Source organism: Candidatus Woesearchaeota archaeon, assembly GCA_016214075.1.
GTDB lineage: Archaea > Nanobdellota > Nanobdellia > Woesearchaeales > DSVV01 > JACRPI01.
Genome location: JACRPI010000032.1, coordinates 1 through 43,420, shown reverse-complemented (window position 1 = coordinate 43,420; position 43,420 = coordinate 1). Strand labels below are relative to the sequence as shown.

The window sequence follows — 43,420 nt, the reverse complement described above, 5'->3', positions numbered from 1 at the left end:
TTTGTTAATCCACATCAACAACTCAAAGGGAAAACTCCTGCTGAAGCAGCAGAGATTGATCTCCATTTAGGACAGAACAAGCTTCTTGATCTCATAAGATGGAGAGCAAAAATGCAGATGACGAAGAGATGACAATGTCTGTTTACGAAGCACTTGATAAACTAGCAGAAACAGGCTTAGTTACTGTATTCCACGAAGATAATAAACGACTTTTCCTCCCCACTAGTCCAAAAAAGCTCCAGCAGATAGTAGAGGATTTCAAAGAGAAACAATTGATTAAAGCACAGGAAATGCAAAAGGAACTTTCAGCAATTATTCCTCGTCTACAGGCAAAATATGAAAGTGTAAAAGAAAAAGAATTATTTGAGATTTATCGTGGAAGAAAAGCATACAAATCTATTCTAAATGAAATTATTAAAGAGGAACCAGCATGTTGGAAAGGTTTTGGTAATTTACAGGTTCAAGAATATTTTCCTATCGAGTTCCAGAAATGGTTTAAACATTGTCCGATTAGATTATTTTCCACAAGATCAAGCATAGTTAGAAAAAGATTAGAAAATGCTCAGAAAACAGCTAATGTCAAAATACTTTGGCTGCCTCAAGAAGTTTACATGCCTATTGTTTGGGTTGTCTTTGGTGATAATGTTCTTATCATTATTTATGAGCCAGATATCATTGTTATAAGAATAAAATCAAAGCATGTTATCACGACTTTTTCGAATCAGTTTGAATATTTATGGAAAAAGTACAAACAGTGATTTTTCCATTCTTCTGCTTTTTTTATTTGTTAGAAATACCCCGTTGCTTGCAACGGTTGGGTTACCACTTTTTTATCATCAAGGGTATTTCTAACATTAAAAATCCTCGTTAATACTGTGAAAACGAAGTTTTCATGCACAAAAAATTCATTTTTTAGTGCCCCGCCTTTTGGGGCGATTGGGATTTTTATTTTTTCAAACTTCCCTATTCCTTCTTCTCATGGTCCTTATTTTCAGGAGTGTTCGGGTCATTATGAAATTTTTTGACAAACGCGCCCATCACTAAAGAAAGAATAATGAGGAAAATAATGGATCCTAAAATTATCCAAGGGACATAACTGTTTGTTTCCGTTGTTCCTTCTGTCTCTTCGACAGCGTTTTCCTGAGCAGGCTCCTCTTCAATTGCTTCTTCTTGTTCAGCAATATTCTGCTCTTCTTCAGGAATTACTTCTTCTTCAACAGCTTCTTCAGCAACAATAGCTGTTTCTTGTTCAGCAACAATTACTTTGAATAATGGACTTTCAACAGCGCCACCTTTCTCATCATCTGCGGCAAAACGAATAGTCGTTTCTCCTATCCAATTTTGTTCAGGAGTGAGAAGTGCGATTGCCCCTTCAACAAGAGCAGTAAGATGTTCCCCTGCGGTTGCGGTATAGACAAGTGCATCATCATCAGCGTCACTAAAATAATGCTCTAAATCCAAAGAGTACACAGAATTTTTTGGAAGAGTGATAACAAAGTCTCCAGCAGTTTGGCTCTCAGTATCAAAGACAGGACTTTCCTGAACAGTCTCTTCAGCAACTTCTTCTGGAGCAGGTTCTTGCTCTTCTGCAGTTTCTTCATCGCTCGTTTCTACAGGCTGAACAACTGATTTTTTCTGAGAGAGACTGAGGAAGACCACATCAATCCCTTGTTCTTCAAGTTCTTTCTTAATATCATAAATATCAGTGTTATCAGTGGTTTGCATGTCGCTGATTAAAACGATTCGACCTTCTTCTCCATTAAGCTGTTCAGCAGCATAATAAAGTGCCTTTCCAAGATTGGATTGGGTGTCCAGAGGGCGAAGGTTTTTGATCACTTTCAGCGCGGTTTCGCTGTCTACATTTCGTCGGATTACAATAGGGTTTTTCCCCACAATCATAACGCTGTATATCCCTTTTTCTTGGATATAGGTTTGTGCGGCGATAATCCCTCGTTCAAATCGTGTTTTACCGTTTTCAACAATTTGTCCACTTAAGCTGACATCAAATGCAAGAATTGTTTTAAACGTGCTTGAGGTAATCTCAGGAACAACAATCTCTTCTTCTTGTTGTTCTTCGAGCTGTTCTTTTTCTTCTTCAAGAGAATCAATTTCTTCTTCAATACTCTCAACAACTTCCTGCGTTTCTTGATTCTGTTCGAGAGAGAGTGTCGCGATCAGTGCTTGCAATGCTTTGATTTGTTCTTCAAGCGCGTCAATTCGCTCTTCTAATGCTTTTGTATCGTCATCTTCTTCAGTAGGTTCTGTCTGTTTGTCAAGAAGATCTTGAAGTTGTTTTTCAAGAGCGCTGATTTGTTCTTCGAGCGCAGCGATTTGGTCAAGGAGTTTTTGCTGATCATCGCTATCATCTTGTGCTACTGCTTCAGACATCGCAAGAAGTTTTTCTTCGAGGGATGCAATTTGTTCTTGAAGAAGTTTAATCTGTTCTTCAAGTGCAGCGGTTTCAGAAGTTTCTGTTTCTTCAACAGCAATCTCTTCAGTTTCCTGCTCAGCAGTTGCGTTCTGCTGCGTTAAAAATTTGCTTGCGTCTTCTTTGTAATTATTGTAGAGGAAATACATGCCTGCAGTGAGACCGCCAAGGAGTAAGAGGAGCAAAAAGATAATCCAAAGCCATTTCAAAAATGGTTTTATTTTCTGCCATGTGGTCGCATTCCAGAATTTGTTCCAGAAACCAGCGATGTTGCTTTCTTTTTTACCTTTAGTTTTCCCTGTACTCTTTTTCTGTTTCTTGCGAAGCTTGAAATGCCAGACAAGGAATGCAAGTAACAACAAGATTCCTAACGCAATCAATGCAGTTGCCCAATTATAAAATAATGTGGGAAGAGTTCGTGCTTCTTCAGCGCTGTCAGATCCTGCAGCGACGCGCGCGTCATATTTTTCTTTGACAATAGGATATGCAAGTATTCCAATAAGGAGCAAGAGCAAGAATAGCCCAAGAAGTGCCCAAAGTAAATGTTTATGTTTGCCAGCCCAGGTCATCAATGGATGTTCTTTTCCGCCTTTTCCTTTTTGTCCTTTTTTTGTATAAAGGAAATAACCAACAATAAGGATTGCGAGGAGCACTGCTCCAAGCAAAGTAATGAGTGTCCATTTCAACAATGCGGGAAGTCCTTCATCAGGAGCGCATTGCTGAATCTCTACAGTAAAAGGAAGAACACTTTCAAGGTCTCCGCGAAGTGTTTCTGCTTTGAGCGCGAAAGAGTAGGTGCCGACAGGTGCGGCGACACTGTTCACGACAAGGCTTGTGGTATGTTCTTGGTCGCCTTTGAGTTTGATGTATGGTTCTGCCGCAGTAATCCAATCTTCAGCGTCTTCAATAAACACATGGTATTCATTGCTAATATCGCCAGAGTTTTGAATGTTCACAGGAATGACCGCAGGATCTTCTTGGCAGAGGACATAGGTCGTGTCAGCTTTTGGCGTGAACGTAACGATCATTGGCGCGTCTGAACTAAAGATAAGCGCTTCACCAAGAGCAATGTTATAGACATAACATGCCTGTTGAACGTCTAAGGCAAGAGGAAGTTCTGCTGTGTAGCCGCTTTGGCTTGTTTCAGCAACTAAGGTGAAAGAGAATTCTCCATAGATGGAACATGCCATGCGAAGGTATGCGTAAATATCTTGATGCTCGCCAGGAGCAAGAGTGACTTGATATTCAGAAAGATCATAGTATGCTGGATCCATATCCGCGAGCCAGAGGGAATAGGTTTCTGTGCTGCTGCCGCTGTTTGCGAGATCAAAAACATATATTCCGACGCTGCACGGGCAGGTTTGTTGAGAGGTGGTATACGCGTTTAATGCAATGTTAGGACACTCGCCGACAGTAATGGTTTGCTCAATAACTTTGGTGTCTGAATAGAGTGAGGTAATGGTGAGAGTATAATCAAATGTACCAGCAACGTCAGTGTCAGGAGTGATGTAATAAACCACAGTGCTTTCTTCGCCTGGTTGAAGAGTAGTTCCTTGTTGTCCAATAGAGAGCCACGATGCAACAGCTGCGTCATCGCTGCTTGCGCTAATATAATACGTATCCGCGACAGTTCCTTGATTACGAAGCACAAGTTGTTGGACAGTTGCTGCGCCTGCGCAAACACTGTTGTCTGCACTTCCAAAAGCTGCCGCGCTATACGCTGCGACAGTTGCGCCAGTGGTTTGGAAACTGACTGTTTCTTTTCCTGAAAGAAGTGGAAGTGTGCTCAGAAGCGTTATAGTGAGAAGTGTAAATAAAATAAAGAGTCTTTGAAAAGTACTAGAGCTCGAAGTCATCCCTTTGTTTGTCATCAGTATCCCCCAATATATTTGATTACTCGTCAGAGACTAGGGAAGTTTATTCTCCTTATAAATGCTACGAAAATAGCGAGAGAGAAAACGTTTTTGGATTGAACATTGGTATACAAAAAACAACAACAATGGCAGCAAACACGGCCATCCTCGTTCCTCGGATGTCCTATTCGTAAAGGAAATTCCCACACTTTGTATGGGAATTCCCTCTACACTCAGTTTGCGCCTTGTTGTTTTTTGTTAACTTCAAACACGCACCAGCAAAAGCAGAAAATGTCAGGGGGACCCATTGCCGCGGCAATGGGGTTATTTTTTAAAAAGAGAATACCAAGGAGAATGTGTATCTCATTGTAAAAAAGTAATCTTAAGAAAAAATCGAGAAAATAAAAAACTCCGAAGAAAAATAAAAAGAAAAAAATAAAAGAAAAAAGGAGTAACGAAAGGAAAAGCTACACGTACCTAGTAGTACGTTTTACTTTCTTTTTCGTCTTCTTCGTCATCTTGGCGTAATTTGTTGACAACAACAATTAATCCAAGGATAACAAGCAAGATAGCAAGTACTGCTAATCCTACCATAAGACCTTTCTTCACACTGTCAGAGCTGCTTGTTTCTTCAGCTGCAGGAGCGCCTTCAACATTTGCTGTTAAAAGCATCTGTTTCAAAGCTTCACTGCCTGCGCTTACTGTCACTGCAAATGTGTAGCTTCCTGAAGCTTCTTCATCTGCGGAAACAAACAAGTAAACAGTTTGTGTTTCGCCTTGACCAAGAACAACAACGTTGCTTGGGTCAATGCGGACGCTTCCCCAACTATCGTAACCGGAAACGCTAACAACATATGTTTTAGCTTCTCCAGCTGCATTAGTCAATGTAATTGGGTAAACTGCTCCACCTTGTCCAGCGGTCATGTCCTGAGCTTCTGGTCCAACGGTGATAACTGTCTTTGATTCAACAGCTTCTTCAGTTGCTGTAGCTTCTTCAGCTGCGGTAACAGTTAATGAATATTCTTCAGTAACAGTTTCATCGCCGTCATCGTAAGTAACACTTACTTCAACGTCGTATATACCAGCTGCTGTTCCGCTTGGAACTCTGATGTACAATTCTTCACTTGAAACGGAGTCATCTTCGTCTACTTCATCGAGGTAGTCAGAAGCGCTTAATCCAAGTTCTGGAATGCTTACTTTAACTTTAACGCCTTCATTGTCTTCTTCGTCACCAAAGTTTTCTACACGAACTGTAGTCAACAATGCTCGTCCTGCTTCAACAGTTAAGCCTGGTGAAAAGTCAACGTCTTTGATTGCAAAGCCATGTTCTACTGCTTCAATGTCAAGTTCGTATGTTTCTTCAACACAGTCGCCTGATCGTGGGCAGATATAAACACGCAATGTGTAATAATCCTGAGTCATATCCCAAGGGAAATCTAGTGTCAATCGCTCAACATAAGTTTCTCCTTCTTTGACTTCGTCAACATATTCTGTGTCACGGACGCGATCATTGCTGTCGTCATATCCGGTCAATTCTACTTCAACTTCAACTTCATCCATACTGTCAGAAACGCCGTCAGCGTTGTCTTCGTACGTGAAGTGAACTTTTACTTCAACGCCATCTTGTGGTCGTTCAAAGTTTGTTATTTCTGTGCTGCTTGATGGGCTGACTTCGTCATCGTCGAATTCAACTTCATCAATTACTATTTGTGCACTAACACTCGCCATTGCGAAAATCGCAACAAGCAAAAGCATTAATGATGCAAATATTGCTTTTCCTTTCATTTTTGTTACCCCCAATTTCCTCTATTTTTTTGTGAGTGTATAGAGTTACAAACCACTCTTTTAGCCTATGTATTCAGTACTCATATTTAAATGTTTCGTTGATATGAGTACACTACAGTGGTTACTTTCCTTCACTATTGTAAAGTATAGTCAACGACATGATGCAATTGAAAAAAAAACGAATGTCGTTGACTATTCCACCAAAGACAATTTTATTTTGTTCAAACAGTTATTGTCTTTGGTGATACTTGTTGATAGTCTATGCAGTGACAGTTTGTCATGCATATCTATTCGACAATGATATCTCGGTAAATAATACGTCTGACATCATCATCGCTGATTGTAATGCGGACATAATAGGTCCCTGGTTCAGTGTCTGCTGGAATGGAAATACTAAGTACTTTCACTTCAGCTTCGCCAGCGTCTAAATCAAATTCTCCGCTGGTTTCGTAGATACCAAGTTCCTGAATGATTGCGTTGAACGTGACCGCGCTTTTGTCAATGTCAGCAATGTTTTCAGCGCCAACCCATAATTCAAGGTCGTCTCCTGCTTGAACTCTGCCGTCATTGCTCATTGCGATACCGTCAACATAATAATGTCTGTTTGCGATGTTTTCAAGTTCATCGCCGACAGTAATGGTGACAGTGTCGCTGTCAGTGTCGCCATCTGCGTCAGTGACAGTCAATGTCGCGGTGAATGTTCCTTCGCTATTATAATAGCGTGCTGGATTTGCGGATGTGGAGCTTCCACCGTCGCTGAATGACCAGTAATAAGATAATGGTTCATTGCCTGAGCTTCCTGCAGAGGAGAATCGTACCCAAAGAGTTGGTTCTCCACTTGTCGGAGTTGCGCTCGCGACCGCGATTGCGGGAAGATCTGCTTCAACAGTGATCACTTCTGTGTCTGTTGCTGTCGCTCCTGTAATGTCTGTAACAATAAGTGTTACTGTATAAACGCCGTCAGCAGTGTACGTGTACACGGGAGCGGTGTCAGTGGATGTGCTTCCGTCTCCAAAGTCCCAAGCGTAGCTCACAAATGGAGGAACTCCGTTTGTGATTATTGCGCTAAAGCTGACTGGAAGTGGCGCGATGCCGCTTGTCGGGTCTGCGACAATTTCTACAGTCATCACAGCAGGTTCTGCTGCTTCGCTAATAATAATATCTTGAGTACATTGTGCAGTGTCGCCAGCATTGTCTGTTACGAGAACAGTCACTGGGTATGTATCTGCACTTGTGTATGTATATGTGGTACTCTCTGTTGTAGTACTGTCAGTGCTTCCGTCTCCAAAGTCCCAATCATATTGAGCAATGGTTCCATCGCTGTCTGTTGCGACTGCTTGGAATGTCACGACTTCGTCAACAGTTCCAGTTGTAGGGAATAAACTACAGTCAACAGTAGGTGCAATGTTTGTCGTTGTTGTATCTTCTGTGATGTCAATGTCTTGGCTACAACTTGCGGTTGCGCCAGCATCGTCAGTCACTGTAACACTAATCGTGTATGTTCCTGCTGCGCTGTATGCTTTCTGTGTACTATCAGTTGTTGTGCTGTCAGTGCTTCCGTCTCCAAAGTCCCAATCGTATTGAGCAATGGTTCCGTCGCTGTCTGTCGCGTCAACATCGAGTGTTAATATTTCATCAACAGTTCCTGCGGTTTCTAAAACACTACAATCTACTGTAGGCGCGCTGTTCACAGTCACTGCTGTAATTGTTGCAGTGGTTGTACAGACTGCGCTGTTGCCTTCATCATCGAAAACAGTAAGAGTAACTGGATAGACTCCTTCTGCGCTGTAGGTGTATGTTGGATCTTCTTCAACAGAAGTGCTTCCGTCTCCAAAGTCCCATAAGTACACTATAGGTCCGCCATCAAGGTCAAAGCCATACCCATCAAAAGTAATACTGTCGCCAAGTGTTGCGCTGTATGGTCCGCCGCAGGTTACGCTAGGATCAAAATCAGGGTCTGGAATTTCTGGGAAATCAATAACCCAAATTCGAACTGATGCTGTATCGTCGTCAGTTAATCCGTCATTATCTGTAACAACAAGTGTTGCGGTGTAAAAGCCATTCGCGCTATACGTGTGTGTTGGGCTCACGCCAGTGCCCGTGCTTCCGTCACCAAAGTCCCATTCGTAGCTCACGATAGATCCTGAACCGTCTGGGTTTGTGTCGTAGCTGCCGCTGCCGTCAAAAGTAACATCATAATCTAAACTCCAGTACATACCGAAGAATGAACCTCCAGCGTCTGCGACTGGTGGATATGTGGTGTCCACATCGTCGCCAGCAACATAAATAGTCAATGTTTCTGTTTCATCAAGGTTTGTGCTGTATTCGCAGTTGTCTGCGATACCGTACACAACAATAGTATTATCTCCGCCACTGATTGGTGTCCAGGAGAATGAATAGTCATCATAGTCTGTATCGCTGTTTCCATCAACATCGCTGAAAGAGTAATCAAGATCGCCATCTTCATCGTACACCGTCACGTCAAGTGCTGTGTCACGCGCGTCAAGATCTCCATCACTATCAACGCTGTTGGATAATTTGTCAAAAGTAACTGTATATTCTACTCCTGTTTGGAGTTCAGTAACAGTTCCATCTTCAATTTCTTGGATAGCAAGATTGTCAATTAATGTGTAACAGTATTCGGTATCCTCTTCAGAAACAATTTCAAATTGTTCTGCGCTGGATTGTTCTTCAGCGCTTGCGCATTGTGCGTCTGTCACATAAGTACTGACAGTTGCAACGTATGTTCCTTCTGAAGTAGGTGTATAACTAAACTGAACATTTTCGCTGTCTTCAGCTTGGATGTTCAATGTTTCTGTGTCAGAGTAAACAGGAATACTGATAGTGCTTTCAAATGCGCCAGCACCGATAGTAACTTGTTTCACAATAGATAAACTTACAAGTGTTTCTGCTTTAAACCAGTCACCGTAAGTAGATGTGCCATCGCCGTATGCGTAAATGCCTGAGTCTGAATATTGGAATGCGCTGTACGTGTCTGCTTCAAGAGCAGCTTCAACGTCAACATAAATTGGTTCGTTAGGCGCTGCGCTGTTCGTCACGCTGAATGATTGGATTGTGGATCGGCAAGTATCTTTTTTTTCAAGCGTCACGTCTGTTTCGCCAGTTGCGCCATTGCCTGTAAGATAAAATGTTTGATAATTCGGTAAATAACTGTCACTTTCTTCTGCGAATGCGTATGCGACAAACCATGTTGTGGAACTAACACCTGGAATGCTTAATACCGCGTCGTTTGTAGAACCTGTGTCATCATAATCTACTCTGCTACCATCAAGGGAACTGCAAGAGCTGTTATCACATTCATAAACAGAAACTTCAACATTATTGACGGCATCGCCATCTTCATCATAGTAATGAAGAGTGACTGTATTTGCTGCAAAAACAGAAGTCATACAAATTAAAAATAATGCGAGATATGCTGTTAGTTTTTTATACATTGTCGTTCCACCTTTCTAGTTGTTATTTTGGATCATTTGTATGATCGTGTCATTTCTTGTCATTACTGTCGTCGGAAAGACTTAGTGTCATAACTCCGTGACATGTATTTACTGTATGGTAATGAATATCTATTTATAAATGTTTCTATATGTATTCACTTATAAGTAAGAACTTGGAGAGGTTGTGTAATACACGCACCAGTGTGCTTTATTCGCCTTACACTGCGCATACACAATTCAACCTATTTTGAAATCTTTTTTTGGTAAAAATTTGAAAAATGAAAATGAGAAAAAAAGAAGAGAAAAGAAAAAATTAGTGTACAAGTGCTCCTGCAGCGCCAAAGCCAACTTCTCCTGCTTCAAGAACTGGTGTTGGGTTTGGAATTAAATATCCCCCAATCAATCCAAGACCAAGACCTGCAAGGAATGCTTCTGCTTCATAACCGCGTGGAACAAATTCAACAACGGTAACGTCTTTTGCAATAGGTCTGCATTCTTGTTCGCCAGGGCTGATAACGCCATCATGATCTCTGTCAACAGCGTACATACCGTAGAGCACACGCTCAATGCCGAAAACCATGCCGTGAGCAGGAACAATGATTCCATCAATGTTTCGTTCAGCAAGTGCAATAGTTCCGTCAGTTCGTCTTGTTGTTACTGCATCCACTTCATGTGTTCTAATGTTATAATTCTCCGCGTCATAGCGTGCAACAAGATGTTGTCCGGGTTGGATCTTCACTCTGTTCATGCTTGTTTCGTCAGGAACAACAATAGTTCGTCTTCCTTCCTGAACAGTGTTTGCGCCAACAATAAAGAGTTCTTCGTAAAGAACTGGTTTACAGTTTGTTGTGCAAGGATCTGTTGGAGCGCATGGATCTCGTGGTGCGCAAGGATCATCTTTCTTGTTTGTTCCAAAGCCATCAGTTCCAAGAACTGCAAAATCTGCGCCGACATGTTTGCCTGCTTCATATTGTATGATTCCTTTAACTACATGTGTTTGTTTCCATTTTGGATGAAACATGCCTCCTTCAGTAAATTCAAGATCGCTGTTTGTCCATGCTTCAATTTCTGCTGAAGGATAAACAAATGGCGTTCCTTTTGTGCCAACAACAGTGAAGACATCATAAGATGGTCCTTCGGAAAATCCTGGGATCTTCAATGTTTGTGTACAATCTGTGCCAGCGACTGGAACACTGACTGTTCCTCGTGTGTAAAGAATATATTTTCCATCGCCAGGAAGACTTGCAAGAAGGTCAAAATCTTTTTCTTCCATTCTATAATCAATTTCAACGCCATTCAATGGTTTTGGTTTTTGGAATGCTGCTCTATATTGTTTAATCATAAGATCATCGCGTGGATCCATTTGACTTGCTTCAGTCGCTGGTGAAACAACGTACTGTACTGTATAGCCGCAAACAGGTAATTCTTTTCCTGTCGCGACGCTTTTAACGCTGACATCTGCTCGGTGAGGAAGTTCATCACTGCCAACACGAACAACAACTGAACCATCTGTCTGATTTGGAATTAAATTAACGCCAGCAGAAACAGTGATTTTTTCAAGTCCAGCAGGTGCTCCTGGGAATTCATAAGCCATTGGTCGTTCTTTTCGTGCTGTTGTTGCATCTGCAGTTGGAGAATATGATCCAATCGCTGTTGCAAGTGCTGCTACCGTATATGTTGTTGCTTTGTATGTCATTGTTGTTTACCTCACTATACTAGTCGTAATTCTAATGCTGCTTGTTGTTGTCTCTCGAATGCGCGAAGTACTTCGTCATCGATGTAATATGTTTCTTGGTAATAATGACCAAGATTGTACACTAATGGATCTGCTGGAGCAGATCCTGCGTCAACATCAAATGGATCTACTGGATCACTGAGTGTTCCGCTAGGAGCTCCTGTTGGTGCAGGCACTGCTGGAGCAACGCCGTCAAAAGGATTTGGTGTTGCGTCAAGTGTTCCTCCTGGAGCGCTAAGAGGCGCTGCTGCGTCAGGAGTGTATCCAAATGGATTGAGTGTTGCGTCAACACTTCCAGGAACTGCGTCTACAGGTGTTCCTGAAACATCGCTTGGCATATAACCAAATGTATTGACGACTGTATCAAGTGTTCCTGCTGGAACAAATCCACTGCTTGTCATAACAGGTGCGCCGTCAGGGCATGGGCCTGCTTTTGTATCTACAACGCCGACAGGTAAATAATATTCCTTGTCGCATGCTGTTTTGCATGGTCCGCAATCGTCTTTTGGAACGTCAGTATGTTTTGGTGCAGGTGTTGCATCAGCTGATCCATCGCAATCAACATAATGTGGTGCGACGTGTGTTGGAACAGATCCTTCAAACACTGCTTCTTTTGGAATAACAACATGGTTTCCGTGCGTATAGCTTGCTAAGTCTTCAAGACCAAGTTTGCCATCTTCGCAGTGGGTTACTTCTGCCCAAGTGACTTGGATGTCATCACCGTTGTATGCTGCGAATTCTTTTGGAATTTCGAAGTGGCCAGATGCGTCAACATCAACAAGGACTCGATAATCGAGTGCTTTTGCGTCAGTGTAATGTTCAAGCATGACAACAGTGTTGTCGACGTTGAAATCGCATGGTGTATGTTCATCATACACACCATTCAATGAAACGCTTCCGCCTTTCCAATGATCAAGAGTTAATCCTTGTTCGTGTCCTGCTTCAGGTTTCAAAGGTGTGGTGTGATAGTCATAGACTTCGCGGAGTTCAACGCCTTTGCTGATATTTTTACCATAGCTGAAGCGTTCTTTAACACAGTCTTCGAGTTCGCTTGGTGTTTTTGGTTCATCAGGATCAACAGGACAAACAGGGGGCTCGTCAGGATCAACTGTGCTTTCACAATTTCCTATGGTGTAGGTGTGTTCAACAAGCTGTGAGGTGCTGTTTCCAGCTGCGTCAGTTGCGGTCAATAAAACTTTGTAGTCTCCAGAGTCATTAATAGTGAATGATCCATTTCCTTCAACAACATCTTTTCCGAAAACATTAATATCAGTAATTCCATCTTGATGGACAGTTGCATCTTGTAATGCTGTAACAGAACTTGGAACTCCTAAAAGTTTTGCTTGTAATGCGTCTTGCGCGTCGCCAGCAGTGTATAATTCAGCGACAACTTTTTCAACATCTTTATTGTCCGCTGCTGTGAAACTGAATTCTACTTTGTCTCCTTTGCAGAGATCAGTTTTTGTGGAATATTCTATTTTGTCGATGGATGGTGCTTCAGTATCATTTGTTGATGAAACCATACCTACACCATTGGATAAAACACCTCCTACTACTCCAAGGAGCGATGCAATATCAAACGTTGCAGAAGCTGCTTCATACTTCTCAGCAGAACGAATATCATTCTGAATTTGTGTTGCTAAAGTAGGGTCTATGCCGCCAGTTTGCAGAACATCTTCAAGTTGTCGCTGTTTATCGCGAGCATTTTGTCTTTTTCTGTTTGCAATATAACGGGTAATTGCACTTCCTGCTAATGTTCCTGTAACCCATCCTACTGCGAGTGTTGCAGTTGCTAAGGAAGCTGTTGCGCTGTATGCTGCGAGACCACTGAGTTTTCCGGTCATCTGTGCAAAATTTTGAAGACCGTCTTCCGATGTAATATAGTCAGATGCGCTACGTCGTGCAACATGAGAAATTCCTGAACCTATAAGCCCTGCTGCTATTTGTCCGCCTTTTGCTGCGGCATATGCGCCAACTGCACCAAGTGCGAGTCCTGAACCAGCAATTGCGCCTGTGACAAGTGCACCATCTCGAATAACTGCAAGAACTCCTTCAGGGATTCTTTGTAAATAAGTTTGTGGGCGTTTCCAGCTTAATGGCTGCTGATATGCTGCACGGACATCATCAGGTGTTGGTGTTCTGTATGTAGGTGCTCCAGGTGTTGCTGGGGCAGCAGGTGCTGTATAACCATAAGGTGTAGGGACTGGTGTTTGAATATCTACTTCACCAACATATCCTAACTCAATAGAAAGTTGCTCGAGTGTTCCTCGGGAAACATGATAGCGTCGCTGACCTATAATTTTCCCAGCTTCAGCTGCGGTCAATTTTCGTTTTGTTGTGACAAGGAGTCCTGGATTGGTAGGGTGCGGTGCAACAACTTCATTTTGCACGCGCTGTAATTCTTTGTATAAATCATCAAGTCCTTTTGCAACTTCTCGTTGTTTATCACGATGATAAAAGCAATCTCTCAGTGGGAGGTATTGTGCAATCATTGCCCCGAGGTTATAACCAGGTGATGTTGCTGTTGCAGGATCAAAGGGAGTTACAGCAAGATGATCCAAGGTAGGATCTGCAGCAGTATTTGGTGCTACACTTGCGCCGCCGACGAGTGAGGGAGTCTGTCTGTGATATCGTGTTATGTTCTGAGCAGTGTCTAAATCATAGCGTCGAAGAAGGTCACCAGTTTCAATTGCACGTTGTAATCCTTCAACATCTATAGATCCAGATTTTTCTAAAAATGCTTCTCGGTTTCCTGCTCGTGTAAATGCCATGTTTTGTTCACCTTAGTTGTTACTATAACTTTTATTCTTGTAATTACTTGGTAGTGAAAACTAAGTTATATTTAAATGTTTCGGTCAAATCACTACTTTAAAGTGATGCCATAAATTTCTCGAATATTATAATCTACACGACCAAGGCCGAGGTCGCTTACTTTTGAGTATTCCGCGCCTGCAAGGAAAAATGGGAGCTGACGTGAAAAAGCAGCTTTTTCATCAGAGCCCATTTTTTTGGTATACAGTTCTAAGAAGTGCTCTACTCCATTCCTAAAGAGAGGTAAGGGAACAACATCAGCCATATGTGTGTATGCATTTGAAATAAGCAGTGCTGCATCTTGACTTGGCAAACCAGAATCAGCGTTGTTAAAATCAATACAGTAAAGTTCTGCCCCAGTATCATAAAAAACAGCAATGCTCTGGTCACCATGGATAAAACGTTGTGTTCTTCCAGTTGGTACAGACGCTCCACACTCAAGATATTCTTTAATCCTTCTATATGCGGGGTCAGCCGATTTAGTATTATCTTCTCTAATCATGTTTAGATATAAACTATATTGAACATTTGTTGTTAAAGGAGCATCTGCTCGGTCATGTATTCTTATTTCATGTAATTCAGCTGCAAAAGATGCAATTCTTTCCATGTACTCAACAAATTTTGTGGGGTTTTGTGCAACAATAGAAGGGACACTTCTTCCTTGAACAAGTTCCATAACAATGATACCAGAAGTAGGATCATAAGCGAGGGGAAGCGGTACTCTATAGTGGTCTTGAAACTGCGGACTTGTTGCTAGTAGTTCAAGAGTAGAAAATTCAGTTTTTGCGCGTTGGAGGGTTATTGTTCGTAAGTCTCCTTCTTCCATTACTTTTTTAACAACAAAGCCAGAGAGTGCTCTTCTTTCTTTAGGAGTTGCGTAGATAATTCTCGGTCTGTTAAATCGATATAAGGTAATTTCATTATGATATGTTCTGGTGCTGCTACCTCTTGTTGCTTCAGATGCAAAGCCAGTCATAAATTCTTCTGGAAACATTTCTGCACGAAGTGCAAGAGCATAGTCGTAGTGTTCACGCATGCGTGCGTCTTCTCCACCCAGCTCTTTGATTGTTTGCGCAATGCGGTGATGCGCATTTCCATGGTTAGGGTCAGTTTCCAAGATTAGATTAAAGTAATATTGTGAAAGAACTAAGTCTCTTGCTTCTCGTGCTTTGATTCCAAATTCATACCAATCATCAACGACTGCTTTCTTATACGCATCTACTTTATCATGTTCAAGGAGTACAGAGCCTTCTTTGAAAAGAGGGGGAAGTAAATGATACTCTCTTTTTTTATAATAAAGTGCAGCAAGTGCAACATATGCTTGTTGTTTTTCCACACCATATGAAGCGGTAAATGTACAGGTCATTGCTCGTTCTAATAACTGTTGAGCAGACGAGGTCTCTCCATGAGAGGCATACATCTCTGCAAGTGCATAAGCGATAGCTCCATTATCGGGCTCTTCGGTGAGCAACTCTTCAAGTCTTCGTTGGTGATATGCAGCAGCAGCATGATAATAATGTCTTCTTCGAGTGGTGTTTCCTATAGACTCCGCATATGTTCGAAGTACTCTCTTCCCGAAACTTCCTAAATTGAGTTCAGAAGTAAGGTGCGCAACAGCACGATCAATCATAGCACGTTGAGAGGAAGTTCCTTTCTCAGCAAGACAGCGGTTAGTTGCTTGGATAATTGCGCTCACATCATTAGGATTCGAGATTCCATAAGCAAAACCAGGTTCTACAAAATATTCATGTGGGCCATCAATGTCACTAACAATCAAAGGCTTTTTCATAAGAAGTGCCTCAGCAGCACTGAGCCCAAACGATTCAAGTTTGCTTGGGATTATAATAGCATCTGCAGCAGCATAATATGCAAAGAGCTCTTCTCCTTGTCGCCAACCAGTAACTGGCGGATATTTTCTTCCAGAGCCATCTTTAATAAAGCCATCACAGTCTGCTCCAAGAATTTGGTACACAGTAGGAGTTGCAGGTCCTGCACCGACATATAACAACCTCAAATTTGTCCTCTGTCGCTTAAGATGATTATATGCTGCAGCAAGAGTTGTTACTCCTTTCTCTTGTCCAAGCCTACCTGAATAAATAAGGAGGTCTTCATCATTAGGAGCATAATGTTTTCGAATCCAATTGGCAATAGCGTCAACATTTTTTGCCTCAAAAGTAGGGAGAGCAACAGGATTAGGAACAACTCGTATTTTACTCTGTCCTCCAAGTGCGCCCCCCAAAGCTGTACTCGGCACAATAATTCTATCAGCAATATCAAGTAATTGGTGTTGTGCTTCAAGTGCTCGTTGATATTCAGCACCACCTACTCCTAAGCGATCCATCTCTTGTTGGATGCTAGAGTGAGCCGTATAAACAAGTGGCGTGTTCAAAATACCAAGACCACGAAGTGGAAAACCATACATAGTTGTTGTAGAAATACTGTTAAAATGAATAAGATCATAAGGACGTCTTTTTAATAGCTGCGGAAGATTATTAATGTCAACGCTTGTAGCAACATCATCAGTAAATAAGCTTGCTTCAGATGATGAGCCATGTGCTCTAACAAGTACATCCACCATAAGGTCTAAACTTCGAAGAGCTTTTTTTGTATGACGAACATATGTTGCAATGCCTCCTCCTGTTTCAAACTCATGAGCGATTAAAAGAACTCGTCTGTTGGGGAAAAGATCACGAGAAACTTCGGTTACTGCATCAATTGGGGTCATTTTATTCAGTTCCTCGTTTTAACTCTTGTTAATCCTTCTCGTGCTTCAGTAAAAGTTGGTGCTAATGTAAGAGTTCTTTTGTAAGCAGTTTTTGCTTGGTCATGTCGTAACTGTGCTTCGTATGCAGTCCCAATATGAAAGTGTGCTCTAACATGTGATGGCTCAAAGTCGATAATTCTTCTATAATAGGCACGTGCATCAGAGTAATCTCCTTCCCTCTCTGCTTTGCGACCAAGTTCATACCAATCGTTTATAACATCCTTCTTATAACTCATGAGCTCTTGTACTTCTTTATGCTCGTCGCTAAACAATGTATGAAGTGCTTCAAATTGGCGTGTTACATAGTAAACTCTCGCAAGACCAACGTAAGCAGTTCCCTGTCTTTTAGTAACTGTTTGCATAAAAGGAGTTTCAGTATTAACCAGGTGCATTTTTTCAAGTAACATTTGTGCATTAGCATAGTCTTTTCTAGCGAGTGCTTTCTCAGCAATTTGTAGATAACCATGAGCAATACTTTCTCGAAGAGCAGGAACGTGAGCATCTATAGAGCCTAGGCGCAGATTGTCAAGTTCTGTAATATTTTCAAAATCACCAAATTGCTCAACACGTTCGCAAAGTGTTGCATCAATTCGTTCCTTATACCCTTCTGCCTTTCCTCGAAGTTCCAGAACTTTTCTGAAGAATATTTGTTCTCTTCCATTTGATGCACCAGTTTCCTGAATATAAAGAGAAGAATAAAGCCAAAGGAGTGTATCAACTGTTTTTTTAAAATAAGATTCTTTGCGTTCTTGAGGAGATGCTTGTTCGATTGCTTCTAAATAAAAATCTCGTGCAGTAAGCGAAAGTCCGGTTCTTTGTGTATATTCTGCAAGAACATAGCGAGCTTTGCTTCCATGTGCAGAGAGCAATCTGTCTCTATGCTTGCTAAAGAGATCCAAAAGAAGAGTTGTATCGTCTTCTTCTATTGCTCCAATGCCTCGTTCAACAAGAATTTCAATAGGAATTCCTTTCGCTCGTGCAAGAACAGCGGTAATATTATCTCGCCCCCCTGCGCTGTTTGCAGCAGTAACAAGCATTTTTGCGACAGTAAGATCATCATCAGGGTGGTCAACGTATCCTTGTTTTATGAGTCGTCCAATTTCCCGATCAGGAAGTTCATCCCAAAGACCGTCTGTGCAAAGAAGATAAACATCTCCAAGCTGGACATCATCTGAAGAATCGTGAAGATGAGAAAGAGAACTGTCACTAAATCCAATTGCAGAAGTAATAAAATGTCTATTTTTATCTGTTCGAACATTCTCTCTTGTAATTTCTCCTTTTCGATATCTTTCCCAAGCAACACTGTCATCTTCGCTCAGTTGTTTTAATCTGTTATTTCGTAAGCGATAAATGCGAGAATCACCGACGTACGCGCGAGAAACTTTATTCCCTAGAAAGCGAAGAGCAGCAACAGTAGAACACATTTCTCCTTCTCTTTCTTTTCCTAACTCTTTCGGTCTTTTTGCAGCCTCTTTAATTACATAAGTATGTGCCTCGCGAATAGTGTCGCTTAATTCTTTATGTTGTATTGGCACAGAAGTAGGATCGTTCTCTCGCTCAAAAACATCGCAGACAAGATGGCTTGCGATTTCTCCGGAATTGTGACCCCCAGCGCCATCCGCAACAACCAGAGTTCCATCTTGAAGGATATAATTATCTTCATTAAGTGGTCTTCTTCTTCCAAGGTAAGAAAAGCCAGCAACAGAAAGCATCATATCTTCTGTTAGAAAAAGGGAGTATGCATCATTTTCAGAACTGTCAAAACCATCTTGCGTTCTTTTGAAATATTGTGTTGCATAGCTATCCATATTGGGGTAAAAAAGGAGCTTATTTATAAAAGTTTCTATTTGTATTCACTGTGGAGTAATAACTTCCTTTATCGATCGAAGAAGCCCCTGTTGCGCTTCCAAAGATTGAGCCTCCAGAACGAGTGTCCTTTGGTAGTATGTTTGTGCATCTATTTTACGTCCTTGTGTTTCATAAGTTAAGGCAATTCGTAAGTGGGCTCTTGCATTAATTGGTTCAAATTCAATGATTCGTCGATAATACATGCGTGCGTCAGAATAATCCTTATTTCTTTCTGCTTTATGTCCCAATTCAAACCAATCATTAACAACATCTAGTTTATATTCTATTAAATTCTGATGTGAAGGAAGTTTTTCAAAACCGTCTTCAAATAAATCTCTTAGTTTATTGTAGTTCTTTCTTAAGTAATACTGTCGTGCAAGAAGTACATATACTTCTTCTTTTGTTACTTTGTATCGTGGATCACTAAAATCAGAAGCAACAGCTGCTTCTAAAGATGCGAGTGCAGCATCGTTGTTTCCTTCAGCAAGTCGAATTTTTGCAGTGAGTAAGTGAAGAGCGCCAGCGCCACCAGTCTTTAAAACACGTTCACAGTTGTCAAGTGCTTTTGCCGCTTCTTCAACAGCTCCTACGTCATATTGTAATGCTGCAAATTCATAAAATAAAACAATGGCATCAAGAACTTTTTCTTCAATACCGTCTCTTAGTTCGTCTTCAAAAGGAACTTTTTGGGAAAGTGCTGCTATTTTGTCATGACAATGTCTTGCGTGATCAATATTTTTGTCATCAAGCGCATGGCGCATCATTGAAGTATATGCCGTGGTTACTATTTCAAAGACAGAAGGAAGTTCAGTAAGAGGAAGTAGTTTGTCTAATTGACGAAGAGAAGTGTCGCTTTTTTGTGTACTATACGCCTTCGTTGTCATCTCCGCGAAATGTCTAACTTTCTCACAAATAGTCTGTTCATCAAGTGGGATCGCCACTGCCTTCGCGAGCGGGTAAAGCGTTGCAAATCTTTCAGTGTATGCAACAGAGCGACAATATAATCCAGAAAGTGCCGTAATTGAGGCTGCGTAAAGGGGTTCGTGTGTTTCCGGTTCTGGCGTTAAAGCAATGCTTTCTTCATAATATCGTATTGCTTGTGGAATAACATTATTCTGGAAACTGTACGCTGCGCGAAGTGCGCAAGCGATGTGTTTTTTATATTGTGCGTCTCGAAGTTGGATCATATTATTTTTTCCTATTTGGGTAATTGTTTCACGATCGTTTGCAAGGACAGCAGTAATTCCCATCGTATAAAGAGGAATAAGAACAGTTGGGCTTAAGGGGTCAAGCTCTTCTGTAGCGAAATTATCCAATTCTTGATCATCATCAAATTCAAAAGTTCCAGTAATATCAGAGTCATATCCGCACGTATCTCCAATATCCAAAGTTTCTTCTCTGGCGTTGGAAACAGTGCGTTGAGGAAGAAGATAAGCCATGACTGCGTCCGTTGTAATTCCTCCCTTCTTTGCGGCTTCCAAATTTGTTACAAGAGCAACAATACTTTGCTTGGAATCATCATCAACGAAATATGCAGAGTTAGATTCTTTTGTGATTGTATAAAAACCAAATTCATGACCAAGAACGAGCAGCGCTTGTCGATCAACCTCGTTTGTTTGGGTGTACGCGACAGCAACAACTGCGTCAAGAGAAAGAGAGTCATTCTTCAGTTCTCGTTTTTTGGAATACAATTCTTCAAGACAACTGTTCAGAGCAGAGCGTTCTTCTTGTCTTGTCCGCCAGTAGAGGAGTGTTGCCCAGAGAGGTTTTTCAGTTATCCATCCTGTGCCCGTAATGTAAGAGGCAAGTGCGTCAAGTCCCTCTTTTTGGGAAATAGTGGGTTTTAGCAAACGCCGAGACAGTGTTTGGAGAAGAAGATCATACGGAGCCCCACCAGAAGAATGTTCCATCATGAAAGAGAGAAACGAGAATCGTTTTATAAAGATTATGCGGTATGCTTTACGACTTGAAGATTAAGTTGTGATGGTCGATTAGGTTAAGAAATAGATCCATAAAAGAATGTTGATGTTTTTTCTATTGAACACGTTTAAGCCCTTGTTGTGCTTCAGTAACTCTCTTATCTAAGGCGAGTGTTTTCTGGTAATGCATTCGTGCTTCAAGTTTTCTGCCCTGTGCTTCATATGTTTGTGCAATTCGTAAATACGCTTGCGTATGTGTTGGTTCAAATTCAATGATTCGTCTGTAATATGCGCGAGCATCAGAGTAATCTTTATCTTTTTCTGCTTTACCACCTAATTCAAACCAATCATTAACTACATCTTGTTTGTATGCTCGTAATCTGTCATGTTCCGAAAATCTGTTGATGCCTTCATTGATAAGAGCAATGACATCCTGTCCGCGATATAGCTTATAACAGAGTCGTGCAACAGAGACATAGTGTTCTTGTGTTACTGCGTTGTATCGTTTTGCATGAGACAATATTTCGTGTGCAGCATCAATATTTTTTCTTTTTTGGTAGAGTTCTAAAAGTGCCTGATATGCATCTTCAATATGTATTCCAAACTGTGTGGGAAATGCTGTTGAAGGCATCATCACACATTCTCTCAATCTTTCTTCAGCGAGTGCATCATTTTTTGTTTTGAGTGCAATTTGCGCAAGCTGATAAATAATTGGTCCTTCTATGTTCGCGAGTCCTTTGTCAGCAGCAGCGCGAAGGCCAGTGAGTTTTATTTGAGCAACAGTATAATTTTTTTGTTTAATATCATGAACAGCAGTCGCATAAAGTTCTAAACTGTTAATAAGAAAGAAATGGATTCCTCGTATGAGTTCTCTGAAAGGCATCCTCTTTGAAGTTGCGTAGTCCATCCATTGAAGGATATCTGCGACATATGCTTCTCCTTCTGTTTTTGTCGGAGCTCGTTGGGTAGTCCCGGTTTTTCCTTTCGAAGAGACAGAGACACCGAGCTCTCGTGCTTCAAGATAATCAAGTTCATACGCCAACAAAAATGTCGCGCGTCTGTCAAATTCATCAGTGAGAAGATAACTTGTCGCGACAACGTCATCAAGCGTTAATCGACCATTTTCTCGTTTCGTATCGCGAAGTTGCACAAGTGCTTCTTCTATTCGATCAGGATCATTAGGATGTGATTTTGCGATGTCTTCTTGGAGGTAACTATGTTTTCTAAGAGAAGTTCCTACACTTCCAAGACCCCAAAAAGATCCTCGTCGTTCAATATACTTGCCAAGAAATCCAATCCCTTCTTCTGCTGATGTTTTAAATAATCGTTCTGTAACCAAGTCATAAAATTCTGAATAGGTTTCTGGTTCGATTTCTGCTTCAACAGCTTGGAGAGAACTATCTAACGATGGTTCATTACCAAAAAAGTCTTGTTCTGTAGTACTTGCTTGGGCCATACCTCAAAGAACCCCTGCTTTATTTATAAATCTTTTGCAATTAACTACTATTAAGTGATTCCACAAAAGAAGACGCACAAACTTAATCTTACTCTTCAAAAACAAAAAGGCAAAAGTAAAGGGTAAAAAAGCAACAATCCACAACAATCATTAAAAGCGCTCCGTTCAACCCATAAAGAATGAAATCAGTCGCGATCATTGGTGCAGGACCTGCGGGAAACTACACAGCGTATCTTCTTGCAAAAGCGAACTACAACGTCACGATCTACGAAGAACATCTTGAGCCAGGGCTTCCTATTCAGTGTACAGGAATTCTCACCAATGATCTCAAAAACCACGTGGAACTCAGCGATGAGTACATAGTCAACAGGATGCGGAAAGTCAAAGTGTTTGCGCCAGATGGCACTGTGTTTGAAACAAAAAATGATGATATTATCGTTTGCCGTCATAAGTTTGACAACTACATTCTGAAGAAAGCGATCGTGGCAGGAGCGACGATAGAAAAAGGAACAAAGTTCATCAGTTACAATGATGAAACACAAGAAATCATCGTGAAAAATAAAGAAGCAGAAAAGAAAGTTAAAATTGACATTCTTATCGGCGCGGATGGACCAAACAGCAAAGTCTCTAAAATCATCAACGAAGAAATGCTCAAGCGGCATCCAACGCCGATGTATTATGGGAGCCAGGCAACAGTGAAAGGAACCTTTGAACCAAACACCTATCACGTCTATCTTGGAAATATCTGTCCAGAATTTTTCCTCTGGGTTGTCCCAGAAGATACGCAGCACGCAAGAATTGGTCTTGCGACAAAAGAAACACCAAACATCTATTTCAAACATGCGATGGAAAAATTAGGATACACAGACTTGGACATTACGGACAGACAAGGAGGATTAATTCCCTGTTACAATCCAAACATCAATGTCCAAAAAAACAACATCTATCTTATTGGTGACGCAGCGACAATCATAAAATCCACAACAGGAGGCGGAATTATTCCACATCTTGAAGCAGCGAAAATACTTACAGACTGCGTCATCAACAACAAAGATTTCAACAAAGAACTCAAAAGAGAAAAATTGTGGCTCCATCTCTTCCTGCGAAAGTTCCTTGACCAATTTTCAGATGAGGAATACAACCAACTCGTCAAAATGCTGAACAATTCCAGTGCGAACGAGGTGATGGAAAAGTATACGCGGGATAACCTTTTACAATTAATATTTCATCTTGTTAGAGAAAATCCGCAATTTATTTTCTTTGGGATGAAGCACATGAAAAAGATGTGGAAAGCGTTATAATGTTGTATTTTCATAAACAGCTGCACATAAACACGCACCAAAAAAATAAGTAGTCGCTCAGTAAAGTCCTTATACACAATTCAGCTCTCTTTTTTTTTAAAAAAGTAAAATGAGAACAGAAATTCAAAAGCAATCGGGCGAATCTAAACAAAATCTAAAGGAGCAAAGTAGTGGAGCATTCTTTTCAACAACCTTTATAAAAACCCAGCTTTCTCACATCTCTTGGTGGGATGAGTGGGAGAAGAAAAAGAAGACATTTCTATTGACTTTGGAAAAATTGCGCTAAACATATGGACGTGGTGCAAAGCAAATTATCTTCTCTTCCTGATACTGATTCCCATTTTCTTAAGCATCCATATTCGAATCCAACCAGTTTACCTTCCATCAATTGACAATGCAGCAGAAGCAAATATTCGTTCATCAATCCAACAATCAATTCTAGATCAGGTCAATGCGCAGTATCCGAATCTCCCTGAGGAAAACAAGCAGAAGCTTGCGCAAGAGCAGCTCGATGCGATCTATGCGGCAGGAACAATTGATTATCTGGGGCAGCAAATCGCGATAGAAGACCTCGTAGAACAAAATGCGCAGCAAATTAAAGCACAATTTCAGGACGAGTATGGATTAACGTATCTTGGAGAAATTGATCCATGGTATTTCTATAGATTAACAGAAAATTATCTAGAACATGGGTATGAAGGCGACATCGAACTCAATGGAAGATATTATGACACGCATCAGATGGCAGGGACACCGCGTGAAGTACTCGGTGGAGAAACAAGTAAACTCCCGCATTTTCACGTGATGGTGGAAGCATATCTTTACAAAATAATTTCTTTGTTTGCGCCAAACATTCGATTGATGACTGTGGTGTATTTCTTGCCAGTGCTTCTTGCTGCGTTGGCGGTTATCCCTGCATTTTTCATGGTGAAAAAGGTTGCGGGAAATATGGGCGCGTTTGTCGCGGCGACAATCGTTGCGGTGCATCCAGCGTTTATTGGAAGAACAATTGCGGGATTTTCTGATACAGATGGCTATAACGTTCTCTTCCCTCTATTAATTATGTGGATTTTTATCGAAGCGCTTGAAGCGCAAAATTGGAAAAAAGCGCTGGGTTTCGGCGCATTGGGGGGAATGATTGTAGGAATCTTCAGCTACACGTGGGGCGGCTGGTGGTACATTTATGATTTCCTTCTTGGTGTTTGTTTTGTTTCTTTGTGGTATGTGTTTGTCAAAAAATACATCGCGGGAAAAGAGCGCAATCAGAAGATCACTTGGATCATTGGCGCGATTATTCTTGCGCCGTTGTTTGTGTTAGGAGCAGCAGTAAAAACAGGTTTGGAAACAATAAAGAAAAAGCAGTTTGAAAGTGAAGAAGAAAAATTGCTTCTTGCGTTGGTCATCTTCATTGTATGCTGTGGTCTTTTCGTCACGTTCTTTTCCAGCTTTAAAGTATTTGTCAATGCGGTCAAGGAACCACTTGCGTTTTCGACGATCAAAGAAGTGGGAGTTATCAAAATCTGGCCAAACGTTTTAACAACAGTTGCGGAATTCAATCCAGCTTCTTTGTCAGAAATAATTGGCACAGTGAGCTTTGGAATGGGAATTCTTCTTCTACTTGCGTTTTTAGGAGTAGGGTATGCGCTTTTTGAGCGTGCGATTATTGAAAAAGAGCAGGAATGGATGCTTGCGGCGGGACTTGCGTGGGTGATTCTACTGACGCTGTTGAGTGGAAAAATAATCTCTCCATTTTTCTTCACCCTCTTATTATTCGCGCCATTGTTTTATTTGATTTACAGAAAGGTTTCCTTTACAACAATCTATTTTGTCGGGGTAAGTATGTGGTATGCCGCGATCATTAAATGGATTCCGCAGCTTCAGGACACATTATTTTTGTTTTTCTTTTTAGTAGGTATTCCATTGCTTATTGGAGTCATCTATGCGCTCCTTGAAGAGCAGAAAGCGGACATGAAATATGCTGTTCTTTTGTTCATTTGGTTTGTCGGAACTATCTACGCAAGTACGCAGGGGGTTCGTTTCGTGATGATTCTCGTGCCAGCGTTTGCGGTCGCGTGTGGATTTGGTGTTTCTTTTGTCTATCGAATTTGGGCAGACGTTATTGCGGATCTCATAAAATTGCAGGTAAAATGGGTAAAGGTTGTCCTTATTGCGGGAGTCGCGATTCTCCTTTTCTTACCGATTGGAGTAGGCTATACGTTGGGAAGCCAGCAAATGCCTTTAATCAATGATGGATGGTATAATGCCTTGGAAAAAATTAATCAAGAGGCAGCGCCAGACGCGATAGTCAATTCATGGTGGGATTTTGGTCATTGGTTTAAAGCGATTGCGGATCGCGCGGTGACATTTGATGGAGGTTCACAGGATACGCCGCAGGCGCACTGGATTGGGCGCGCGTTGCTCACAGACAGCGAAAGTGAAGCAGTTGGAATTCTGCGCATGTTAGATTGTGGCGGAAATAGCGCGTACGATACTATCTACAAAAAAATAAATAATTCGTACAAGACAATCACGCTCACAAAAGAAATCATTTTGATGACAGAAGAAGATGCAAGAACAGCATTAACAGAAAATGGATTCAGTGAAGAAGAAGCAAGCGCAGTGCTTCAGTACACGCATTGTACTCCTCCAGAAGATTATTTTATTACAAGTCAGGATATGGTGGGAAAATCAGGAGTTTGGGCGCACTTCGGGTCATGGAATTTCGAAAGAGCGTACATCGTGAATGTCGCGAATGCGTATGAAAAAGAAGAAGCGCTAACAATCATCGAAAATGATATTGGTCTTTCTGTGGAAGAAGCGGAAAAATTATACAATGAGGCAATAACAAGTGACCCAAATAACTGGATTACAGGATGGCCTTCGTATGTCACCATGCCACAGGATTGCTGGCAGGAAAACGAAATGCTCCTCTGCGGTTCAGGAGTTATGATTAATTTTACCACAGGTGATGCAGGCGTGCTGACAAGCGAAGGGTACAAGCATCCGCAAAAATTGCTGTATATTGCGCCAGATGGGTCGTTTAATACAACTGATTTCAGTAACCAAAGTGATGTGCTCATTTCATCAGATGGCAGATCGTCGTACAGCGCGGCGATAATTCCTTCAGGAGCAAGCTTTACTGGCTTTTTCATGGATTCTCAACTGCTGGAAAGCATGTTCACAAAATTATTTTTTTACAAAGGCCACAACCTCGAGTGTTTTGATTTGTTTGAAGAGCAGCATACAGTGACAGGAGAAACTATTTATGTTTGGAAAGTGGATTGGTCTTGTAGCTCTGCGAATAAAGTGTTTGTGCAGCAAGAAATTGTTGGTTCTGCTGATATGCCTGTCGAGATAAAAGAAGTAGAAATAGCAGAGACAACGGAAGAGACCAAAGCGTAATAAAAACATTTGAGAGCTAATGATTTTTGTTATAGAATCGCCAAGCAACGATCTATACCACAAACGCATGCTTTATGGAAAAGTTTATTCCAATAATATAAAATAAACTAAAATACCGCAAAATGAAACCAAGTACTTTCTTCAAATCAATGCAGTGGCAGGATAAAGCAGTGTGCATTATTCTCATCTTCTTCACAATATTTTATGGTATTCTTTTTTCTAGTTTCAATCAATTCCCTTCAGAATATTATGGTGGAGATCATTATGCGCATTTCGCGTCAGCGCTCAAGATTTACAATACATATAATCCATTTATCAGCGCGCAGTATCTTGGAGAACTGCAGCACTATCCCTGGCTCACCCAATTTCTCATCGCGCTTGTTGCAAAAATTTCTTTTATAGACATATTAACTGTTGGAATTTATTTTCCTATTCTTATTCTGATTGCAACAATTATTATCACATACATTTTCGGAAAAATGTATTTTGAAAACAAGACGTGGGCACTAATCCTTTCTCTCACATGGGCAGTACAACTTGTTCCTGCGTTTCATCCTTCAGAATTTGCAAAACAGCTGATGATTCCGTTGCTTGCGATTTTTGCGCTGCTCCTCTATCAGATCAATAAAGATATTGAAAAAAAGAAAGTACTTATCGCGGGAATTATTTTTGGTCTTGCGGGGTTACAGCATCTCGTGACATTCATTGTTGCAGGAATACTTTTTTTCTTCATCCTTCTGCAGAAAATAATTTCAGGGGATTTTACAGCGGAAAAAGCAGTAAGAAAAAAATGGTGTCTCATTTTCTGCGTAGGAATTGCGATCGCGTTATTATTTTGGGCGCCATTGCTGTTGAAATATCAGGGAAACACGCTGAATGACTGGCAGATTTATACATCAGAATCCGTGATGCCCACAGAAGAAGCAGTGCGTGCCTTATTCACAGATTTTGTTTTTGGTGCAGGAATCCGGACAACAGCAACAATAATATTCCTCATTGCGTTTGTAGGATTTATTTGGTATGGGGTAAAGAACAAGGAAACAAAAATATTTATTCCGTTGTTGCTTTTTGTTGCGGCGCTGCTGGGTTATATTCATCCTTATTTAACCTATCCAACGCTAGGCATGAGTCTCGGATATTACAGATTTCCCATTGTGCTTGTTTTTGTCAAGCATCTTATCTTGATTACAGGACTTTTCTATATTTGGAAGCAGGCAGAGAAAAGAACAGAAAAGCAGTTCTCCAAAAAAACGACCACAGGAATTTTCCTTCTTCTATTTACAGGTATCGCTATATTTTCTTTTATCAACATTATAGAAGAATACAAAAGCTCAGACAGATATGCATACGCGACAGAAGACAGTGAAAAAATAAAAGCATACAATGCGTTGCGGGAATATCTTGATGAAAAAGGAATGATCACAGAAGAGGATGTCGTGATCACCACGCATCCAGATGTTGGCTTCTTCTTCAACGCGATGACTGGAGAAAATGTGATGACGACAAGAGTCACCCACGGCTCGCCATTTGTGGATCACAACAAAAGAACAGCAGATATGGCAGTTATTTTGTTTGGAACAAATAGGACAAAAGCAAAAGAGCTGATGAAAGAATATCAGGTGACGTATGCGTTCTTAGAAACGCAAAACATAGAATTCAAGGCATTGTGCAATCAGCGCTGGAACGAAACAGTGTATGGAAAAAAAGAAGACAAGACAACTGCCGCGTATTGGTGTTTGCAGACAGATCCGATGTATAACAAATATCTTGAAGAAAATGGAATTGAAACAGCAACAGCAAAGGTTCGTTTGGCAGCAGGAGACAAAGATGTTCCGCTCAAAAAAGTGCTTGTTGTGGAGCAGGAAGACATTGTTTTGAAAATGGAAGCAGTCTATCAGTATTTTGATAAAGAAGGCAATCTGGTCGTGGAGTTGTATAAAATAACAGAATAGTGCACGCAGAAGTACATGTAGAACATGCATAAGTTTTATAAGAAGAATAAAGATTATTAGAGAGAATAAGGGATGGATATGGAGCAGAAAGAAAAGAAAGAACAGTGCAATGATGCGGTATGGGTAGTTATTGCGGGTTATAACGAAGAAAAAAGAATTGACGCGGTTATTTCTGATCTCAAAAAGAATGGTTATCACAATATTATTGTTGTTGATGATGGGTCAAAAGATGCGACTGGAGCGGTTGCGGCAGATGCTGGCGCGACAGTACTTCGCCATCTCATGAACAGAGGACAAGGCGCGGCGTTAAAAACAGGAATAGATTTTGCGATGAAGAATGACGCGGAAATTATTGTAACCTTTGACGCGGATGGGCAGCATCATGCAGAAGAGATTGGACGATTAACAAAGCCAATACACGCTGAAGAAGTAGATGCGTGTTTGGGTTCAAGATTTTTAGATACAATGTCCAATGTTCCTTGGCATCGAAAGATGATACTCAAAGGGGGTGCTTGGATTATTTGGCTGTTTTATGGAGTCCGATTGACAGATTCGCATAATGGATTTCGCGCGATAAAAAGAGAAGCAGTGCGGAAGCTTGAGTTAAAGGCAGATCGCATGGAGCATGCGTCAGAAATAGTGGAGCAGATAGGAAAACAAAACATTTCCTATAAAGAAGTTCCAGTCACTATTACCTACACAGCGTATTCGCTTGAGAAGGGGCAAAGCACTTTTGCTGCAGTGGGTATTTTGTGGAATATGATTAAGAGTAAAGTATTGAAGTAAGAAACAACGGTGGAAAAATGAGTATTGGGATAGAAGCGCTGGGAGATTTTGGGATGCTTCAGATAATTGGCATTCTCTTTGCGGTCTTCGCGCTGAGCAGAGCAATCTTGCGCTATAAAGATCACAGCATTAAAGCGAATGAGCTCTTTTTCTGGACAGTAATATGGGGCGGAGTTATTTGTGTCGCGATCTTTCCGAGTATTTTTGTCACGCTTTCAAAATTTTTAGGGATTGGAAGAGGAGTAGATACATTAATTTACACCGGGATGATTATTCTTTTCTACGCGCTGTTTAGAATTTATGTGAAGGTAGAGGCGCAGCAAAAAGAAATGACAAAACTGGTGCGGGAAATTGCGATTCAAAATCCTGTGCGCAAAAAAAAGTGAGTGGTATGAAAACAACATACTGGTTGCTGAGTCTGATTTTTATTTCTATCCTTTCGGGGTTGTTATATTATAATACTGTTCTTGTGGATACACAGGCGTATGTCCCATCAACGTATTATCTGCAAGGAGAAATATTAGGAGACGATGATACAGAGCGTGTCTTGCAGAGTTATGCGTTCAAAAGACCAGTAGAAATTATGGCAGCGGCAATGCTTGAGCCGTTCGTTGGTGTTCGTCAGGCGTATAGCATTCTAAACATGATTATTTTTGCGGCAACAACGATTTTGTTTTATTATTGGTTGAAAAAATTCTTTAAGAATCATGAGCAAAAAGAAATACTTGCGTATATTGGAGCAGCGTTGTATGCTGTTTCACTTCCATTAATGTTGTATGCAACAAGAGTGTTGGTGGACGCGGCAGGATATCTCACGCTTGTGCTTGGGCTTTGGGTAATAGAATACGTTTTTGAAAAGAAAGAAATTCGATGGGCTCATTTATGTTTTGTTGGTCTTGTTTTGGGTCTCTTCTTTTTAGTGCGTGACGCTGTTATTATTCTAGTACCTTATTATTGTATACGTTATTTGATTCATATAAACATAATTAAAGAGATAAAAAATACAAAAAGTATTTTAACGGCTTTTTTTATGTTTCTTACTCTTATAATTATCATTTTTGTCCCTGAATTTATTTTCATGTGGTACTACAATGTTGGCTCTGTGCTTTCTGGAAAAGCAGCGGCGATTACTGCAGGAAAATATTCATTACTGGGCTGGTTGAAATTTATCATTGTGCATGGCGCAGCGTTCCACATTGCATATATCCTTGCATATGTTGGATGGAAACAAGAACAGGAGAAAGAAAGAAGACTATTCTACGCGCTTTATGGACTATGTGCGCTTCTGTATCTGGTAGGAATCCAGCTTGTTGCGTTAACATCGCCGAGATTTAGCATGGTTTTATTTCCTGTTCTTTTGCCGCTTGCTGCGCTTGGAATCTTGTTCCTTGCGGAAAAATGGAAAAATACGCTTGCGGTACACAAGACCATTATCTGCTTTATCCTTCTGTATGCAATAATATCTTTCCTTGGCGCGTGGCTCTATCCAAGTAGAACAATGATTTTGGAAGATGCTGGCGGCAATGCAGTAATCAACGCAGTTCTTGAAGAAATAAAAATGAAGCTTGGGGTGTTCTGAAAATGACAGCAGAACATAAGGAACAACAGAAAGAAGAACAGCGAAAAGAAGAGTTGCAAAAAGTTGTAAGATTCTTTTTCTGGATAGCGTTGACTCTTCTCATATGTATCACTCTTTTCACACTAAAAGCAAGATATACTGACGAGAAAGAGTCTGAAATGTATGCAGTGCAAGCAGCAGCAGAAAACAATCCGCTTCTCTGCGAAAACATTAAAAATCTGCGCTTATCCTCGCAGTGTTACAGTATATTTATCAGGCAAGGCTACGATTGCACAGGCAAAGAGCCTATGTCAGATGCCTGTCTTATTGCGCAAGGGGTCTTTTTGCAAGACGATTTGTTTTGCGATATAGTATTTACTGGAACAAAAGTCCCGGAAAATCTGGAATGCAGAGTCAGCGTCTTTATAGAGAGGTACACAAATGAAGGTCTCCGTGATTGTTGTCACATTGAATGAAGAGAAGAATATTTCTTCATGTCTTGAATCATTGCTCAAGCAAGACGTTCCTAAAGAAAGCTATGAAGTTCTGATTGTTGATGGCGGTTCAAAAGATGCCACGCAATCTCTTGTAAAAAAAGCGCAGGAGCAGCATGCGAATCTCCATTTTCATAGCAAAGAAAAAGGATCCATTACTGAGTGCAGAAATATTGGGATAAAAAATGCAAAATATGACTTCATTGCGTTTACTGATGCGGATTGTATTGTGCCAGAAGATTGGCTGCGCAGATTGAGGCAAGGATTTTCTCGTCATGCAGTGGGAAATCCAATGCTTGCGGGAGTTGGTGGCGCGAATATTCCGCCCAAAGACGCGACAGTGTTTCAGGAAGCGATTGGGATTGCGTTTAATTCAATGCTTGGTTCGCTTGGAAGCATTCAAGCCCAACCGATGAAAAAGAATAAGCCTGTGTTCAGTATTTCCTGCGCGAATTCATTGCATCAGAAAAAAGCGCTGCTTGATGTGGGTATGTTCTCAGAAGAATTAGGAAATCAGGGAGAAGACTGGGATCTTGGCGCGAAGCTGAAAAAGAAAGGATACATTGTCTATGGGATTCACGACTCATTTGTCTGGCATAATTTTCGCGCGACGCCAAAAGCGTTTTGGAAGAATATGGTGTTCTATGGAGATGGCAGAATGCGCTTGATGAAAAAGCATCCAGATTTGGTGAGCGGAAAATATCTGCTTCCATTATTTTTCATTCCAGTGTTTGTTGTTTCAGGAATTGCGTATTTCTGGACAAAAAATGTCTGGCTGCTTGTGCCGTATGCGTATTTCCCTTTTATTCTGTTATATAGTCTTCTTATTTCTCTGAAGCAGAGCAAATCAGCGCGATTTCTGCAGGTCTTTCTCGCCTTTCTCATCCAACATTTCAGCTATGCGTGGGGAGAATTGAAAGGGGTAAGATGGTTGTTGGGGTAAAATTTAGAGCATGCAACCTCTCCAACAAGACCAGTACTGGAAAAAGCGAACAGAAAGAAAAGAGAAACGAGACCCAACAGAATTTGCAAAACAGTGCATAGAGTTTCTAAAAGATAAATCAAGGAAAACAGTGCTCGATCTCGGTTGTGGAGACGGAAGAGATAGTATCTTCTTTGCAAAGCGAGGCTATGAAGTGACAGCGACAGATGTCTCACCAGTCGCATTAGAGATTCTAAATAAAAAGATAAATGAAGAAAAGATAACAAACATACAAGTTATAGAGCAAGATCTTCAGAATCTTCAATTTCCAGAAAGTTCATTTGACATCATCTACACGCATTTGAGTCTTCATTATTTTCTTGACGAGCAAACAGAGCAAATCTTCAAAATGCTCCATAAGATGCTCACGAGAGGTGGTTTTCTGTTCATAAAATGTAAATCAACAGAAGATGAAGAGTTTGGCAAAGGAAAAGAAGTAGAGAAAAATGTCTTTGTGACAGAAGAAAATTATGTTCGTCATTTCTTTGATGAAGAATACATGAAACAAAAACTAAGCAACTTCCAAATCATAAACATTGAAAAAACAAAAGGAACATATGAAGGATCGCAAGGAGAAAAGACCTCGCATTTTATTGAAGCGATTGCGACAAAAACCTAACTCACCACTCCCCCAGCTTCTTCTGATTTGTATTGCGCGCGAATCGTTGCCAGCTTTCCCAGCTTTTTCGGAACACGTCAATCTTATCCCAATATTCCTGTAAGAACGCGACGGTTTTTGGATCAGTGACATACCCGCTCCCAAAATCAACGCCGATCTGCTTTTTCAAATCTTCAATCGCGCGATCGCGAGTGACTTTCGCGAGAATAGACGCTGCGCCGCAGATTACATAATTGACATCTGCTTTGTGCTCACAAACGAGAAATATCCCTTTGTTCCGTAATTTATCGCGAACAAATCGCGTGTATGCGGTAAGATTATTGCTGGGACAATCCACAATCGCTTTTTCAGGCTGTAATTTGTTGATGATTTCAGAGGAAGTCGTTGCTTCAAGCCAGTTGAGATTATTGTTTTGTGTTTTTGCGAGAACAGCTTCGTCAACCTGCGCGGGAGAGAGAGAAATAATGTGATGCTGTGGCGCAATTGCTTTGATTTGATCAAAAAGTCGTTCTCGTGTAGAAGGAGAAAGAAGTTTGGAATCTTTAACACCAATTTGTTGCAATTTATGAAATTCATTTTCATCCAGCACAACGCCAGCGATAACAAGTGGTCCGATAACAGGACCTCTTCCTGCCTCATCAATGCCGCAAACGAGTACCATTATTTCTTGTTGTGCTATTTTGTTTAAATATGTTGTGAGGAAAGAGTCTGCTTTTCAAAAAATAACAACAATGGCGCCGACGGGGCGGGGGTTGTCCCTTACGGGGTGCCCCGTAGGATAAAATACTGTTGCGAAGCCAGTATTTTGTCCGTAGGCCGCCATCGTTGTTGTTATTTTTTGCTCAAAAAGAAACTATCAATGAATTTTTGGATGGAGGCTTTTTCTTAAAAACTTTTTTAAACAAACAAGCAGATCTTTATAAGATGGCAACAGAAGTTGAAGAAAAGCATGCGGATGCGCATCAAGGATCGTTAGCGAAAGGATGCGAATTATGCATTACTGGAGAGAAATCTGTCTTCTTTGTGACAGGAGTCTGTCCACGGCATTGCTTTTATTGTCCAATTTCTGAGCAAAAATGGCAGAAAGATGAAATCTACATCAACGAGTGGAAAACAGATGATTTCAATAATATTATCAAAGAAATCCAGCTCTGCAAGAGCAAGGGCGTCGGAATCACAGGAGGAGATCCACTCGTGCGTGTTGACCGCACAGCGCAGTTCATAAAAATGCTCAAAGAGCGTTTTGGAAAAGAGTTTCATATTCATTTATACACTTCACTCAACCTCTTCACAGAAGAAAATCTTAAAAAATTATACGATGCGGGTCTGGATGAAATTCGCTGCCATCCTGATGTTGACGATAAAAAATATTGGGAACAAATTAAAAACGGCACAAAATTCCCCTGGCATTTTGGGATGGAAATTCCCGCGATTCCAGGAAAAGAAAAAGAAACAATCGAGCTCATCAATTTCGCGAAGCAGTATGTTCAGTTCATTAATTTGAATGAGTTAGAGTATTCTGATACCAATGCGGCGCAGTTTGACAAGGGAAAATATCTCACAAAAAACACGCTTTCGTATGGAATAAAAGGGTCAGAAGAGTTTGCGAAAGCGCTCCTCAAAGAATTCAAAGAAGACAAAGTGAGGATCCACTATTGCAGTTCTGCGTTCAAGGATAACATTCAGATGCGTAGGAGAATAAAAAAGCGAGCGGAAAGTATTATGACAGTAAAAGAAGAAATGACTGAAGATGGCACAATAATGAAAGGCATTGTCTATTTGAAAGAATTTGTTCCGGGAGTAGGATACAAGAAAAAGCTTGAAGCAGTCGAAAACAAGGAAGAACTCCTCCAAAAGCTCAGCGCGGCAAGAGAAAGTTTACTCCAAAAAAAGATAGTCACGGACATCGAGATTGATGAAAAAAAATATAGGCTTCTCTGTCCAATTCGAGAAATAAAAAGAAAAATGTGCGCGAAAGCAGTGAAAGAAGCAGGCTATGTGCCAGCAATTGTCGAAGAATATCCAACACAGGATGCGTTTGAAGTAGAAGTTGATTTCTTGTAGTGCGCTCCGTCACAAACTATATAAACCGACAAAGCACAAAAAAGACTGATGAATCAAAAAAGAGGGCAGGTCACTATATTCATAATTTTGGGACTTATCCTCTTGCTCAGCGCAGGTATTTTTCTTTACTACGCAAGCGAAACCGCCGAAGAAATACAGGAAATTCCAGAAAAAATTGACGCGGCGTCATTAACAGAGTACACAGAATCCTGTCTTGAAGCAGTTGCGGAAGAAGTCATCACAAAAGTCGCGCTCCAAGGGGGGGTGTATGAACCAGTCTACTACAAAGTCTATGAAAACACGTCAGTAGAATATTGGTGTTATGGAGAAGGAACCCAGCAGTGCGTCAATGCAGTGCTAAGCGCAGATGCAATCGAAGATCAAATCCTTTATGGAATCAGGGAAGAAATAGACAATTGCTTAAATTTCCAAACATTTGAAGGTCAAGGCTACAAAATCACAAAAGGTGTTTTTGAAGGAACAGTGACAATAACAGATGATGCAGTAGAAGTGCAAATCACCTATCCGCTCAAAGTCACGAAAGATGGCGAAACAACAACAGTGGAAAATTTCCAAGCAACAAGTGCGGTGCCATTAGGAGAGCTCCAGAACATTGCAAGATATATTATCAACAAAGAGAGTACAGAAGGTTCTTTTGATACAACCAATTACATGATCAATCATACGCAAATCAGCATCAGAAGAGCAAAGCCATATCCTTCAACAATATACGCGATACAAAAACAAGGATCTTCTTTCACGCTTCAGTTTGCAGTGCAGGGAATAGACACAGTAGAAACTCCAGGAGAAATCCGCTTTGGTGGCCAAGAACCAATTTATGGCTGTTGTTATGTGGGTCTTGCGCAAAGCTGTTACGCGAATACGCCAAGTACCGTTTGTGAAGAAAAAAATGGTATCTATGAAACAGCGCCATGCAGTTGCAATGATGCAGCGGCAGAACAACAAGATGAAGAAACACTATGTAATGGCGGAGAATGTCGAAATTGTGGCACATACAGGCATGGAGAAAGTTGGTGTGGATATGACGCGGAAACAGGGCAGGGAAAAGATGTCGTGGGAAGTAGGCATATACTGTACTCCTGCATAAACGGAGAAACCATAACAGATGCATGCAGAGATTATCGGGAAGAAATCTGCGTTGAAGGGCAAGCGCTCATAAATGGACGAGCAGGAACAACAGCAGTGTGCAGGCCAAATCGTTGGCAGGATTGCAGTCAATGTACAAGTGAATCTTGTTGTGATAACACAAAAGAGCGAGACTGTTATTGGAATGAAGCGCTTCAGCACCTCACAGAAGATCAAGAAAGCACACAAGCAACAGCGCAAACACAATGCACGCCCTACGTCCCTCCTGGATTTAAATTCTGGAATTATAATGGCATAGAAGTGTGCAGCAGAGCAAACGCGTAAAAAACATGTTCTGGCTTATTCTGTGAGCAGGAATGGATTGACGCGGCGGCAATATCGTGCGACGCACAAGGCGATTGTGGAAATAGTCAAAATATCCTTTTCGATACAACAGAAGCAGGATTTTTTGAATCAAATTTCAAATATAATCCAAGCGAGAATATATATGAAGTAAAAGAAGAGGCAGAACCAATCACCATATTGCCAAGAAACGTCCAAGTACAAAATAATCTGCTTGGCTCTCCTGTGGAAGAAACTGCGGATATTTTTGTGGAAATGATCAGCACAGCATATCAGTTTGTGAATCAATGGGTAGGGGTTACTGTTCCAAATTATCTGAATCCATTTACAAAAAAACCAAAAGTAGAAGTGACTGAAATGACGTTCTGCGGTGTCTGGCAAGCGCCAAAGACAGGAGAAAGCTGTGCAGCATGTGAAAAAGGAAACACACCATGCACAGAGTATAAATGCAAGAGTCTTGGGAAAAAATGTGTCTATGAAGAAGAAGACGGTTTCCCTATTTGCCGGCCGCGATCAGGGAAAGAAGAAAAGAACATCACCATCACATTTGACAGCGACCAGCTCAGCGCAGGATATACAGCAGAACCAAAAACATTACAAATAGAAACAACATCATATCACGGCTATACAATAACACCAGAAATTCTCCCCTACAAATTATTTTCAATGGGCATTCAGACAAATGAAGAAACAATATGTCATTTAGATTACCTCCCCAGTACAGAGCTGTTTGATGCGCCAGTCTTCGTTATGGGCACTTCAGAATACGCGACAACACACACCCTCACGATGAGAACTCCTCCACGAATGGAAATCCCAGAAAAAGTAAAAGATGGTTTAAATCTCACGACAGCAGAGCAGATGATTACTGCGCTTGAAGCGCCTGATGATCTTTTAGAAAACTATGAAGAGAAATTCCCTGCGGTCTTTGACGTCTACAATACTGCGACAGGAGATGATCTTGGAGATGTTCTTGACCCATACGTTGATGAGATCCATGATATGATCGCGAGCGTGGGCGCGTCCTATCCAACATACAAGAATCTCTCCATCACCGTTATGGACAAATTTGACAGTGGCGGATATTATTTGTTTATCAGTTGCGAAGACAGGTATGGAAACACAGAAACAGAAGAACTTTTCGTCGAACTTAATATAGCGAATGCAACAGAAGACACCGCTGCGCCAGTGATTGTTGCGGCGTCGCCAGAAGATGGTTCGTTCATTGGAAACGAGCAGGGAATAACACCAATCTACATCTATACAGATGAACCTGCGGAGTGTAAGTATGATTACAGCGATAAAAGCTATGACACGATGGAATACGCGCTAAGCTGCAAAAACAAACCATACGACTTTGTCGGCATTGCAGGAGGAAGTTATGAGTGTACAACAACCCTCGCGACAATAACAGATACCACAATAGACATCCGCTGCGTAGACAATCCAGAAAACAAAAAAACATACCTTATTGGAATACAATCCTCAAATACATCAGGATTGGGAAGTCAGATCTATTCAGAAGTGATTCTTGATGAGACAGAAAATCCTTCAGAAGAATATCGCGGCTACATTAATGTGACAGATGTTCCAGAAGAGAATACAAGTACTATTTTCGTGAGTTCTTCGTTGCTCTCAGAAACAAAAACAACAATCTTTAATGTCTCCCAAAAAACAGCAGCAATACATTTCTTCTCAGATAAAGAAGGAAATTGCGTGATGAAAAATGAAACAACTGAAACAGCGATGACCTGTGAAAAAACAGAAGAAGCGAGCAGAAATCTTGGAGAGTATGAATGCAGAGCAGCAGTGACAATCCAGCAAAAGATAATACCAGAAACAAATGAAACCGATGAAACGAATGAAACTGCAGAAATAACAGAAACAATCGAAACAATACAATATTACGAGATTATCTGTTACGATGAAGAAAGCGAACAGCATGTTGCGACAACATCAACAACGTACTCATTAAAAAAATCAAGTGGTCTTGAGATTATGACAGTAAGTCCAAAAGACAATGAAGAAGTAGAACAAGACACTGCGCTCACGGTCACAACAACAGAAAGTGATAATATCTCCTGTGGATACGCTGCGTATGGTTCTTTGGAATATCTCGAGATGACACAAGTGACAGAGAGTGCGTTTAGAGCAAATTTGAAAGGCTTGGAGCAGGGTTATAATGCGTTCACTGTTATCTGTAAAGACGAGTATGAGAATAACGCAGAAAGAACGGTTTCGTTTTATGTGGGAAAATAAACATTTAAAAACATGATTTGTTCTCTTTTGTTTATGACAACATTTTTTGCAGGAAAGCAGATTCTAGTGACAGGTGGAAGTGGTTTTCTTGGAAGTCATTTTGTGGAAAAACTTGTTGAGGCAGGAGCAGATGTGACTGTTTCTTATAGAAATAAAAACAAGGTGGAGAAAAATCTAAAGAGAGTCCTAGGCAAAATAACATTGATGGAAGGAAATTTGTACGATCCGGACTTTTGCAATACAATTACGCATGGAAAAGAGATTGTTTGTCATCTTGCTGCGGATGTTGGGGGAATACATTATAATGTTGCCCATCCTGGGACGATCTTTAAGGAAAACCTTAGTGCGTTTATGAATGTCCTTGATGCATCGAGAAAAAATAAAGTGGGGCGATTTCTTACAGTAAGTTCTGCGTGTATCTATTCAACAGAGTGTACAATTCCTACTCCAGAAAGTGAGGGATGCAAAAATGTCCCTGAACAGACAAACGAAGGCTATGGCTGGGCAAAGCGTATGGAAGAATTTTTGAGCAGAGCATATGCGAGAGAGTTTGGAATGAAAATCGCGATTATAAGACCATCAAACATGTATGGTCCAAGAGATAATGTTGAGCCAGAAAAAGCACATGTTATTCCCAACTTGTTGACAAAAATAATGAGTGGAGAGGATAAGATCACTGTGTTTGGGACGGGAAAACCAACAAGAGCATTTTTATACGTCGAAGATTTTTGTGATGGAGCAATGGCAGCAGTAGAGCATGCATGCGATGGGGATCCAATAAACATTGGAAGTGATGAAGAAATTTCTATTAAAAATCTTGTAGGACTTCTTTGTAAGCATGCAGAGAGAGCCCCAAAAATTGTGTTTGATACCACAAAACCAGATGGGCATATGAGGCGTGCAAGCGATATCAGCAAAGCAAAAGCAAAATTACATTTTAAGCCAAAAATTTCCATAGAAGAAGGAATAAAAAAAACAATTGCATGGTACAAAGAGGAGATGAGCAATGGCAATTGCTAAGGATGCAAAACAGAAAGCAACGTTAGTGATTCTGACGAAAAATGAGAGTAATGGAGTCAATGTGCTTTTTGATAAAATCCCCCTCCAAAGTTTCGATGATGCATTCGCAATAGATGGGCAGTCTAAAGATGGAACAAAAGAAGTTATGGAAAAGAAAGGACTTAAAGTGTACACACAAGAAAAATTAGGTCGGGCAGAAGCGTTTCGTATGGCAATAGAGCTTGCGAAGCATGAACATATTGTTTTTTTTAGCCCCGATGGAAATGAAGATCCAAAAGACATTATTCCTCTTGTTTCATTGCTCGGAGAAGACTGTGACATGGCTGTAGGTTCAAGGTTCATGAATGGCGGAAGAAGTGATGATGATGATGTTCCACTTCCCATCAGAGGATTTGGGAATAAAGGATTTACCTTGATCGCAAACATACTATGGAGAGGGAAACTCACCGATTCCATCAATGGGTTTCGTGCAATAAAAAAATCAATATACGCGGACCTTAAACCTGATTCAGAAGGGTTTGGCATTGAATATCAACTTTCTATTCGTGCATTAAAGAGAGGATACAAAATAAAGGAAATTCCGACGTATGAAGGAGATAGGATTGGTGGACAAAGCACTGCACGAACAATCCCAACAGGGCTCTATTTTGTAAAGCTTCTTTTGCGTGAGATGTGGCTACGAAATAAATTCTAAGGGAAGTCTAACAACCTTTATAAAATAAAGAAAAACCACCTATAATATGAAACGCATTGGTGTGGGTACTGTTACATTATCAGAGCAGGCAAAAAAAATGTCATGGAAGTTCTGGAAACAGGACGTCTCTCGTACGGTCCTTTTCTTAAAAAATTAGAGATAGAATTTGCGAAGATACATCACTCCAAATTTGGGATCATGAGTAATAGCGGGACAAGCGCGCTGCATGTTGCTGTGCAGGCATTAAAGGAGTTGCATGGTTGGAATGATGGTGATGAAGTGCTTGTTCCAGCAATCACCTTTGTTGCAACATCAAATGTGGTGATTCATAACAACATGAAGCCAGTATTCGTGGATGTGGAAAAAGAATATTATAGTATTGATCCGGAAAAAATTGAGGAGAAAATAACGCCAAGAACACGCGCGATAATTCCCGTTCACTTGTTTGGGATGTCCTGCGCGATGGATCAAATTATGGCAATTGCAAGAAAGCATAATCTCAAAGTCATTGAAGATTCTTGTGAAACAATGTATGCAATGTATAATGGAAAGATGGTGGGATCTTTTGGTGATATCGGCTGTTTCTCCACCTATATTGCGCATTTGTTAGTAACAGGAGTAGGTGGTATTAATACGACAGATAATCCTGAGTATGCAGTAAAGCTTCGCTCATTAGTGAATCACGGAAGAGATTCCATCTACATCAGTATTGATGATGTCAATGGAAAGTCAGATGAGGAATTGAAAGAAATTATAGATGCGCGGTTTAGATTTATCAGCGTGGGGCATAGTTTTCGTGTCACAGAAATGGAAGGAGCGTTAGGAGTTGCGCAGCTAGAAAATCTTCCGAGTATAATCGAGAAAAGAAGAAAAAATGCAGCGTATCTTATTGAAAAGTTGAAGAAGTTTGAAAGTCATATGCAGCTTCCAAAAATCAGGCAAGGAGCAGAACATTCATTTATGATGTTCCCCATAGTCTTAAAGCAGGAGAAAAAACAGAAGCTTGTTGGATGGTTAGAAGCAAATGGAGTTGAAACACGTGAAATGTTGCCGTTGATTAATCAACCGATCTATCAAAAGTTATTTGCGATTAATGAAGCAGAGTATCCTGTAGCAAAATGGATTAATGAATCAGGGTTCTATATTGGATGCCATCATGATGTGACAAGAGAAGATATGGATTATGTTATTAGAAGCTTCTCGGAATACTTTAATTTGTAGCAAACTTCTACTATTGGATCCATATTATATATAATAAAGAAGAATAGCGGAGAGTGGATTTGAACCACTGACCTATGGGTACCTCATTGAACTCTTATAGTTCACATTATGAGCCCATCGGGCACTCCTGACTGCCCTACTCCGCTATAATACTCCAAAAGAACAGGCAGTTGTTTATAAAGATTGCTTAGTGCATGAGATTTTCTAGCTTCTTAAACATACGTAGAATTTGCCACCATTAAACACAGGTCACTCAAAATGGAGAGTGATCTAAGCAGGCGACCGTGTAGTTTTGCGAAGGTGCATAAATCTCGGGATTAATTTTGTAGAGAAAAAAGAAAGGCTTCTCATTCTTAAACATATTTTTAAGCTTACAATAAAGGCTGTCATGATCACAGGGGCGTAGTTCTGTGAGCAAAGTGGCATTAACAGAACTAAACTCATTTCTCTCAGAAATAGGTTTCAAAAGAAGAATAATGTAAGTAGTATTATATATATTAAGATTTTTATTAATGTTGTCTAAAGTCACCGGTTGTGCAACGTTAAAAAAATTAATTTCAGTCAAAACAAGCTCGCTGAGAGGGATATACTCTGGTTCAAGTGAACAAAAGCGAATATTCCCTCCAATAACTTGGTATGCATTTTCACCTATGTTAAGATGATAGTAATCAGTAAAGATAAGCATAACCATCTCATCAATTGCGGTATGTCGAGATAAAAGGCCTCCTCTTATTTTAATAGTGGTGTGATAAGTATTTATAGCGATCACCAGGGTTAAAGAGAAAAAAAGAAAGAGCAAGATCAATAACATGTACTTTTTATTAGGTATATTTTTTTCTAAATAAGAGAAGAAAAAATTATAACTTGAAAAGACAAGTAATGTGAATGGAAAAAGAGCAATTGCAACGTATCGTATGTTGTTTCCAATGTTACTAGGACCAGTTATAAAAAAAATCATCAGTGCTGTTGTGGCAAGTGTCCAGATAAAAAAGAATACCCCGTAATTATAGTCAGTCTGGTTTAGTTTTAAATGCTTTACAAAAATGGACTGGAGTATGATGATAATTGAAAAGAGCAAAGATATAATAAACAGCCAACTCCCAAAACAGCCAAAAGAGGTGAGAACAGACGCAGGAACACTCTTAAAGTGTTGTAGAAGAGAGAAGAAGGGAAACTGGTGTTCCCCATTATCTAATGTTGAATAGCTATTGTAAAAAAAGTATGTTTTTGTCTTTTCAAGAAGAAAAGAGTTTTCTGATTGTTTTTCATTAAGTCCTTCTACGCTGCTTAATAGGTAAGGGGACACTAAGAGCCTATCCCGAAAGGAATAAATAGTAGCTTTCTCATTGAATAGATATTAGGGAATGGGTCACGTGAGAATGAGAAGAGGTGACCCGATGGGATTAGTTGTTAGAGATGATGGTGGGAGAATTCCGGATGAACTTTGGAATGAAATAGAACCTTTGCTTCCCGCAGGGAAGCCACACCCTTTAGGGTGTCATAGACCTCGCGTTCCTGACAGAAATGCAATGGACGCAATACTTTTCGTTCTTCGCACTGGTTGT

Annotated in this window: 28 protein-coding genes and 1 tRNA gene; 17 read left to right on the top strand and 12 right to left on the bottom strand. The window is 40.6% G+C overall.

The annotated features are described in order from the left end of the window. Positions 1-134 precede the first annotated feature (134 nt). A complete protein-coding gene (locus HZC31_06445) occupies positions 135-758 on the top strand; it encodes a hypothetical protein (protein ID MBI5003000.1) in 624 nt (207 codons plus the stop codon). A 205-nt stretch (positions 759-963) separates the two neighbouring features. Here HZC31_06445 and HZC31_06440 read toward each other — a convergent pair whose 3' ends face one another. The 9 genes from HZC31_06440 to HZC31_06400 form a co-directional block, all read right to left on the bottom strand. Further along, positions 964-4,299, bottom strand: coding sequence for a hypothetical protein (locus tag HZC31_06440; GenBank protein ID MBI5002999.1), 3,336 nt, complete (start codon positions 4,297-4,299; stop codon positions 964-966). 459 nt (positions 4,300-4,758) lie between these two features. Next, the gene (locus tag HZC31_06435) at positions 4,759-6,066 is read right to left on the bottom strand and encodes a putative S-layer protein (protein MBI5002998.1); all 1,308 of its coding nucleotides are present in this window, start codon (positions 6,064-6,066) and stop codon (positions 4,759-4,761) included. A gap of 287 nt (positions 6,067-6,353) precedes the next feature. Then, positions 6,354-9,521 (bottom strand): PKD domain-containing protein, encoded by a 3,168-nt coding sequence (locus HZC31_06430; GenBank protein ID MBI5002997.1) that lies wholly within the window; start codon positions 9,519-9,521, stop codon positions 6,354-6,356. A gap of 313 nt (positions 9,522-9,834) precedes the next feature. Continuing rightward, complete coding sequence (locus HZC31_06425; GenBank protein MBI5002996.1) at positions 9,835-11,217, bottom strand: hypothetical protein; 1,383 nt, start codon at positions 11,215-11,217, stop codon at positions 9,835-9,837. Positions 11,218-11,231: 14 nt separating this feature from the next. Beyond that, a complete protein-coding gene (locus tag HZC31_06420; GenBank protein MBI5002995.1) occupies positions 11,232-14,027 on the bottom strand; it encodes a hypothetical protein in 2,796 nt (931 codons plus the stop codon). A 92-nt stretch (positions 14,028-14,119) separates the two neighbouring features. After that, positions 14,120-16,792 (bottom strand): glycosyltransferase, encoded by a 2,673-nt coding sequence (locus tag HZC31_06415; protein ID MBI5002994.1) that lies wholly within the window; start codon positions 16,790-16,792, stop codon positions 14,120-14,122. A 5-nt stretch (positions 16,793-16,797) separates the two neighbouring features. Further along, a complete protein-coding gene (locus tag HZC31_06410) occupies positions 16,798-18,639 on the bottom strand; it encodes a protein phosphatase 2C domain-containing protein (GenBank protein MBI5002993.1) in 1,842 nt (613 codons plus the stop codon). Between the two features lie 45 nt (positions 18,640-18,684). Continuing rightward, the gene (locus HZC31_06405; GenBank protein ID MBI5002992.1) at positions 18,685-20,592 is read right to left on the bottom strand and encodes a hypothetical protein; all 1,908 of its coding nucleotides are present in this window, start codon (positions 20,590-20,592) and stop codon (positions 18,685-18,687) included. A gap of 121 nt (positions 20,593-20,713) precedes the next feature. Then, entirely contained in the window at positions 20,714-22,054 is a 1,341-nt protein-coding gene (locus tag HZC31_06400) for a hypothetical protein (GenBank protein MBI5002991.1), read from the bottom strand. A gap of 179 nt (positions 22,055-22,233) precedes the next feature. Between HZC31_06400 and HZC31_06395 the strand changes: the two genes are divergently transcribed. The 9 genes from HZC31_06395 (at position 22,234) to HZC31_06355 (ending at position 33,148) form a co-directional block, all read left to right on the top strand. Beyond that, complete coding sequence (locus HZC31_06395; GenBank protein MBI5002990.1) at positions 22,234-23,355, top strand: NAD(P)/FAD-dependent oxidoreductase; 1,122 nt, start codon at positions 22,234-22,236, stop codon at positions 23,353-23,355. Between the two features lie 234 nt (positions 23,356-23,589). Further along, a complete protein-coding gene (locus HZC31_06390; GenBank protein MBI5002989.1) occupies positions 23,590-26,757 on the top strand; it encodes a glycosyltransferase family 39 protein in 3,168 nt (1,055 codons plus the stop codon). 122 nt (positions 26,758-26,879) lie between these two features. Further along, positions 26,880-28,709: a hypothetical protein gene (locus HZC31_06385; protein ID MBI5002988.1), complete on the top strand. Its 1,830-nt coding sequence runs from the start codon at positions 26,880-26,882 to the stop codon at positions 28,707-28,709. Positions 28,710-28,787: 78 nt separating this feature from the next. Beyond that, positions 28,788-29,495 (top strand): glycosyltransferase family 2 protein, encoded by a 708-nt coding sequence (locus HZC31_06380; GenBank protein ID MBI5002987.1) that lies wholly within the window; start codon positions 28,788-28,790, stop codon positions 29,493-29,495. A 17-nt stretch (positions 29,496-29,512) separates the two neighbouring features. After that, the gene (locus HZC31_06375; protein MBI5002986.1) at positions 29,513-29,881 is read left to right on the top strand and encodes a DUF2304 family protein; all 369 of its coding nucleotides are present in this window, start codon (positions 29,513-29,515) and stop codon (positions 29,879-29,881) included. Between the two features lie 5 nt (positions 29,882-29,886). Then, complete coding sequence (locus HZC31_06370; GenBank protein ID MBI5002985.1) at positions 29,887-31,074, top strand: glycosyltransferase family 39 protein; 1,188 nt, start codon at positions 29,887-29,889, stop codon at positions 31,072-31,074. A gap of 2 nt (positions 31,075-31,076) precedes the next feature. After that, positions 31,077-31,529, top strand: a complete 453-nt coding sequence (locus HZC31_06365; protein MBI5002984.1) for a hypothetical protein — start codon at positions 31,077-31,079, stop codon at positions 31,527-31,529. Continuing rightward, complete coding sequence (locus tag HZC31_06360; GenBank protein MBI5002983.1) at positions 31,495-32,490, top strand: glycosyltransferase; 996 nt, start codon at positions 31,495-31,497, stop codon at positions 32,488-32,490. The genes HZC31_06365 and HZC31_06360 overlap by 35 nt, the downstream gene beginning before the upstream one ends. A gap of 10 nt (positions 32,491-32,500) precedes the next feature. Beyond that, positions 32,501-33,148 carry a class I SAM-dependent methyltransferase gene (locus HZC31_06355; protein ID MBI5002982.1) on the top strand — a complete coding sequence of 216 codons (648 nt, stop codon included), beginning with the start codon at positions 32,501-32,503 and terminating at the stop codon, positions 33,146-33,148. 1 nt (position 33,149) lies between these two features. Here the strand turns inward: HZC31_06355 and HZC31_06350 are convergent, their stop codons facing one another. Continuing rightward, on the bottom strand, positions 33,150-33,809 hold the full coding sequence (locus HZC31_06350) for a ribonuclease HII (GenBank protein ID MBI5002981.1): 660 nt from the start codon (positions 33,807-33,809) through the stop codon (positions 33,150-33,152). Positions 33,810-34,072: 263 nt separating this feature from the next. Between HZC31_06350 and HZC31_06345 the strand changes: the two genes are divergently transcribed. From HZC31_06345 to HZC31_06320, 6 genes are all read left to right on the top strand, one after another. Then, a complete protein-coding gene (locus tag HZC31_06345) occupies positions 34,073-35,212 on the top strand; it encodes a radical SAM protein (GenBank protein ID MBI5002980.1) in 1,140 nt (379 codons plus the stop codon). Positions 35,213-35,260: 48 nt separating this feature from the next. Further along, the gene (locus HZC31_06340) at positions 35,261-36,643 is read left to right on the top strand and encodes a hypothetical protein (protein MBI5002979.1); all 1,383 of its coding nucleotides are present in this window, start codon (positions 35,261-35,263) and stop codon (positions 36,641-36,643) included. A gap of 198 nt (positions 36,644-36,841) precedes the next feature. Further along, entirely contained in the window at positions 36,842-38,920 is a 2,079-nt protein-coding gene (locus tag HZC31_06335; GenBank protein ID MBI5002978.1) for a hypothetical protein, read from the top strand. Between the two features lie 33 nt (positions 38,921-38,953). Beyond that, positions 38,954-39,940, top strand: a complete 987-nt coding sequence (locus HZC31_06330; GenBank protein ID MBI5002977.1) for an NAD-dependent epimerase/dehydratase family protein — start codon at positions 38,954-38,956, stop codon at positions 39,938-39,940. Continuing rightward, positions 39,927-40,634, top strand: a complete 708-nt coding sequence (locus HZC31_06325) for a glycosyltransferase family 2 protein (GenBank protein MBI5002976.1) — start codon at positions 39,927-39,929, stop codon at positions 40,632-40,634. Before HZC31_06330 ends, HZC31_06325 begins: the two co-directional genes overlap by 14 nt. A 102-nt stretch (positions 40,635-40,736) precedes the next feature. Continuing rightward, positions 40,737-41,855, top strand: coding sequence for a DegT/DnrJ/EryC1/StrS family aminotransferase (locus HZC31_06320; GenBank protein ID MBI5002975.1), 1,119 nt, complete (start codon positions 40,737-40,739; stop codon positions 41,853-41,855). 44 nt (positions 41,856-41,899) lie between these two features. Here the strand turns inward: HZC31_06320 and HZC31_06315 are convergent. Both HZC31_06315 and HZC31_06310 read right to left on the bottom strand, forming a co-directional pair. Then, positions 41,900-42,001 (bottom strand) — tRNA-Met (locus tag HZC31_06315). A 107-nt stretch (positions 42,002-42,108) separates the two neighbouring features. Beyond that, positions 42,109-43,161, bottom strand: a complete 1,053-nt coding sequence (locus HZC31_06310) for a hypothetical protein (GenBank protein MBI5002974.1) — start codon at positions 43,159-43,161, stop codon at positions 42,109-42,111. A 91-nt stretch (positions 43,162-43,252) separates the two neighbouring features. Here HZC31_06310 and HZC31_06305 point away from each other — a divergent pair. Beyond that, positions 43,253-43,420, top strand: a 168-nt coding sequence (locus tag HZC31_06305) for a transposase (protein ID MBI5002973.1), incomplete at its 3' end; no start/stop codon positions are given.

Bases quoted from the DNA above. Each gene is read 5' to 3' on its own strand.
- HZC31_06445 (MBI5003000.1), top strand. From the start codon at position 135: ATGTCTGTTTACGAAGCACTTGATAAACTAGCAGAAACAGGCTTAGTT.
- HZC31_06440 (MBI5002999.1), bottom strand. From the start codon at position 4,299: ATGACAAACAAAGGGATGACTTCGAGCTCTAGTACTTTTCAAAGACTC.
- HZC31_06435 (MBI5002998.1), bottom strand. From the start codon at position 6,066: ATGAAAGGAAAAGCAATATTTGCATCATTAATGCTTTTGCTTGTTGCG.
- HZC31_06430 (MBI5002997.1), bottom strand. From the start codon at position 9,521: ATGTATAAAAAACTAACAGCATATCTCGCATTATTTTTAATTTGTATG.
- HZC31_06425 (MBI5002996.1), bottom strand. From the start codon at position 11,217: ATGACATACAAAGCAACAACATATACGGTAGCAGCACTTGCAACAGCG.
- HZC31_06420 (MBI5002995.1), bottom strand. From the start codon at position 14,027: ATGGCATTTACACGAGCAGGAAACCGAGAAGCATTTTTAGAAAAATCT.
- HZC31_06415 (MBI5002994.1), bottom strand. From the start codon at position 16,792: ATGACCCCAATTGATGCAGTAACCGAAGTTTCTCGTGATCTTTTCCCC.
- HZC31_06410 (MBI5002993.1), bottom strand. From the start codon at position 18,639: ATGGATAGCTATGCAACACAATATTTCAAAAGAACGCAAGATGGTTTT.
- HZC31_06405 (MBI5002992.1), bottom strand. From the start codon at position 20,592: ATGATGGAACATTCTTCTGGTGGGGCTCCGTATGATCTTCTTCTCCAA.
- HZC31_06400 (MBI5002991.1), bottom strand. From the start codon at position 22,054: ATGGCCCAAGCAAGTACTACAGAACAAGACTTTTTTGGTAATGAACCA.
- HZC31_06395 (MBI5002990.1), top strand. From the start codon at position 22,234: ATGAAATCAGTCGCGATCATTGGTGCAGGACCTGCGGGAAACTACACA.
- HZC31_06385 (MBI5002988.1), top strand. From the start codon at position 26,880: ATGAAACCAAGTACTTTCTTCAAATCAATGCAGTGGCAGGATAAAGCA.
- HZC31_06380 (MBI5002987.1), top strand. From the start codon at position 28,788: ATGGAGCAGAAAGAAAAGAAAGAACAGTGCAATGATGCGGTATGGGTA.
- HZC31_06375 (MBI5002986.1), top strand. From the start codon at position 29,513: ATGAGTATTGGGATAGAAGCGCTGGGAGATTTTGGGATGCTTCAGATA.
- HZC31_06370 (MBI5002985.1), top strand. From the start codon at position 29,887: ATGAAAACAACATACTGGTTGCTGAGTCTGATTTTTATTTCTATCCTT.
- HZC31_06365 (MBI5002984.1), top strand. From the start codon at position 31,077: ATGACAGCAGAACATAAGGAACAACAGAAAGAAGAACAGCGAAAAGAA.
- HZC31_06360 (MBI5002983.1), top strand. From the start codon at position 31,495: ATGAAGGTCTCCGTGATTGTTGTCACATTGAATGAAGAGAAGAATATT.
- HZC31_06355 (MBI5002982.1), top strand. From the start codon at position 32,501: ATGCAACCTCTCCAACAAGACCAGTACTGGAAAAAGCGAACAGAAAGA.
- HZC31_06350 (MBI5002981.1), bottom strand. From the start codon at position 33,809: ATGGTACTCGTTTGCGGCATTGATGAGGCAGGAAGAGGTCCTGTTATC.
- HZC31_06345 (MBI5002980.1), top strand. From the start codon at position 34,073: ATGGCAACAGAAGTTGAAGAAAAGCATGCGGATGCGCATCAAGGATCG.
- HZC31_06340 (MBI5002979.1), top strand. From the start codon at position 35,261: ATGAATCAAAAAAGAGGGCAGGTCACTATATTCATAATTTTGGGACTT.
- HZC31_06330 (MBI5002977.1), top strand. From the start codon at position 38,954: ATGACAACATTTTTTGCAGGAAAGCAGATTCTAGTGACAGGTGGAAGT.
- HZC31_06325 (MBI5002976.1), top strand. From the start codon at position 39,927: ATGGCAATTGCTAAGGATGCAAAACAGAAAGCAACGTTAGTGATTCTG.
- HZC31_06320 (MBI5002975.1), top strand. From the start codon at position 40,737: ATGGAAGTTCTGGAAACAGGACGTCTCTCGTACGGTCCTTTTCTTAAA.